The 57,120-nt window shown below is 64.9% G+C and carries 51 protein-coding genes, 1 pseudogene and 2 riboswitches (2 of these 54 running past the window's edge); of the genes and pseudogenes, 27 read left to right on the top strand and 25 right to left on the bottom strand.

Annotated elements, in window-relative coordinates; translation table 11 throughout:
• Positions 1-189, top strand: the 3' portion of a protein-coding gene (locus QYH69_RS17050) for a DUF4148 domain-containing protein (protein WP_374992434.1). It extends 192 nt beyond the left edge of the window; the window shows 189 of its 381 coding nt (coding positions 193-381); the start codon falls outside the window, past its left edge; its stop codon occupies positions 187-189.
• Between the two features lie 96 nt (positions 190-285).
• Here QYH69_RS17050 and QYH69_RS17045 read toward each other — a convergent pair whose 3' ends face one another.
• Entirely contained in the window at positions 286-723 is a 438-nt protein-coding gene (locus QYH69_RS17045; RefSeq protein WP_308833020.1) for a CBS domain-containing protein, read from the bottom strand.
• Between the two features lie 253 nt (positions 724-976).
• Between QYH69_RS17045 and ribA the strand changes: the two genes are divergently transcribed.
• Positions 977-1,624, top strand: a complete 648-nt coding sequence (gene ribA / locus QYH69_RS17040; protein WP_308833019.1) for a GTP cyclohydrolase II — start codon at positions 977-979, stop codon at positions 1,622-1,624.
• 39 nt (positions 1,625-1,663) lie between these two features.
• On the opposite strand, the gene QYH69_RS17035 is transcribed toward ribA, so the two are convergent.
• The 5 genes from QYH69_RS17035 to QYH69_RS17015 are packed head-to-tail and all read right to left on the bottom strand — an operon-like array spanning position 1,664 to position 4,887.
• Positions 1,664-1,825, bottom strand: coding sequence for a hypothetical protein (locus QYH69_RS17035; protein ID WP_308833018.1), 162 nt, complete (start codon positions 1,823-1,825; stop codon positions 1,664-1,666).
• Complete coding sequence (gene bluB, locus QYH69_RS17030) at positions 1,822-2,490, bottom strand: 5,6-dimethylbenzimidazole synthase (RefSeq protein WP_308833017.1); 669 nt, start codon at positions 2,488-2,490, stop codon at positions 1,822-1,824. The genes QYH69_RS17035 and bluB overlap by 4 nt, the downstream gene beginning before the upstream one ends.
• A complete protein-coding gene (locus QYH69_RS17025) occupies positions 2,474-3,820 on the bottom strand; it encodes a cobyrinate a,c-diamide synthase (protein ID WP_308833016.1) in 1,347 nt (448 codons plus the stop codon). Before QYH69_RS17025 ends, bluB begins: the two co-directional genes overlap by 17 nt.
• Positions 3,821-3,823: 3 nt before the next feature.
• Positions 3,824-4,426: a cob(I)yrinic acid a,c-diamide adenosyltransferase gene (cobO, locus tag QYH69_RS17020; protein WP_308833015.1), complete on the bottom strand. Its 603-nt coding sequence runs from the start codon at positions 4,424-4,426 to the stop codon at positions 3,824-3,826.
• Entirely contained in the window at positions 4,423-4,887 is a 465-nt protein-coding gene (locus QYH69_RS17015; RefSeq protein WP_308833014.1) for a cobalamin biosynthesis protein, read from the bottom strand. The genes cobO and QYH69_RS17015 overlap by 4 nt, the downstream gene beginning before the upstream one ends.
• A gap of 245 nt (positions 4,888-5,132) precedes the next feature.
• A riboswitch (cobalamin riboswitch) is annotated at positions 5,133-5,375 on the bottom strand.
• Positions 5,376-5,508: 133 nt separating this feature from the next.
• Positions 5,509-5,806: riboswitch (cobalamin riboswitch) on the top strand.
• Between the two features lie 92 nt (positions 5,807-5,898).
• On the opposite strand from QYH69_RS17015, the gene cobW reads away from it, so the two are divergent.
• The 4 genes from cobW (at position 5,899) to QYH69_RS16995 (ending at position 12,786) form a co-directional block, all read left to right on the top strand.
• On the top strand, positions 5,899-7,014 hold the full coding sequence (gene cobW / locus QYH69_RS17010; protein ID WP_308833013.1) for a cobalamin biosynthesis protein CobW: 1,116 nt from the start codon (positions 5,899-5,901) through the stop codon (positions 7,012-7,014).
• A 59-nt stretch (positions 7,015-7,073) separates the two neighbouring features.
• Positions 7,074-10,886, top strand: a complete 3,813-nt coding sequence (gene cobN / locus QYH69_RS17005; protein ID WP_308833012.1) for a cobaltochelatase subunit CobN — start codon at positions 7,074-7,076, stop codon at positions 10,884-10,886.
• Positions 10,886-12,094 (top strand): ATP-binding protein, encoded by a 1,209-nt coding sequence (locus tag QYH69_RS17000; protein ID WP_308833011.1) that lies wholly within the window; start codon positions 10,886-10,888, stop codon positions 12,092-12,094. The genes cobN and QYH69_RS17000 overlap by 1 nt, the downstream gene beginning before the upstream one ends.
• A gap of 110 nt (positions 12,095-12,204) precedes the next feature.
• Positions 12,205-12,786: a VWA domain-containing protein gene (locus QYH69_RS16995; protein WP_308833010.1), complete on the top strand. Its 582-nt coding sequence runs from the start codon at positions 12,205-12,207 to the stop codon at positions 12,784-12,786.
• 123 nt (positions 12,787-12,909) lie between these two features.
• Here QYH69_RS16995 and QYH69_RS16990 read toward each other — a convergent pair whose 3' ends face one another.
• The 5 genes and pseudogenes from QYH69_RS16990 to cobG form a co-directional block, all read right to left on the bottom strand.
• A complete protein-coding gene (locus QYH69_RS16990) occupies positions 12,910-13,071 on the bottom strand; it encodes a hypothetical protein (RefSeq protein ID WP_308833009.1) in 162 nt (53 codons plus the stop codon).
• Positions 13,072-13,240: 169 nt separating this feature from the next.
• On the bottom strand, positions 13,241-15,067 hold the full coding sequence (cobJ, locus tag QYH69_RS16985) for a precorrin-3B C(17)-methyltransferase (protein WP_308833008.1): 1,827 nt from the start codon (positions 15,065-15,067) through the stop codon (positions 13,241-13,243).
• Positions 15,055-15,819: a precorrin-2 C(20)-methyltransferase gene (locus tag QYH69_RS16980; RefSeq protein ID WP_308833007.1), complete on the bottom strand. Its 765-nt coding sequence runs from the start codon at positions 15,817-15,819 to the stop codon at positions 15,055-15,057. Before QYH69_RS16980 ends, cobJ begins: the two co-directional genes overlap by 13 nt.
• Positions 15,820-16,338 (bottom strand): annotated as a pseudogene (locus QYH69_RS16975) (precorrin-8X methylmutase); the annotation flags it as partial. It abuts the gene before it with no gap.
• Between the two features lie 97 nt (positions 16,339-16,435).
• On the bottom strand, positions 16,436-17,992 hold the full coding sequence (gene cobG, locus QYH69_RS16970) for a precorrin-3B synthase (protein ID WP_308833006.1): 1,557 nt from the start codon (positions 17,990-17,992) through the stop codon (positions 16,436-16,438).
• A gap of 270 nt (positions 17,993-18,262) precedes the next feature.
• On the opposite strand from cobG, the gene QYH69_RS16965 reads away from it, so the two are divergent.
• The 4 genes from QYH69_RS16965 to cobM all read left to right on the top strand — a co-directional run bounded on the left by QYH69_RS16965 (position 18,263) and on the right by cobM (position 21,659).
• Positions 18,263-18,793 carry a hypothetical protein gene (locus QYH69_RS16965; RefSeq protein ID WP_308833005.1) on the top strand — a complete coding sequence of 177 codons (531 nt, stop codon included), beginning with the start codon at positions 18,263-18,265 and terminating at the stop codon, positions 18,791-18,793.
• A 113-nt stretch (positions 18,794-18,906) separates the two neighbouring features.
• A complete protein-coding gene (gene cbiE, locus QYH69_RS16960) occupies positions 18,907-20,172 on the top strand; it encodes a precorrin-6y C5,15-methyltransferase (decarboxylating) subunit CbiE (RefSeq protein ID WP_308833004.1) in 1,266 nt (421 codons plus the stop codon).
• A gap of 33 nt (positions 20,173-20,205) precedes the next feature.
• Complete coding sequence (locus QYH69_RS16955) at positions 20,206-20,937, top strand: cobalt-precorrin-6A reductase (protein ID WP_308833045.1); 732 nt, start codon at positions 20,206-20,208, stop codon at positions 20,935-20,937.
• Positions 20,934-21,659, top strand: coding sequence for a precorrin-4 C(11)-methyltransferase (cobM, locus tag QYH69_RS16950; RefSeq protein WP_308833003.1), 726 nt, complete (start codon positions 20,934-20,936; stop codon positions 21,657-21,659). The genes QYH69_RS16955 and cobM overlap by 4 nt, the downstream gene beginning before the upstream one ends.
• Before the next feature lie 57 nt (positions 21,660-21,716).
• Here the strand turns inward: cobM and QYH69_RS16945 are convergent, their stop codons facing one another.
• From QYH69_RS16945 to QYH69_RS16935, 3 genes are all read right to left on the bottom strand, one after another.
• Positions 21,717-22,052 (bottom strand): hypothetical protein, encoded by a 336-nt coding sequence (locus QYH69_RS16945; protein ID WP_308833002.1) that lies wholly within the window; start codon positions 22,050-22,052, stop codon positions 21,717-21,719.
• A gap of 337 nt (positions 22,053-22,389) precedes the next feature.
• The gene (locus QYH69_RS16940; RefSeq protein ID WP_308833001.1) at positions 22,390-23,868 is read right to left on the bottom strand and encodes a sodium:solute symporter; all 1,479 of its coding nucleotides are present in this window, start codon (positions 23,866-23,868) and stop codon (positions 22,390-22,392) included.
• Complete coding sequence (locus tag QYH69_RS16935; RefSeq protein WP_075160642.1) at positions 23,865-24,077, bottom strand: DUF3311 domain-containing protein; 213 nt, start codon at positions 24,075-24,077, stop codon at positions 23,865-23,867. Before QYH69_RS16935 ends, QYH69_RS16940 begins: the two co-directional genes overlap by 4 nt.
• A gap of 343 nt (positions 24,078-24,420) precedes the next feature.
• Between QYH69_RS16935 and QYH69_RS16930 the strand changes: the two genes are divergently transcribed.
• The 3 genes from QYH69_RS16930 to QYH69_RS16920 all read left to right on the top strand — a co-directional run bounded on the left by QYH69_RS16930 (position 24,421) and on the right by QYH69_RS16920 (position 28,559).
• Complete coding sequence (locus QYH69_RS16930; protein ID WP_308833000.1) at positions 24,421-25,092, top strand: MarC family protein; 672 nt, start codon at positions 24,421-24,423, stop codon at positions 25,090-25,092.
• Between the two features lie 159 nt (positions 25,093-25,251).
• On the top strand, positions 25,252-27,456 hold the full coding sequence (locus QYH69_RS16925; protein ID WP_374992433.1) for a putative bifunctional diguanylate cyclase/phosphodiesterase: 2,205 nt from the start codon (positions 25,252-25,254) through the stop codon (positions 27,454-27,456).
• A gap of 188 nt (positions 27,457-27,644) precedes the next feature.
• Positions 27,645-28,559: an NUDIX domain-containing protein gene (locus QYH69_RS16920; protein ID WP_308832999.1), complete on the top strand. Its 915-nt coding sequence runs from the start codon at positions 27,645-27,647 to the stop codon at positions 28,557-28,559.
• Positions 28,560-28,586: 27 nt separating this feature from the next.
• Here QYH69_RS16920 and QYH69_RS16915 read toward each other — a convergent pair whose 3' ends face one another.
• The 4 genes from QYH69_RS16915 to aspT all read right to left on the bottom strand — a co-directional run bounded on the left by QYH69_RS16915 (position 28,587) and on the right by aspT (position 34,749).
• The gene (locus QYH69_RS16915; protein ID WP_308832998.1) at positions 28,587-30,416 is read right to left on the bottom strand and encodes a SulP family inorganic anion transporter; all 1,830 of its coding nucleotides are present in this window, start codon (positions 30,414-30,416) and stop codon (positions 28,587-28,589) included.
• Positions 30,417-30,444: 28 nt separating this feature from the next.
• Entirely contained in the window at positions 30,445-31,368 is a 924-nt protein-coding gene (gene ppk2 / locus QYH69_RS16910) for a polyphosphate kinase 2 (RefSeq protein ID WP_308832997.1), read from the bottom strand.
• A 175-nt stretch (positions 31,369-31,543) separates the two neighbouring features.
• Positions 31,544-32,923, bottom strand: coding sequence for a glutamate decarboxylase (locus QYH69_RS16905; RefSeq protein WP_308832996.1), 1,380 nt, complete (start codon positions 32,921-32,923; stop codon positions 31,544-31,546).
• Positions 32,924-33,057: 134 nt separating this feature from the next.
• On the bottom strand, positions 33,058-34,749 hold the full coding sequence (aspT, locus tag QYH69_RS16900) for an aspartate-alanine antiporter (RefSeq protein WP_308832995.1): 1,692 nt from the start codon (positions 34,747-34,749) through the stop codon (positions 33,058-33,060).
• Positions 34,750-35,374: 625 nt separating this feature from the next.
• Between aspT and QYH69_RS16895 the strand changes: the two genes are divergently transcribed.
• The 9 genes from QYH69_RS16895 to QYH69_RS16855 all read left to right on the top strand — a co-directional run bounded on the left by QYH69_RS16895 (position 35,375) and on the right by QYH69_RS16855 (position 45,041).
• On the top strand, positions 35,375-37,849 hold the full coding sequence (locus QYH69_RS16895) for a DUF3141 domain-containing protein (RefSeq protein ID WP_308832994.1): 2,475 nt from the start codon (positions 35,375-35,377) through the stop codon (positions 37,847-37,849).
• Positions 37,850-37,871: 22 nt separating this feature from the next.
• On the top strand, positions 37,872-38,840 hold the full coding sequence (locus QYH69_RS16890; protein ID WP_308833043.1) for a phosphate acetyltransferase: 969 nt from the start codon (positions 37,872-37,874) through the stop codon (positions 38,838-38,840).
• A 4-nt stretch (positions 38,841-38,844) separates the two neighbouring features.
• Positions 38,845-40,029 carry an acetate/propionate family kinase gene (locus QYH69_RS16885; RefSeq protein ID WP_308832993.1) on the top strand — a complete coding sequence of 395 codons (1,185 nt, stop codon included), beginning with the start codon at positions 38,845-38,847 and terminating at the stop codon, positions 40,027-40,029.
• 78 nt (positions 40,030-40,107) lie between these two features.
• A complete protein-coding gene (gene fabI, locus QYH69_RS16880) occupies positions 40,108-40,896 on the top strand; it encodes an enoyl-ACP reductase FabI (RefSeq protein ID WP_308832992.1) in 789 nt (262 codons plus the stop codon).
• 64 nt (positions 40,897-40,960) lie between these two features.
• Complete coding sequence (locus QYH69_RS16875) at positions 40,961-41,218, top strand: RNA-binding protein (RefSeq protein WP_308832991.1); 258 nt, start codon at positions 40,961-40,963, stop codon at positions 41,216-41,218.
• A 28-nt stretch (positions 41,219-41,246) separates the two neighbouring features.
• The gene (locus QYH69_RS16870) at positions 41,247-42,293 is read left to right on the top strand and encodes a hypothetical protein (RefSeq protein ID WP_308832990.1); all 1,047 of its coding nucleotides are present in this window, start codon (positions 41,247-41,249) and stop codon (positions 42,291-42,293) included.
• Positions 42,294-42,562: 269 nt separating this feature from the next.
• The gene (locus QYH69_RS16865) at positions 42,563-43,414 is read left to right on the top strand and encodes an oxidoreductase (RefSeq protein WP_308832989.1); all 852 of its coding nucleotides are present in this window, start codon (positions 42,563-42,565) and stop codon (positions 43,412-43,414) included.
• Between the two features lie 184 nt (positions 43,415-43,598).
• Positions 43,599-43,892 carry a hypothetical protein gene (locus QYH69_RS16860; protein ID WP_308832988.1) on the top strand — a complete coding sequence of 98 codons (294 nt, stop codon included), beginning with the start codon at positions 43,599-43,601 and terminating at the stop codon, positions 43,890-43,892.
• Positions 43,893-44,099: 207 nt separating this feature from the next.
• Positions 44,100-45,041: a PTS sugar transporter subunit IIA gene (locus tag QYH69_RS16855; RefSeq protein ID WP_308832987.1), complete on the top strand. Its 942-nt coding sequence runs from the start codon at positions 44,100-44,102 to the stop codon at positions 45,039-45,041.
• A 3-nt stretch (positions 45,042-45,044) separates the two neighbouring features.
• Here the strand turns inward: QYH69_RS16855 and QYH69_RS16850 are convergent, their stop codons facing one another.
• Entirely contained in the window at positions 45,045-45,752 is a 708-nt protein-coding gene (locus tag QYH69_RS16850; RefSeq protein WP_308832986.1) for a glutathione S-transferase family protein, read from the bottom strand.
• Between the two features lie 182 nt (positions 45,753-45,934).
• Here QYH69_RS16850 and QYH69_RS16845 point away from each other — a divergent pair, with 182 nt between their 5' ends.
• The 3 genes from QYH69_RS16845 to QYH69_RS16835 are packed head-to-tail and all read left to right on the top strand — an operon-like array spanning position 45,935 to position 49,896.
• Positions 45,935-46,648 (top strand): (2Fe-2S)-binding protein, encoded by a 714-nt coding sequence (locus QYH69_RS16845; protein WP_374992432.1) that lies wholly within the window; start codon positions 45,935-45,937, stop codon positions 46,646-46,648.
• Positions 46,648-47,631 (top strand): xanthine dehydrogenase family protein subunit M, encoded by a 984-nt coding sequence (locus tag QYH69_RS16840; RefSeq protein WP_308833041.1) that lies wholly within the window; start codon positions 46,648-46,650, stop codon positions 47,629-47,631. The genes QYH69_RS16845 and QYH69_RS16840 overlap by 1 nt, the downstream gene beginning before the upstream one ends.
• Positions 47,632-47,664: 33 nt before the next feature.
• On the top strand, positions 47,665-49,896 hold the full coding sequence (locus QYH69_RS16835) for a xanthine dehydrogenase family protein molybdopterin-binding subunit (protein WP_308832985.1): 2,232 nt from the start codon (positions 47,665-47,667) through the stop codon (positions 49,894-49,896).
• Positions 49,897-50,004: 108 nt separating this feature from the next.
• Here QYH69_RS16835 and QYH69_RS16830 read toward each other — a convergent pair whose 3' ends face one another.
• The 5 genes from QYH69_RS16830 to QYH69_RS16810 all read right to left on the bottom strand — a co-directional run bounded on the left by QYH69_RS16830 (position 50,005) and on the right by QYH69_RS16810 (position 54,912).
• Positions 50,005-50,940, bottom strand: coding sequence for a LysR family transcriptional regulator (locus QYH69_RS16830; protein ID WP_308832984.1), 936 nt, complete (start codon positions 50,938-50,940; stop codon positions 50,005-50,007).
• 224 nt (positions 50,941-51,164) lie between these two features.
• Complete coding sequence (locus QYH69_RS16825) at positions 51,165-51,866, bottom strand: HAD hydrolase-like protein (RefSeq protein ID WP_308832983.1); 702 nt, start codon at positions 51,864-51,866, stop codon at positions 51,165-51,167.
• 74 nt (positions 51,867-51,940) lie between these two features.
• Positions 51,941-52,786 carry a pirin family protein gene (locus QYH69_RS16820; protein ID WP_308832982.1) on the bottom strand — a complete coding sequence of 282 codons (846 nt, stop codon included), beginning with the start codon at positions 52,784-52,786 and terminating at the stop codon, positions 51,941-51,943.
• A 628-nt stretch (positions 52,787-53,414) separates the two neighbouring features.
• A complete protein-coding gene (locus QYH69_RS16815) occupies positions 53,415-53,738 on the bottom strand; it encodes a DUF4148 domain-containing protein (protein WP_308832981.1) in 324 nt (107 codons plus the stop codon).
• 253 nt (positions 53,739-53,991) lie between these two features.
• Complete coding sequence (locus QYH69_RS16810; RefSeq protein ID WP_308832980.1) at positions 53,992-54,912, bottom strand: LysR substrate-binding domain-containing protein; 921 nt, start codon at positions 54,910-54,912, stop codon at positions 53,992-53,994.
• A gap of 104 nt (positions 54,913-55,016) precedes the next feature.
• Between QYH69_RS16810 and QYH69_RS16805 the strand changes: the two genes are divergently transcribed.
• On the top strand, positions 55,017-55,799 hold the full coding sequence (locus tag QYH69_RS16805; RefSeq protein ID WP_308832979.1) for an SDR family oxidoreductase: 783 nt from the start codon (positions 55,017-55,019) through the stop codon (positions 55,797-55,799).
• 25 nt (positions 55,800-55,824) lie between these two features.
• On the opposite strand, the gene hpxZ is transcribed toward QYH69_RS16805, so the two are convergent.
• Positions 55,825-56,235: an oxalurate catabolism protein HpxZ gene (gene hpxZ / locus QYH69_RS16800; RefSeq protein WP_308832978.1), complete on the bottom strand. Its 411-nt coding sequence runs from the start codon at positions 56,233-56,235 to the stop codon at positions 55,825-55,827.
• A gap of 458 nt (positions 56,236-56,693) precedes the next feature.
• Between hpxZ and QYH69_RS16795 the strand changes: the two genes are divergently transcribed.
• Positions 56,694-57,120: the 5' portion of an aldolase gene (locus QYH69_RS16795; protein WP_308832977.1), read on the top strand. Its footprint extends 326 nt past the window's final position; the window shows 427 of its 753 coding nt (coding positions 1-427); the start codon lies at positions 56,694-56,696; its stop codon lies beyond the right edge, outside the window.

The raw sequence follows: 57,120 nt of genomic DNA, 5'->3' as shown, positions 1-57,120 counted from the left end.
ACCGCGAACGACGCGACGTACCCGGCCGATATCCAGGCTGCCGAACACCGCGTGCAGGAACAGAACGCGCAAGCTGTCGCGCAACAACCGGCGGCTGACACCGGTTATGGCGCAGCGACGGGCGGTACGTCGCAAGCCGGCGCGCCGGCGCGCCCCGACCGGGCCAATACGGTTTATTTCGGCCATTGATCCGGCCGGTCACGCGTTCGGCCAAGAAGGCCGTTATCAAACAGGCCGGCCCGCGCAGAAACAGATGCGCGGGCCGGCCTGTTTGCGATTGCGGAATCAGCCGGCTCCGGTGATGTACTGCTCGAGTTGCTGAATGGTGAACTGCTGCTCGGCAATGATGTTCTTCACGAGGTCGCCGATCGACACCATGCCGACCAGCTTGTCGTGATCGAGCACCGGCAGGTGGCGCATGCGGCGCTCGGTCATCAGTGCCATGCACTCGTCGGTCGTCTGCTCGGGGCGCACGAAGCGGACCGCCTTGCTCATGATGTCGCGCACCGGCGTCGACTTCGACGAGCGGTCCATCAATACGACCTTGCGCGCATAGTCGCGTTCGGTGACGATGCCGGCGATCGCCTCGCCTTCCATGACGAGCAATGCGCCGATCTGCTTGTCTGCCATAAGTTTGAGTGCGTTGTAGACCGAATCCGACGCGGCGATCGTGTAGACGTTCTGGTCCGTCTTCGATCTGAGTACTTGTGCAACGCGGGTCATAAAGCGGCTCCTTTCGCAGTGCAGCACACCGGGTGGCGGCTGTCGTCAGGGACTGGCCAATCCAGTATAGGCGGGAGTCGCGCGCACGGCGACGCTGCTTCGGTGCGCCGGGCCACATGGGATCCCGCACGCGCGCCGTTGCGTCGTGCCCCGGCGGTGCATGACGAATGGGTGTTCGCGTTTAGCGGTAAACTCCAGTTCCAAACTATTTCCCCGGTCGTACTCGGGCTCTGTCAGACATCCGCTTAACGCCATGCCCACGTCTTACGATCCGTCGCTCGGCGACGATCCGCATACCCAGGAATGCGTTGCGCTCGAAGCGCAAGCCACGCTCCCTACCCGATACGGCACCTTTACCTCGTATGTGTTTCGCGTCACCGACGGCGATGCCGAACATGTCGCGCTCGTCATGGGCGACGTCGCCGGCAGGCAATCGGTGCTGACACGCCTGCACTCCGAATGCCTGACCGGCGATGTACTCGGCTCGTACCGCTGCGATTGCGGCGAACAGCTGGACCTCGCGCTGCGCTATATCGCGGCTGAAGGATGCGGCGTGCTGCTGTATCTGCGCGGCCACGAAGGGCGGGGCATCGGCCTGACGAACAAGATCCGCGCCTATGCGCTGCAGGAGCAGGGGCGCGACACGGTCGAAGCGAATCTCGACCTCGGCCTGCCCGACGATTCGCGCGAATACGATTCGGCGGCCGCCATTCTGCGCGTGCTCGAGGTCACGTCGGTGCGGCTGATGAGCAACAATCCGGAGAAGTTCGACACGCTCGCCAAACACGGCATTCCGGTCTGCGAGCGCGTGGCGCTTGCCATTCCGGTGCGTGAGGAGAACGAGCGGTATATCCGCACCAAGCAGGCGAAATTCGGCCACTACTTCGACGAGAACGAATAGCCGCTTGCACGACTGGCCGGCGTAACCGAACGCGATGGCCTACCGGAAGCGCGGGTCGCCGCGCACATACCCCCTGACCAGAATCGCGAAAACAATGAGCCCCATGAGCTTGCCGAACAGGGTCGGCGGGTAAAGGCACAGTGCCAGGAAGCAGACCAGCCAGACGACCTCTGCTGCCGATATTTTTCGCGGTTCTTTCATTTCGTTTTCCGGTTCTGTCCCGTCGCATCCGGCCACCGGTTTTCGAACACGCAATCGGCAAGCGGCGCGCGCGTCGCCCAGCGTTCCATTTCAAGCATCGGTTCCGGGTAATACTCGTCGATCTGACCCACGCAGAGTATCGCAACCGGCTGTGCGCCGTCAGGCATGCCCAGCAGCGCCCGTACTTCCGCGGGATCGAACAGCGACACCCAGCCGATGCCGATGCCTTCCGCGCGCGCCGCGAGCCACATGTTCTGGATCGCGCACGACACCGAGGCGAGGTCCATCTCGGGCAGCGTGCGCCGGCCGAAGACGTGTGCGTCGCGTCTGTCCATCAACGCGACAACCAGCACTTCGGCGCAATCGCGCATGCCTTCCACCTTCAGCTTCATGAATTCGTCGCGCCGCTTGCCGAGCGCGTCGGCGGTCAGGAGCCGCTCGCGTTCGACCGCGTCTTGCAGCGCGGTGCGCAGCGCCGCATCGGTGATGCGCGCGATGCGCCACGGCTGCATGTAGCCGACGCTCGGCGCGTGATGCGCGGCGTCGAGCAGGCGTTGCAGCACCGCGGGGTCGACGGGGCCGCGCACGAAGTGGCGCATGTCGCGGCGTTCGTAAATGGCGCGGTAGACCGCCGCGCGATCGGCGTCGTTAAAACGCGTTGCCATGGAATAGTGCCGCGGTGAAGGCCGGATTCGACGGCCAGTAGCTGTGCATATAGGTTGCGACGATCGGGCCCGAGCGGTAGACCGCTTCGCCGGCCGCGTCCGACTGCGGACGCGTCGCATGCAGCACGGGCGTGAGCGGTGTGCTCACGTGCGAGTAGTGGAACGTGTGACCGGTCATCGTGCCGAGCGGGCCGTCGAGCTGCTGCATGCCGAGCGCCGTGAAGCGCGTGCGCATCTGCACGTGGCCGGGCAGCACGCCCAGCATCGGCGTCGTCGTGCCGTCGGCGTTCGTCAGGCTTTCGAGCAGGTACAGCATGCCGCCGCATTCGGCGAATACCGGTTTGCCGGCGGCTGCATGCGCACGCACCGAGTCGGCCGCGCGCGCATTGCGCGCGAGCGTGGCCGCATGCAATTCGGGGTAGCCGCCGGGCAGATAGAGCGCAGTGGCGGTGTCGGGCGCCGGTTCGTCGGCAAGCGGCGAAAAGAAGCTGACGCGCGCGCCGAGCGTGTCGAGCAACGCGAGGTTCGCCGGGTAGATGAACGAGAACGCGGCGTCGCGCGCGACGGCAATGTGGGCGCCTTCGAGCAGGCGCGGCAGCGGTCCGGGTCGCGCGCCGCTGTCGGGCCGCAGCGGATCCGATGCCGACACCGGCGCTTGCGTTGGCCCGAACTGCACGACGGGCGGCAACCCGGCGAGCGGCGTGCAGGCGAGCGCATCGGCGGCTTTATCGAGCCGCTTGTCGAGGTCGGCGATTTCCGCGGCCTGATGCAAGCCAAGATGCCGGTCCGGCAACTCGATGTCCGCGGCGCTTGCGATCGAGCCCATCCATTCGAGGCCGGGCGGCAGCGCTGCTTCGAGCATCTGCGCATGCCGCGGCGACCCGACGCGATTCGCGAACACGCCGCGCATGGGCACGTCGTCGCGGTAGTGCGCGAGTCCGAACGCGACGGCGCCGAACGTCTGCGCCATTGCCTGAGCCGAGATCACGGCCACCACGGGCACGCCGAACGCAGCCGCCAGATCCGCGCTGCTCGGCGTGCCGTCGTACAGGCCCATCACCCCTTCGATCAGAATCAGGTCCGCTTGCGCGGCGGCCTGCGCGAGCAGTTCGCGGCACGCGGACTCGCCGACCATCCACAAGTCGAGCGACAGCACGGGCGCGCCGCTCGCGCGCTCGAGAATCATCGGATCGAGAAAGTCGGGGCCGGTCTTGAACACGCGCACGCGGCGCCCTTGCCGGCGATGATGGCGCGCCAGCGCGGCCGTGATCGTCGTCTTGCCCTGGCCGGAGGCAGGTGCGCTGATAAAGAGCGCGGGGCACTGCGCCATCGTTCAGAACTCCACGCCGCGCTGCGCCTTCACGTGCTGCTCGCGATACGGATGCTTGATCGCGCGCATCTCGGTGACGAGATCGGCCGCCTCGACGAGCGCATCGGGCGCATGCCGTCCCGTGACGACCACATGCAGCATCTCGGGCCGCGCGGCGAGCACGCCCAGTACTTCGTCGAGCGGCAGATAGTCGTACTTGAGCACCGTGTTCAGCTCGTCGAGGATCACCATCTGATAGTCGCCGCTTTCGATCATTCGTCTGGCTTCGGTCCAGCCTTTGCGTGCGGTGGCGATATCGGCGTCGCGGTTCTGCGTATTCCACGTGTAGCCGTCGCCCATTGTGATGAACTCGCAGTTCGGCAGGCTGCCGAGGAAGTCGCGCTCGGACGTATGCAACGCGCCCTTGATGAACTGCACGACGCCAAGGCGCATGCCGTGACCGAGCACGCGCACGGCCATGCCGAACGCCGCCGTGCTCTTGCCTTTACCGGTGCCGGTATTGACGATCAGCAGACCCTTTTCGATGGTCGCTTCCGCCTGTTTCTTCTCATGGCCTTCGCGACGGCGCTGGGTCATGCGCTGATGCGATTCGGGATCGGTTTTCATTGAGCGTCCTGATGGTGTTGTCGATGCCGGGTTCGTTCGTGGAACGTTGCATGCGCAACGGAATCGATCATGGCGATGGCGACGGTCACGCCGCCTTCGAATACGCGCTTCGGCGCAATGAGCCGCCCTTGCGGGGCGGCGAGCAGGGCGCACGGTTCGCACACGCCGTCGACGCCGACGTGCGCGCGCACGGCAGGCGAGGGCGCCGAGGTCTGCCCCATGGAAAGCGAGGGTCCGTGCGCAATCTGCTCGCGCGAAAAGGCGTGCAGCGGCAGCGCATGACGCGCGCAGAAACCGGCGATGCCGGCTTCGTGAGCCTTGATGTCGACCGTCGCGACCGCGCGGACGTCGTCGATGGCATGCGGGCCCAGCGCGCCGCGCACGGCCGCATCGATCTGTTCCACGCTCGCGCCGCGCTTGCAGCCAATGCCGACGACGAGCCGTTTCTGCGGCGCAGTCATCGCGTGCCGCCGGCAAGCGTTGGACAACAAAGCGCGAGAAAAAGCGCGCGCAGATTGGCGGCGCGAGGTGCGGTCGTACAAGGAGCCGCGCCGGCAAGCGCGTAATGAAGACGTGTCATGCAATGCCACATAGCGTGCACGGCGGCGAGCGTTTGCAAAGCGTTTGCGAAGCCGTTGCAAGCGGTTGCGCCATGCGTGGGCGCCCGTATCCGTCCCCCGCGGAACCGGCGACTGGCGACCGTGACGTTCGCCCCCTTGCATCCGGCCGGTATCCGGGCTGACGGCCTCATGTGCTTCGCCTTCCCATCGGCGGATCGCCGACAGTGGCATCGAAGCGCATGCGCGGACATCCAGTCCGCAGGCCGCTTACCGTTGGCGGGGACAGCACAGGTTGGGCGCGTGCAGCATGCAACCGCGCATCCCTGTTTCCCGTTTAACCGCATGTGAGCACTAGGCGCATATGCGGCACCGGACGCGCGCATACGATAGCACATGAACGCCTGGCCGCCGGCCAAGGGGCGCAATGGCGCATTGGCATGCCTGGCCGATCGCTGCGCCCGGGCGCGAAAACCCGAGGCTCGATTATCGGTTCGTTTCTTGACGCCTCCCCGCACCGCGCCTACACTCGCAGCCACTTCTGGTGCTCGCGCGCGCCGTCCGGCGTGTGCAGTTAAACGGGAAACAGCGGGCCTGAACCTGTCGAACGCGGCTGCCGCGTAGCGGCTTCAGGTCAACCTGTGCTGCCCCCGCAACGGAAGGCGAGCGCATCGCGGTTGCCGCGGTGCAGAGCCGGCTTCGAGGTTCGCGCGCAAGGCCGCGCGGGCAGAAAAACCACTGCGCGAGAAACTGTTCACTCGCGTGGGAAGGTGAAGCGGCGCTCTCGCCAGCCCGGATACCGGCCGGAAGACCAGGGTTGACGCCGCGGGGTTGCGGCGTTCCGTCCACTTCTTCGCGTGCTCGATGTCGCTCCTTGTGTCGTACGTCGAGCCGTGTTCACATCGCAAAGTCGCCATGCAAACCCAGATGCGCAAAATTCCTGTGACGATCGTCACGGGCTTTCTCGGCAGCGGCAAAACCACGCTGCTGCGCCATATTCTTCAGCACGCCGGCGGACTGCGGGCCGCCGTGATCGTCAACGAGTTCGGCGAACTCGGCATCGACGGCGAAATCTTCAAAGGATGCGGCATCGGCTGCGACGACGAAGGCCGCGAAACCGAGGGCCAGCTGTACGAACTCGCGAACGGCTGTCTGTGCTGCACCGTGCAGGAAGAATTCTTTCCCGTCATGGAAAAGCTCGTCGAGCGCCGCGACCAGATCGACCACGTGCTGATCGAAACGTCGGGCCTCGCGCTGCCGAAGCCGCTCGTGCAGGCGTTCAACTGGCCGTCGATCAGGAATAGCTTCACCGTCGATGCGGTGGTGACCGTCGTCGACGGCCCGGCCGTTGCGAGCGGCCAGTTCGCCGAAAATCCGCTCGCCGTCGATGCGCAGCGCAAAGCCGATCCGAATCTCGATCACGAGTCGCCGCTGCATGAGCTGTTCGAAGACCAGTTGTGCGCGGCGGACCTCGTCATTCTGAACAAAACCGATCTGCTCGACGACGCGCGAGCGCAAGCGGTCGAAGCGACCATTCGCGAAGAGATTCCGGCGCAGGTCAAAGTGGTGCGCGCGCAGAACGGTCAGCTCGATCTGCATGCGCTGCTCGGGCTCGAGTCCGCGTCGGAAGACACGATTCACCTGCGCCACGATCATCATGGCTCGGCCGACGACCCCGACCATGCCGACCACCATCACGACGCGTTCGATTCGGTGGTGGTCAGCGCATACGCGCCGTCGCGCGAAGCAATGATCGCCGCGCTGCAACGCGTGGTCGAGCAGCATACCGTGTATCGCGTCAAAGGCTTCGCGGCGCTGCCCGGCGCGCCGATGCGTCTCGTGATCCAGGGTGTCGGGCGCCGTTTCGACAGCTATTTCGATCGTCGCTGGCGGCCCGAGGAGCAGCAGGGCGATGCGACGGCGAGCCCGCAGGCGAGCCGCTTCGTGATGATCGGCGAGGACCTCGAGCAAGCGGTGTTGCAGCGCGCGCTCGACGAAGCGCTGCGCATGCACGCGACCCGACAGGCTTGACAAGGCCGCCCGCGCGCGACAGCGCGTGCGGGCGCCACTCACCACGAGGCGGCACGAACATGCATTTGCTGCGCACCACGCCGGGCGGTTTCGTCGACGACACGCAGGGTGTGATCCGGATCGACCAGCGGCCCGCGAACATCGTCGTGCTGAGCTCGGCCGATACGACGCTGTCGCTGCTCGCGAGCGTCGTGCCGCGCCTGCCGGCCGGTTTTCCGAGCGTGCGCCTTGCGAACGTCACGTATCTGCGTCAACCGGCCTCGGTCGACTTTTATATCGAAGACGTGCTGCAGCATGCGCGCGTCGTCGTCGTCGATCACCTCGGCGGCGAAGCGTACTGGCCGTACGGCATCGAACAGGTGGTCGCGCTCGCAGAGCGCAAGCAGCAGACGCTTGCCATGTTCTCGGGCGACTTGCAGGAAGATCCGAATCTGCTCGCGCGCAGCACCGCCGATGCCGCGTTGTGTCATCAGCTCTGGCGGTATCTGCGCGAGGGCGGGCCGCACAACGCGGAAGGGTTCTTGCGCTGCATCGCGTGGCGCGCGCTCGGCTTCGGACGCGAGCCCGCATTGCCGGTGCCGCTGCCCGCGGCCGCGCTTTATCACCCCGCACACGACACGCCGACCATCGCCGACTGGCAGGCGCGCTGGCGCCCAGCGGCGCCGGTCGTCGCGATTCTGTTCTACAAGGCGCATCTGCAGGCCGCCAACACGGCCGTATTCGATGCGCTGATCGACGCGCTAGAAGCGCGGCAGATGAATCCGCTGCCGATCGCGATCACATCGTTGAAGGATGCGTTGAGCCGCGAGGTCGTCGCACAGTTGTGCGCGCAACATCATGCGTCGCTCGTGCTGAATACCACGGCGTTCGCCGCCGGCGCGATCGACGATCCCGTGCCGCTTGCCGTGGCCGGCGACGCGCCGGTGCTGCAGGTAATCCTTTCGGGCGGCAACCGCGAGGACTGGATCAACGACAACCACGGCCTGAACTCGCGCGACATCGCCATGCATATCGCGCTGCCGGAGGTCGACGGCCGCATCGTCACGCGCGCGATCAGTTTCAAAGGGCTCGCGTATCGTTGTCCGCACACGGAAGTGGACGTCGTGCGTTATCAGCCCGACGCGGAGCGGGTTGCATTCGTCGCGGAACTGAGCGAGCGCTGGTGCCGGCTGCGCGCGCTCGATAACGCCGACAAGAAGCTCGCGCTGATTCTTGCGAACTATCCGGTAAGCGAAGGGCGCATCGGCAACGGCGTCGGCCTCGATACGCCGGCCTCGGTGGTCGGCATTCTGCACATGCTGCGCGACGAAGGCTACCGCATCGCGGCGGACGAAGCATTTCCCGCCGACGGCGACGCATTGCTCGACCTGCTGACGAGCGGCGTAACGAACGATCCGGTCGTGCGCGACTTGAGGCCCGCGCTGCAAAGTCTCGCGCTCGCCGACTACGAAGCCCATTTCGCGCGCCTGCCTGCCTCGCTGCGCGATGCACTGATCGCGCGCTGGGGCGCACCGGAATGCGACCCGGCCGTGCGGCGCGGCCGCTTCATGATCGCGGGCTGGCGTTGCGGCAATGTATTCGTCGGCATTCAGCCGTCGCGTTCGCGCGAACAGAACGACTACGCGAGCTATCACGACGCGGAGCTCGTGCCGCCGCATGCGTATCTCGCGTTCTATTTCTGGCTGCGCGAACAGTTCGCTATCGACGCGGTCCTGCATGTCGGCAAGCACGGCAATCTCGAATGGCTGCCCGGCAAGAGCGTCGCGCTCAGCGATGCCTGCTGGCCCGATGCGATTCTCGGGCCGATGCCGCATCTGTATCCGTTTATCGTCAACGATCCGGGCGAAGGCAGCCAGGCGAAACGGCGCGCGCAGGCGGTGATCGTCGATCATCTGATGCCGCCGCTCACGCGTGCCGAAAGCTATGGGCCGTTGCAGGATCTCGAACGGCAAGTCGACGAATACTACGAAGCGCTGATGGTCGATGCGCGGCGCGCGAAGCTGCTGCGGCGCACGATCCTGGCGACGATCGTCGAACACCGGCTGCACGACGAACTGAGCATCGCCGAGCCCAAAGGTCAGGATGCCGAAGACGCGCTGCTCACGCGCGTCGATGCATGGCTGTGCGAGCTCAAGGAAGCGCAGATCCGCGACGGGCTGCACACCTTCGGCCAGTCGCCGCGCGGCGTGCAGCGGCGCGATACGCTGCTCGCACTCGGCCGCTATCCGGTCGGCGACGGGCACGGTGCGAACGCGGGGCTGATCGATGCGCTCGCGCGCGATCTCGGCATCGATCGTCTGTTCGATCCGTTGACCGCGGACTGGTCGGCGCCGTGGCAAGGCGCGAGGCCGCCGCTGCTGCAACAGGTCAGCGAAGCACCGTGGCGCCATAACGGCGATGCGCGCGAGCGGCTGGAACTGCTCGCCGGCAAGCTGCTGGACGAGCTGTGCGGCGTGGGCGGCGCGTTACCGGACGCGGAAGCACGCCCCGCATTGCCCCAAGCCGCATGCGTTCTGCGCCGCCTGCGCGACGAGGTGCTCCCGCGTCTCGACGCCTGTGGTCCGCAAGAAATGCAGCAGCTCAAACGCGGCCTCGAAGGCCGCTTCGTGCCGCCGGGGCCGAGCGGCTCGCCATCGCGCGGCCGCCCCGACGTGCTGCCGACAGGCCGCAACTTTTATTCGGTCGATACGCGCGCGATCCCCACGCAAGCCGCCTGGGCGCTCGGCCTCAAATCGGCGCAGCAGCTGCTCGAACGTCATCTGCAGGAACACGGCGACTATCCGCGCGCGATCGGCCTGTCGGTGTGGGGCACGGCAACGATGCGCACCGGAGGCGACGATATCGCGCAAGCGCTCGCATTGCTCGGCGTACGTCCCAAATGGGCGCCGGGCAGCCATCGCGTGACCGACTTCGAGATCATGCCGATCGCCGCTTTCGACCGGCCCCGCATCGACGTGACGCTGCGCGTATCGGGTTTCTTCCGCGACGCATTTCCGAATGTCATGCATCTGTTCGATGCGGCGGTTCAGGCAGTGGCGAACCTCGAAGACGAACCCGAGCATCTGAACCCGATCCGGGCGCGCGTGCTGCGCGAGCGCGATGCGTGGATCGCACGCGGTGTCGACGCGCAGGAGGCGCGCAAACGCGCGGGCTGGCGCGTATTCAGTTCGCGGCCGGGCGCATACGGCGCCGGCCTGCAGGAAATGATCGATACGCGCCAGTGGCAGACGGACGCGGATCTGGCCGGCGCCTATCTCGCACACGGCGGTTACGCATACACGCAAAAGACCTCGGGCGAAGACGCGCGCCACGCATTCGGCACACGGCTCGCGACGCTCGACGTCGTGCTGCAGAACCAGGACAACCGCGAGCACGACGTGCTCGACTCGAACGATTACTACCAGTTCCAGGGCGGCATGGCCGCGGCGGTCCGGCACTTTTCCGGCAACCAGCCGCAGCTGTATCACGCGGACCACAGCAACCCGGATGCGCCGCGCGTGCGCACGCTGAACGAAGAGATCGCGCGCGTCATCCGCTCGCGCGTCGTCAATCCGAAGTGGCTCGATGGCGTGAAGCGGCACGGCTACAAAGGTGCGGCGGAAATCGCCGCGACCGTCGACTACCTGTATGGCTACGACGCGACCGCGCGTGTGATCGCCGATCATCAATATGCGCTTGTCGCCGACGCTTACCTGAACGACGCCGATACGCGCGCGTTCCTGCAGGCGCACAATCCGCATGCGCTGCACGGCATCTGCGAGCGGCTCATCGAAGCGATGCAGCGCGGCTTATGGCAGGAACCGGGTGCGTATCGGCAGCAGATCGAACAGCATCTGCTTGCGAGCGAACAACAGATCGAAGGAACGCGATGATGAACGGCACGACTCGCGCGTCGAACGGCGCGACTGAAGGAACCGGCGAGAGGAAAAGGGTGCAACCAGGCGAAGTCAGCCGCGTGCCCGTCTTCCCGTTCGCCGCGCTGCTCGGTCAGGACGAACTGAAGCAGGCGCTGCTGCTCGCCGCGGTGGACCCGGGCATTGGCGGCGTACTCGTGAGCGGCCCGCGCGGCACCGCGAAGTCGACGGCCGCGCGCGCCCTGGCCGAACTGCTGCCTGACGGCCGGTTCGTCACCTTGCCGCTCAACGCGAGCGAAGAGCGCCTGATCGGCACGCTCGATATCGAAACCGTGCTGCGCGACGGCACGGTGCGTTTCTCGCCCGGCTTGCTGGCGAGCGCGCATCGCGGCGTGCTCTATGTCGATGAAGTGAACCTGCTGCCCGACGCGCTCGTCGATGCGTTGCTCGATGCGGCGGCAAGCGGCGTCAACACGGTCGAGCGCGACGGCGTATCGCATAGCCATGCGGCGAGCTTCGTGCTGATCGGCACGATGAACCCGGAAGAGGGCGAACTGCGTCCGCAACTCACGGACCGTTTCGGTCTGATGGTCGCGCTGCAAAATTGCTTCGACGCGCAGGTCCGTCAGCAGATCGTCAAGGCGCGGCTCGCATTCGATGCTGACCCGCACGCGTTTCGCGAACACCACGCGCGGCAGCGGCAGGACCTCGTGCGCCGCATTGGGGCCGCGCGCGATGCGCTGCCGCAACTCGCTTTCGACGATGCCGTGCACGAGCGTGTGAGCGCGCTGTGCATTGCGGCGCAGGTCGACGGCATGCGCGCCGACCTCGTGATGCTGCGCGCGGCGCGCGCGCTCGCCGCGCTCGAAGCGGCGCACGCAGTGACGGCCGCGCACGTCGATCGGGTCGCGCACGCGGTGTTGTTGCATCGTCAACGAGCTGGCGAGGTGCAGCATGAGCGGCTGCCGGAAGGTCGCGATGCGGCACGAGCCGAGGGGCGGGACAACCGCGCGGCTGCGTCTGACGGCAGCAGGGAACAAACGCAAACGCACACGCAAACGCACACGCAAACGCACACTCAAGCGCACACTCAAGCGCACACGCAAACGCACACGCCGTCGCAATCGCAAGCTTCGCCCGAAGGCGACTGGGGCTATCTGCCGCCCGAAACCACCAGTGCCACGCACGTCAAAGCCGTGATCCCGCTTCCGTCAAAAAAACGTTGAGCCATCGGAAGAACGCCGCCGCTGGCGTATCGCGCAGCGGTTTTCGATGGCCGGCAGGCGATGGGCGTCATGCGCAGCACGGCGCCCACGCGGCGCGCGGTCGATCGGGCATGCGCATCGAATGGCCGCGCACGCTTGCGGCCAAGGGCATGCAACGCTTGCATGCCGATCATCTGCGGTTTGCGCGCGAAGCGCCGCCGCGCGGCGTGCTGCACTGCTTCGTGCTCGACTGCTCGGGCTCGATGCTGGCGGGCGCGCGGCTCGCACTCGCGAAGGGCCTGCTTGCCGCGCTGTTCGCGCGTGCGCGTGCCGATCGGCATGAGGCCGCGTTGATCTGCTTCGGTGGCGTGAGCGCCGATTTGCGCTTCGGACCGGCGATACCGCGCGGCTGGAGCGAGCGCTGGCTCGATCCGATCGGCGGCGGCGGCGGGACGCCGTTTGCGCCCGCTATCGAACGCGCTGCACGGTTGCTGGCCGGCGCAGCGAGGCGCAAGCCGGGTCAGCAGCGCTGGCTATGGGTGCTGTCGGACGGGCGCAGCGTCGGCATGCCGGTGCGCCCCGACGCCGCGCATCGCGTCGTATTCGTCGACTTCGAAAGCAATGCCGTCCGGCTCGGCCGATGCGCGCAACTGGCGCATGCGTGGGACGGCGAATATGTGACGCCTCGCCAGTTGATCGCAGCGGACGGATGAACGTGCGAGCACGCTAGCAGCGTATTGCAACCTGCATGGCCTGCAACCTGCCGGGCCGAGTCGCTGACATGCTCGCGCATGTGGTGCTTCGCGACGCGATCGACACAACCATGTGCGGATCGGTCAAGCCGGACGCGCCGCGACCGAACAGCAGCGAACCGTCGCATCGACAACCGGCCATTCGAGCGGCACGCCGATCGGTACCGCGTCGGCGTTCAAAAGCGCGGCGGGCGCGGCGCATGCGTCGGCCGGGTTTGTCGTTGCAGCCGCTTCGTCAGTTTGCATAGGCGCGTCGAAAGCACGGCAAATAGCGGTTATCCGGTGTCATCGTCGGCCCGCCAAAAAACTGGATAGGGAGAGAATCCCTGATTCATTGCGTATGCAACCACATTGCATATGTGCAGCGCCGGACGATCACGACGCGTGGTGAGCGACGAGGCGCCGCGGCCGTGCGTTACCGATACCAGCGCGGCGTATAAACCCATTCGCGTGGCGTGCCGCGAGCCGATGGAGGCCGCGTCGAAAAAGCACGCGTGGTCGACGAACCGATGATCACCATCGTGCGCATATCGACGTCCGCCGAACTGAGTCTGCCGAGCGTCGTCGAGACGAGCGACGCGCCGGGGCGGCCGATGTCGCGTCCGAGCACGACGATCGTGTCCGGCGCACGCGACGTGCGCACGATGTCGAGCGCCTTGTCGAGCTGCCACGGGCGCGCGCGCGATACCGGGTTGTAGAACGCCATCACGAGATCGGCTTGCGCCGCGAGCGCGACGCGCGACTCGATGACGGCCCACGGCTTCAGGTTGTCCGACAGCGACAACATGCAGAAGTCGTGGCCAAGCGGCGCGCCGGCTCGTGCGGCCGTTGCCATCGCGGCCGAGACGCCCGGTACGATCTGCAGTTCGACGTCGGCCCAATGCGGCGCGCCGGACGTGTCGAGCGCTTCGAGCACGGCCGAAGCCATCGCGAACACGCCGGGGTCGCCCGACGACACCATCACGACATGCCGTCCGCCGCTCGCGAGCTCGAACGCATGACGCGCGCGCTGCATCTCTTCGCGGTTGTCGGTCGGATGCACGCGCTGGTCGGCGCGAAACGGGCCGGCCATGTCGACATAAGTGGCGTAGCCGAGAATGTCGGTCGCGTCCCGCAGCGCGTCGCGGGCGGCCGGCACCATGAGGTCGGCGCTGCCCGGGCCGAGGCCGATGACGGTCAGCCGGCCGCGTGCGCGGCCGATGGCGTCGGGATCGAGCGGTGTTTCGGCGACGGCCAGAGCGATGCCAGGACCGGCATCGACGATCTCGCATTGCGCGGGCAACGCGGCTTCGAGCCATGCGCTCGGCAGCGAACGAGTGTGGGCGGCGTCGGCGGCATCGGCGACATCGGCAAAACGCAGCGCCGCGCCCAACGCATGAGCCGCGCGCTCAAGTGCCTCGTCGCCCGAACAGCAGCTCGGCACGATAACCGCGGCAAGCGCCAGCGGCGACAGCCGGCGAGCCGCGAGCGCATCGCGCACGCGCGGCACCGCGGTTTCGCCATCGCCATCGGCCAGCGCAACGACAACACTGCGCGGATGAATCAGCAGTTCGTCGGCGTTGCCATCCCACGCAAGCGGCGTGACGCGAATCGCCCGTCGCGCCGTTTCGGAACGAGGCAATGGCGCATCGTCGAGCCAGTGCGCACCGCCTTCGATGCGCGTGTGTTCACCGGCCAGCAGATCGGACACAAAACGCTTGCCTTGCTCGATGCTTGCGAGCGCATAGCCTGGCGGCGGATTCAGCACACAGGTGCCGAAACGCAGTTCGCCGCTCGTCGTGATCGCGGGCGGCACATCGAGCGCCTGCGCGATCTCGCGCGCCATCGCGTTCACGCCTGCCAGTCCGCCGAGCAACGGCACGACCGCGCTGCCGTCTTCGGCGACCGCAAGCACCGGCGGCTCCGTGCCTTTGTTCGCGAGCAGCGGCGCAACGCAGCGGATCACAATGCCCGCCGCGCACAGCGCAATGATCGGCGTGCCGCTCGCATAGAGCTCGCGCAGATAGCTACTGAGTTCGTCGTAGACGATGTCGACGCCTTCGGCGCTTGCTTTGATGCTTGCTTCGAGGCCTGCTTCATGGTCCGCTTCAAAGCCGGACCCGGCGCCACGTTCGGCGCGTGCATCGAAGCGACTGCGCAATCCATGCACGCGCGCATCCGGATAACGGCGTTGTATGCGACGTGCAGTCGCGAGCGCGCCGCTGCCGAGAATCACGATTGCCGGCGCCATCAGCCTTGCCATTTTTCCCCCGGCACGACGAGCAGCGAAAAATACGGCGACGCCATCGGGTCGACGTCGGCGAGCGGCACGATACGTTCGCTCGCCATCGTCGCGCGCTCGACGTAGAGCGCGCGTCTGGCGAGTCCAAGCTCGTCGAGCACGCGCCGCACTTTATCGAAGTTGCGGCCGAGCTTCATGATGACCGCCGCGTCCGCATCGGCCAGGCGCCGTTTCAATTCCGCTTCGGGCAGCACGCCCGAGAGCACCGACAGCGTCTGGTTGCGATAGACGAGCGGCGCGCCGAGCACCGCCGCGCCGCCGAGCATCGAGCACACGCCGGGCACGACCTCGGCTTCGAAACGCGGCGCGAGCCGGTCCGCAAGGCGGTCGTGCAGATACATATACGAACCGTAGAAAAACGGATCGCCTTCGCAAATCACGGCGACGTCGCGGCCCGCATCGAGATGGCCCGCAATCACTTCGGCGGCCGTATCGTAGAAGTCGGCGATGATCGCTTCGTATGACAGCGGCGGCTCGAGCGCTTCGGTCGTCACCGGGTAGACGAGCGGCAAGCGGATCTGCGCATCCGTGAGATGCGCTTCGATAATGCCGAACGCGTTGCCCTTCTTGCCTTTCGCAACGAAGTACGCAACCACGGGCGCGGATTTCAACAGACGCAGCGCCTTCAATGTAATCAGTTCGGGGTCGCCCGGTCCGACGCCGAGACCGAGCAGGCGGCCGCGCGCTGCAGCGGATGGTTCGCTTTTCTGCATTTACTCGACCTCCGACGCAAGCGCATTGACCGCGGCGGCGGCCATCGCGCTGCCGCCGCGCCGGCCGTCGACGACGACATAAGGCACGCCGCGGCTATCGTCGGCCAGCATCGCCTTCGATTCGGCCGCACCGACGAAACCGACCGGGAAGCCGAGAATCAGCGCGGGACGCGGTGCGCCGGCATCGAGCATCTCGAGCAGATAGAACAGTGCGGTCGGCGCATTGCCGATCGCGACGACGCTGCCCGCGAGATGCGGCCGCCACAATTCGAGCGCGGCGGCCGAACGCGTGTTGTTCATTTCGCGCGCAAGCGCCGGCACGGACGGATCGCCGAGCGTGCAGATCACATCGTTGCCGGCCGGCAGACGCGCGCGCGTGACGCCTTCGGCGACCATCCGCGCGTCGCATAGAATCGGCGCGCCGGACTTCAACGCTTCGCGCCCCGCGCGGCCCGCGCCGTCGGAAAACCGCAGGCTGCCGGCCACGTCGACCATTCCGGACGCGTGAATCACGCGCACCAAGTCGGAGGCCAAGCGGTCTTAGGAAGACAAAACATTCTACCAACTCCTTGGCTCACAGAACGACATGGCTACGATCCGACTTTCGCGAATGTAGTCAGGCATCAGTGAAACTCCGGGGCAGCCGCTCGAGCAGTTCGGCGGCGTGTTCGATCGTTAGATGGTGAGCGATGCAGCGGCCGAAGCCGCTGCCGGAAACGGCTTGCGTCGCGTTGTGGTTGCCGTTGTTTCTTTCGCTATCGCTGCGGCTGTCGCTGTCGCTGTCGCTGCCGTTGCCGTTTCCATTGCCGTTGCCGTTGCCGCGGTGCGGAAGGTCTCGCCGATAGAGGTCGTAGCGCTCGGGTGCGACCGCGAGCAGCGTGAACGGCACCGGATGCGCGGCGGCGCACGAGCGCGTGCAGCCGCTCAGATGGACGTCGACGTCGGCCGGCAACCGCGCGGCGAGCTTTCGCGCATCGGCTTTCGTATCGGCGTGGCCCTTTGCGCAGCCGGACGAGCCCGTGCAGGCAACGAGCCGCGCGAACGGCAGCGAGCGGTCGCATGCGAAGCCTAGCGAGGCAAGCCGCAGCAGCGTGGACGGTGCCGCTTGCGTGCGGACATCGGGCAATAGCACGCTTTGCCATGGCGTGATGCGAAGCGTGCCGTTGCCGGCATCGCGCGCGAGCGAGGCAAGTTCGCGCAGGGTCGGCGCGTCGACGCGTCCGAGCGCCGGAGCGCCGCCGATGTACGAGAGGCCCGGCTCGCTCTGCGCATGCGCACCGAAACGCAATGACGGCCGCGCGCGCGGTCGGCGCCACGCAGCGATGGACGCATCGCGCGACAAGGACCCGCGAACCGCCGTGTGCGTCTCGACGTGCGCCTCGATGTGCGCGAGCACCGCTGCAGCAGGTATGCGCGCGAGCAGATCGCGCATGCGCATTTCTTCGGGCGCGGCCAGATCGAGGAATGCGTGCACGAGCGCGCCGACGAGCGCGACGACATGCTCGGGCCGCACGGCGCCGAGCGCGGGCAGGTCGTCCGGCGCAACCGGCGCACAGCCGGCGAGACCGAATGCGAAGCGCGGGCCGCCGTTGTCGCCGGCTTGCAGCGCCGCCAGCCAGATATCGTGCGGATGCCCGAGCATCGCGAGTTGCTCGCCGCCGTCGAGCAGCAATGCGAACTTCGGCGATAGCGCCGCGAAGCGTGCTTCGCGTTGCAGCAAATCGAGGATCTGCGCGGCAAGATCGGTCGTGTCGAACACGGCGGCGCGGTCGAAGCCGGCGGCGGGGCTCAGCATCACATTGCGCACGTCGTCGGCGGCCGGGTTTGCGAGCGGCGTAGCGGTTGATGCATCGGCGGCATCAGCTGCGTCCGCCGCCGCAGCGCGTGGCCCCAAACCCGCGGCAAGCAGGCGCTCGATCAATGCGTGCTCTTCGCCCGCGCGCACGCCGCGTATCTGCAGATTGGCGCGGTTCGTCAGTTCGATCACGCCCGAGGCATGCGCGTGAGCCGCATCGGCGACCGCAATGGCGTCGTCGTGTGAAAGCGCACCGCCCGGCAGCCTGATCCGGCAGATGCCCCCGTCGCGCGCGGCGACGATCCGCAGCAGGCCTGGACATGCCGAGGCGCGCAGCGTGCCGATAGCGGTTCGAGCAGCGGATGAAACGTGGATCAAGTGAAATACCGGGTTAATGTCGCGCGGCTGACCCCGGCGACCGTTCGTATTATGCCCTGTTTGAAGCGCGCAATGCCCGCTGGACGGTCTGCGGCCGATGCCTCGCAAGCCGCCGGACGTGGTGTGCGGATACCGCCCGTCATGCGCGCGCATCGCGACAATGAGCCTGTCTTCACGAGGAAAGGAGCGTCGCCAGACCGCTATTCGATCTGTTCTTCAGTATCAAATGTCCTCATTCACTGAACGCATTGAACCTTGAAGGAATCGAACATGGCAATCCAGACCTATAACATCGGCAGCAACCAGCAGGTCCAGTTCTACAACTACAACTACAACTACGACCACGGCGGCGCTTCGGATCAGCGGCCCGGCGGTGCTCCAGTCCAGTCCCGCACGCCGTCGGGCGCCGGCGACAAGGGCAACGAGTCCGACACGCGGATCCTTAAAAATCCGTCGGTGTCGCTGGCGTCGCTGGGCGGGTATCGCAACCTGTCCGGAAAAATCGATGCGCTGACCAACAGCGTGAATGCGGTGAACGGCAATGTGAACAGCGTCTCGAACAAACTCGATGACGTACAGAGCGGCGTGACGAACATCTCGGGCAGGTTCGCCAATGTCGACAGAAATATTGGTCAGATCAACAAGAATGTCGATACGCTAAGGTCGCAGTCGTCTCAAACCCAGAAGGACCTCGCCGACATCGAGACGTCGCTGGGCAGAATCGGCCCGAAAGTCGACCAGATCCAGGCCACGGTCGACGACATCAACAAAAACTGCAACGCGTGCGGCAGCAACCCCTAGGCCTGAACGCCGCACATGACCACGCATGCGTGCGGGCCATGCCGCGCACGTGACGGGAGTCGGCTGGCGGCGCGGTATCATTACCGTTCTACAGCCGACCCCGCTTCGTTTCGATGTCGACGCACGCATTGCAGCAACCCGAACCGGAATTAGATCCTCGCGATGCGGTCAGCCGCGCGCAGCCCTGGCTTACTGTCATCGGCATCGGCGAAGACGGCTTCGCCGGACTCGGACGCGCCGCGCGCCGCGCGCTGTTCGACGCGTCGGTCGTCTATGGCGGCGAGCGTCATCTGGCCATGTTGCCCGCGCGCATCCATGCGCGCCGCGAGCGCTGGCCAAGTCCGTTCGATATTGCGCCGCTGCTTGGCGTACGCGGTGCGGCTGTCTGCGTGCTGGCAAGCGGCGATCCGATGTGGTTCGGTGTCGGCGCCACGCTCGCGCGTCACGTCGGCGCGCACGAGATGCGTGTGCTGCCCGCACCTTCCTCCGTTTCGTATGTGGCGGCGCGCCTTGGCTGGCCGCTGCAGGACATCGCCACCGTGTCCGTGGTCGGCCGGCCGCTTGCTGCCGTCAGTGCGCATCTGCACGACGGCGCGCGGCTCGTCGTGTTGAGCAGCGACGGCACAACGCCTGCCGCGATCGCCGCGCGCATCGCCGCGCAAGGCTTCGGCGAAACCAGAATGACCGTTTTCGAGCACGTCGGCGGTCCGCTCGAACGGCGTATCGATGGGCTCGCGCATGCGTGGCAAGCGGCGCAATGCGCGGCGCTGAACCTGATCGCACTCGATTGCCGCGCCGGCGGCAACGCGCCGCGCCTCGCATTGACACCGGGCCTGCCCGACGATGCGTTTAGCCACGACGGTCAGCTCACCAAACGCGACGTGCGCGCGCTGACGCTCGCGCGGCTCGCGCCGGCGCCGCGCGAACTGCTATGGGATGTCGGCGCCGGTTGCGGTTCGATCGGCATCGAATGGATGCGCGCGCATCCATCGTGTCGCGCGATCGCGGTCGAAGCGCATAGTGAGCGTCAACGTTTCATCGAGCGCAATCGCGATGCGCTCGGTGTGCCGGCGTTACAGATCGTGGCAGGCGAGGCGCCCGCTGCGCTCGCGGGGCTGCCCGCACCCGACGCGGTGTTTATCGGCGGCGGCGTCACGGTGCCCGGCGTGTTCGATGCATGCTGGAGCGCATTGAAACGCGGCGGCAGGCTTGTCGCCAATGCGGTGACGCTCGAAGGCGAGGCCGCGCTTGCCGCATATCGCAAGCGTCATGGCGGCACGCTCTCGCGTATCGCGCTGGCCGAAGCGCAGCCGTTGGGCGGTTTCGAAACGTGGCGCCCCGCATTGCCGATCACGCTGTACGCAGCGATCAAACCGTAACGGCGTGACAGCGTGATTCGCCATGACACGACGATGACGCGCATTCTGCTGCTAGGCGGAACGGGCGACGCGCTGCAGATCGCGCGCGCGCTGCGCGCATCGGACCTATACAGTCTTGCCGGAATCGGCAAAATGCCTGAGGGTTTGGCCTGCACCATACGCGTTGGCGGTTTCGGCGGTGCGCAGGGCTTGCAGGCGTATCTCGCGGATGAACGTATCGGTTTGCTGATCGACGCGACGCATCCGTTCGCCGCGCGCATCAGCAGCAACGCATCCATCGCATGCCGCGCGGCGGGCGTCCCGTACTGGGCGCTGCGGCGCGCACCGTGGCAGCCGCAAGCGGGCGACGACTGGCGGTTCGTCGACGACTGGCCGGCCATCGTCGAAGCGCTCGCGCCATACCGGCGCCCGCTGTTTACGCTCGGTCGCGAGCCGCTTGCGCATCTCGATGAGATTCCCGTGCATCAATACTGGGTCGTGCGCTGTCTCGAAGCGCATGCCGGCAATACGCGCGCATCGGTGATCGGCGCGCGCGGGCCGTTTACGGTCGACGGCGAACGCGCGTTGTTCGCGATGCTGGGCGTCGACGTCGTCGTCAGCAAGAACAGCGGCGGCAGCGCGACCGCGGCGAAGCTCGAGGTCGCGCGCGAACGAGGTTTGCCGGTCGTGATGACGCGGCGCCCCGAACTGCCGGCGGCCGATCGCGAATTCGACAGCGCGTCCGCGCTGCTACGCGCGCTAACCGAATGGAGTGCAGATTCATGACGGTTTTTTTTATCGGCGCGGGACCGGGCGATCCCGAACTGATCACGGTGAAAGGGCAGCGGCTCGTGCGCACGTGCCCGGTCATTCTTTATGCCGGCTCGCTCGTGCCGGACGCGGTGCTTGCCGGCAACGCGGCCGAGGTCGTGGTCAATACGGCGGAACTCGACCTCGATGCGATCGTCGCGCTGCTTGCCGACGCGCATGCGAAGGGCCAGCACGTCGCGCGCGTGCATTCGGGCGATCCGTCGCTGTACGGCGCAATCGGCGAACAGATCCGGCGTCTGCGCGAACTTGGCATTCCATACGAAATCGTGCCTGGCGTAACCGCGACGGCGGCCTGTGCGGCGACGCTCGGCTGCGAACTGACGCTTCCCGATGTTTCGCAGACGCTGATTCTGACGCGTTACGCGCGTAAGACGTCGATGCCGGCGGGCGAGCAGTTGGGAGACCTTGCGCGCCACCGGGCGACTATGGCGATTCATCTCGGCGTGCGGCATATCGCGCGCATCGCCGAAGAGCTGATCCCGCACTATGGCGAGGATTGCCCGGTGGCAGTCGTGTATCGGGCCAGCTGGCCCGACGAAGAGAAAGTAGCCGGTACGCTCGCCGATATCGCCGGCAAAGTGCAGGCAACCGATATCGAACGGACCGCATTGATTCTGGTCGGCCACGTGCTGTCCGCCGAGCGCTTTGCGAACTCGACGCTCTACGCCAAAGATTAGGCAGCGCGCCTGTCTCGCAGCGGCGGCGTAGGGACCCGCACGGGCAACACCGACTTACTACGAACCGTAGCTCATGGTCTGGGCCTGGCCGTTTTCGCCGTAGATGGTTGTCGACTGCGAAACGCCGTGGTCGTTGTAGGACTGGGCAAATCCAACGTGTCCGTCCTGTGACGTATTCAGGTTGAGGCGTTTCGTGCCGTGTTCGTCATAGACCTGATACTGGCCGGCCTGGCCACCCACGCCATTCGGATGAAAATCGTACACGGACTGCCCGTTTGCATATTGATTGGGCAGCTGTTGCGGCAGGGCCGGCCGCGCGCCTTGCGGGGCGGGCGTGAAAATCGGCGATACGTCGGCAAACGTAGTCGGGGGAGGGGTTGCGGATATGCTCATCACAATTCCTTTTACGCAACTCGGTTGCGCTAAAAAATAATAAGGGTTGTTTAAGATAAATCTGCGGTTCTCTAAATCTCTCTAGCTTTCCTCCATGTTTATCGCAATCGGATGAACACATTCTTATTGGTTGATCGCGGCAACAGGTGATGTACTCGTATGCGTGCTGATTGGCTTTGAGAATTTGCTTTGCGCGCAGGGAAACAGAGCGTGCTCGCAAGGGCGAGCACGCTGGACGAGAAGGAAGCGCAGGAGCGTCGACGTGGATAGCGGAACGCGCTGCCCCGCTAGCACGAGTAGCCGGAGTAACGAAGCGCGGCGCGACGGCCGCGCGGCGCTAGCGCGTGCGCGCGCCCGATTGCTCCGCATGCAGATGCGGCTGCGTCACCGCGCTGACGATCGCGAGCACGATCACATTGAGCGCCAGCGCAACGAAGCCGATATTGACGTCCTTCAGCGTGTCGGGCAGGAACGGCAGCAACTGGCCGACGCTCAGGTGCATCAGTGTCGTGACCGTGACGACGAGCACGCCGACCGCGATCCCGCAAAACGCGCCTTGCTTCGTGACGCGATTGCGTGCCGCGAGGCTGCACACGAGCGCCGGGAACAGCTGCGTGACGAAGTTGTAACCCATCAGCAGCAGCGCGACGATCGTCTCGCCGCCGTGCAACGTGAACAGCACCGCGACGAGCGCCACCAGCGGAACCATCACGCGCGCAAGCTTTGCAACGGCCGCATCGGGCGCCTGCCGCGCGAGCGCGCCGCGATAGATGTCGTTCGCGAGCAGCGTCGACGCCGTGGTCAGAATCATCGAGCCGGGCACGAGCGCGGTCAGCACGCCGGCCGCACCGATCACGCCGACGAACCACGGATCGAAGCTCTGGATCGACAGCCGCAGCAACGACAGGTCGATGTCGCCGCCCTTGAGGCCCGGCACCTTCAGCGAGGCTGCGAAGCCGACGAAGAACACGAACAGCAGGATCAGCTGATAGATCGGCAGCACCATCGCGTTGCGCCGGAAGATGCGTTCGCTTTTCGCGGTGAATACCGAACCGAACGTGTGCGGCCACATGAAGAAGCCGAGCGCCGTGAGCAGCACGGTCGACTGGAACCATATGACGCTCGAGCCTTTTTCGGGGAAGGTCAGAAAGCCCGGCCGCGCGGCGTCGATCGCATGGAACATCTCGCCGATGCCGCCGTAGTGGCGAATCGGCAGATAGATGCCGAGGAACAGCACGACCGCGAGAATCAGCAGGTCTTTCATCACCGAGTTCCACGCGGAGCCGCGCACGCCCGATGCGATCACATAGATCGTCACGACCGCGGCGCCGATCCAGATTGCCGCCGAGGGCGACACGCCGCCGTACGATGCGGTCGAAACGATGATGCCGAGTCCTTTCAGCTGCAACACGAGGTACGGAATCAGTGCGGCGACGTCGACCACGGCAACCAGCACGCCGAGCGCCTGGCTGTCGTACTTGCGCGCGAAAAAGTGCGGCTGCGACACGAGCCGATGGGTTTTTGCGAAGCGCCAGACGGGCGGCAGCAGCCAGTACGACAGCACATATGCGAGCGTCGCATAAGCAAGGATGTAATAGACGGGCGCGCCTTTGCCGTAGGCGAAGCCGCTGCCGCCGAGGAACGTGAACGTCGTATAGATTTCGCCGGCCATCAGCAGGAACACGAATGCGGTGCCGAAGCTGCGTCCGCCGACGGTCCACTGCTCGAGGCTCATGTCGTGGCCGTGCCGTGCACGCACGCCGAGATACAGCGCGAACAGCGTCACGGCGGCGATGATCACCAGTGCGCTGCTCATCGGCGATCCTCCGCTTGCGTGGCGGGTTCCCGGTTGGCCGGATCGAGCCGGTAGACGATCGCCATGATTGCCGCGCTCAATATGACCCACATCACGATCCAGGCGAGCACGAGCGGCATGCCGAGCACGAGCGGCTCGACGCGATTGACGAACGGAACGCCGAGCAGAATGCCGATGAATGGCAGCGCGGCAAGCAGACGAAAGGACATGGGCATCTCCTCGATCGATGGTCGCACGGGCGGTCGATACGGTCCTACGGGTCCTGCGGTCGTGAGCGTCCGGCAGGCGGTGCTGTGCGTCCGACTGTAAGACGCCTGCGCGGTCCGCGCCAAGCGATCAAAAATATGAATGTGATTTGAAAGCTATGCGGCGTGGATCGAGTCGCGTATGCCGGATGCCTGAACCGTAGCGACATGGGTAAGCGGTACACTGTGCGACGGCACACCCGCATCGGCGCAGCATAAGCGGCTATAAGTCCGGCGGCTATAAGTCCGGCGGTTACAAGTCCGGCTCACCCCACGCACCACACGCCCATCGATCGGACCGACAACAATGACAAGCAGCCTCGTCTCCGACATCCTGTTCGGCTTTACCGCATTGATCAGCATCATCAATCCGTTTGCGATCGCCTTCGTGTTTCTCGACCGCACCGAGTCGCTGACCGTCGAGGAGCGCGCGACGCTCGCGAAGCGCGTGTCGATCAACGCATTCTTCGTGCTGATCGTCGTGTTCTTCGTCGGCACGCCGGTGCTGCATTTCTTCGGCATCTCGATCGAGGCGCTGCGCATCGGCGGCGGCCTCGCGGTCGCGGTCAGCGCGTGGAATATGCTCAATGCACCCGAGACGCGCGCCGCAGCGGCGGCCGGCAAGCCCGTCGATCCCGACAATGCGATGTCCAAAGCCTTCTTTCCGTTGACGATGCCGCTCACCACGGGCCCCGGCACGATCGCCACGGCCATTGCGCTCAATGCAAACCGCACGCACAAGCTCAGCGAATTCGTGCTGTCGTCGATCGCGTCGATCGTGATCTCCATACTCGTCGTGCTCGTCGTCTATTTCACGTACAGTCGTTCTGCGTATATCGCGCACTTTCTCGGCAAGGAGGGCACGAAGGTCGCGTTGCGCGTATCGGCGTTCCTGTTGCTTTGCATCGGCGTCCAGATCATGTTGACTGGCTTTTCGGAATTTCTTGCGCCGCTGGCGGCAAACCGGCCCGCTTCATGATGTCGCTCATGGCGTCGATGCGGTGAAAATCCAGTTCGCATAAACAGCGCAAGACAAACGTGCAATCCGCATGAAATAGGCGTGGCAATACCGTGGCATTAGCGTAAACCCGGGTATTCGAATCGCACCCGTGTGCCGTTGTCGTGTTGTGGAGCCGCAATGATGAACCGCCAGGATAGCGCAGACAGGATGACCGATAGCGAACCTCACGGCGAAGCCGGCCGTGAGGCCGGCCCTTTGCATGGCAGCGGCGGCTATCGACCGGCCGTCGCCGCGCAGGTGCTCGAGACGGAGCGCGCCGTATTGCGCTTGCTCTCGCGCAGCGCGCCGCTGCCTGAACTGCTTGCCGAAGTGTGCTGCCGCGCCGAGGCCTTGCTCGGCGACGGCGCCGCATGCTCGGTGCTCGTGCTCGATACCGATGGCAAACATGCGCGCGTCGGCGCCGCGCCGTCGCTGCCGCCCGCGTATTGCGAAGCGCTGGCCGCCTTCGAGATCGGTCCGCACGCCGGTTCGTGCGGCACCGCGATGTTCGAGCGCCGCCTCGTGGTGGCCGAAGATATCGAAACCGATCCGCTGTGGGCCGAATACAAACACCTCGCGTTGCCGCACGGCCTGCACGCGTGCTGGTCGATTCCGTTCGAAGATGCATCGGGTTGCGTGCTCGGCGCATTCGCGGTGTATTACCGCACGCTGCGCCGGCCGATCGACGTCGAGGAAACGATCCTGCGCGATATCGGACGCAGTGTCGGTCTTGCAATTCATCATGACCGCATCCGTCAGCGCCTCGCGCAAAGCGAGGAGCATCACCGGCTCGTGGTCGACCACCTGAATGAAGGCATCGTCGTGCAGTCGAAGTGCGGCGAAGTGCTCGCGTGCAATCCGAGCGCGATGCGCATGCTGCGCACGACACCGGACGTGATCGGCGCCAACATCCTTTCCGTGATGCTGCATGCGCGGCGCGAAGACGGTTCGGTGATCGAAACGCCGGACCGGCCGACCCTGAAGGTGTTTTCGACAGGCATGCCGGTGCTTGGCGTCACGATGTCGGTCGAACTCGCGATCGGCGAGACTGTCTGGATCACGGCGAACTTCGTGCCGATCATCAAACCGGGCGCGCCGGAGCCGAGCGCGGTACTGATTTCGTTCAACGACATCGGCCCGGTGCGCGCCGCGCAGCGCCAGCTCAAATATCTGGCGACACGCGATCCGCTCACGGGTCTCTATAACCGCGCGTATCTGTCGGACCGCATGCGCGATCTGCTCGAACAGCCGGGCCGCGACGGCGCGGCGCCACGCGTCGCCGTGCTGTTCGTCGACCTCGACGGCTTCAAGAAGGTCAACGATTCCGCCGGCCACGAAGCCGGCGATGCGCTGCTGTGCAGCGTCGCGCGGCGGCTTGCCGCTTGCGTGCATAAGGGCGACACGCTCGCGCGGGTCGGCGGCGACGAGTTCGTGATCGTCGTCAGCGGCTATGAAAGCGTGGCGCATCTGACCGCGCTCGCGCGCGAGGTGCTCGAGACGGTCGCGATGCCGTTCGCGGTCGCCGACAACGAATACTACCTGGGCGCATCGATCGGCATCAGCGTGTGTCCCGAAGACGGCCGCGATGCGGCGACGCTGATGCGCAATGCCGATTCGGCGATGTACCAGGCCAAGCAGCGCGGCCGCAACGGCTTCGAATTCTTCACGAAGGAACTGAGCCGGCAATTGCAGCGCCGCTTCGCGATCGAGCAGTCGTTGCGGCGCGCGCTCGCCGCCGACGAGTTGCGGCTCGTGTACCAGCCGATCGTCGATGGCGCGAGCGGCCGCACGGTCGGCGCCGAAGCGCTGATGCGCTGGCATAACGAAGAGCTTGGCGATGTGTCGCCGATCGAGTTCATTCCGGTGGCCGAAGACACCGGCCTCATCGTGACGCTCGGCAAATGGCTGCTCGAGCGCGCCTGCGCGCAGGCGGCCGAATGGCGCAAGACGCTCGCGCCGGACCTGATGATCGCCGTGAACCTGTCGCCGCGGCAGTTCAACGATGGCCTCGTGCAGGAGGTCGCGCAGTGTCTCGCCGCGGCCGGGCTCGACCCGACCGCGCTCGAACTCGAGATTACCGAGGGGCTGCTGATGAGCGAGCGCGCGCCGGTGATGCCGATGCTGACCTCGCTGTCGAGAATGGGCGTACGTATTTCGGTCGACGACTTCGGGACCGGGTATTCGTCGCTGTCGTATCTGAAGCGCTTTCCGCTGCATAACCTGAAGGTCGACCGCTCGTTTGTCGCGGGTCTGCCCGATCATCGCGACGCGGTCGCGATCACGCATGCGGTGGTCGCGATGGCGCATTCGCTCAAGTCGGATCGTAGCCATGTCGTTCTGTGAGCCAAGGAGTTGGTAGAATGTTTTGTCTTCCTAAGACCGCTTGGCCTCCGACTTGGGCGGCCAGTCGCGCCCGGTGAATACACGCAATTGCTCGCGGAAGTCGCCACGACGGCCGCCGGCACAAGGTCTGCCTCGCCCCGGCTGTCGTAACATCTGTACCGTTCGACTTACACTGAAGCGGGATACGGATGCCATTCAAATCGCTCGAAGCCGCCGCGATCGAAGCATCGCTTGGCGGCCACACCCGTCAGTACCTGGCCGGCGCGCTCAAACTGCCGCAGCCGCTCGCGCACGTTCACGATACCGATATCGAAGTCGGCATCTCCGACTACGTAAAAAGCGGCTTCGAGCCCGCACATCGTCACGCGCGCGCGAAGGAGTACCACTACGTGCTGCGCGGCATGACGGAATACCAGGATCTCGACACGGGCGACGTGCATCGCTTTCGCGCCGGCGACTTCTACGTGATCTATCCGGGCACGGCTTACGTGCAGCGTATCAAGCGCGACACGCGCATTCTCTTTATCAAATACCCCGCGGGCAACGACAAGCAGATCGTGCCGATGACGGAAGCGATCGATACATGGGCGCGCGAAACGTTGCGCGTGACGCGTATCGATCTGCAGGCACGTGAGAACGGCGATGGCACTGCAACCGCCGCGCCCCGCGCGAATTCGCTGAAGCCCGCGGTCGCGGTGGCGGTATTCGACGCGGCGCAGCGCCTGCTGCTCGTCAAGCGCCGCGATAGCGGCTACTGGGCCATGCCCGGCGGCACGATGGAACTGACCGATTCGCTCGAAGGCTGCGCGCGCCGCGAGGTGCGCGAGGAAACCGGTATTGAAATCGCGATTGCAGGCATGATCGGCACCTATACCGATCCGGCGACGATCATCGCGTATTCGGATGGGGAAGTGCGCCGCGAATTCTCGATTCTGCTCGCCGCCACCGCGACCAGCGAACACCTTTCGCACGACGACGAATCGACCGATGTTCAATGGATCGAGCTCGCGGAGCTGGCGCGCTTTCCGATGGTCGACGCCCAGGCAAGGCGCGTGCAGGACGTGCTCGCGTGGCGGTCGAAGCGCGGCGTGTTTATTCGATGAGTCAGGACTACCGCGTCGCGGAGCTTGCTAGCCGGGCGGTTCGCCGCGCACGGTGGTCCGGTAACGCTCGACCGCCTGCTCGAGATTGTGGAACATCCGCTCGCGGCCGAGCGCCTCGCCGATCGGCGAACGCTGCACGAGCATCAGCACTTCCGGATTCAGCGCCGCGAGCCAGAGCGTTACGCCGCGCGAACGCAGCCGCTGCTCGGCGTCGGCAAACATCTTGAGCGCCGTGTACTCGATGTCGAATACGCCGCTCATATCGACGATGACCGTATGCGGCGCGGCCACCGCGATCAGCTTCAGCATTTTCTCGCCGATGTGCTGCACATTGGCGAAGTAGATACGTCCTTCCGGCATCAGCAGCAGGAGGCCCGGCCACGTTTCGTCGTCGGGATGCAGATGCGACACGGGCCGGAATACGTTCGTGTTGCGCTTGCGCGCGAGCACGTAGACGGGCGGGTCCGACAGCTGGTGCGCGAGCGCTGCGAGCGACACGACGATCGCGACGAGTATGCCTTGCAACGTGCCGACAATCACGACGCCGGCAAGCGCGACGACGGCCCAGACGAACTCCATGCGCCGCACGCGCGCAATCGCGCGAAATTCGATCGGATCGAACAGGCCGATCGAATAGACGATCACGACGGCGGCCAGCACGGCCTGCGGGATCAAGCCGATCAGCGGAGACAGCAGCAGCATGGCCGCGAGCGCAACGGCGGCGGTGACGAGGGAGGCAGCCTGACTGCGCGCGCCGGCGCGGCGGTTGACGGCGGTTTGCGTCGTGCCGCCGCCGCCCGGCATCGCGCCGAACAGCGCGCCGGCCAGATTCGCGAGACCGGTGGCGAACAGTTCGCGGTTCGCGCGCGGCGCGGGTTCGCCGTGATGCGCGAACGCGCGGCCTGCCGCCGTCGTTTCGGTGAAGCTCATCAGTGCCATGCCGAGCGCGATCGGCCATAGCGTATGCGCGAGCGCGAAGACCGGCAGTGTCGGCGCCGGCAACCCGCCGGGCACCGCGCCGACCGTTTCGATGCCGTGAGCGTGCAGATCCAGCAGCCTCGACGCGACGGTCGCGCAAGCGACCACGACCAGCGGCGCCGGCACGCGCGGCACGAAGCGCCGCAACGCGATCAGCGCGGCCAGCGCGAGCGCCGCGACGACGGCCGTCGTGACCGACGTGCGCGGCAGGCCTTCGACAATCCTCAGCACGTTCTCGAAGAACTCGCCCTTCTCGAAGTGAATACCGAGCAGCTTCGGCAACTGGTCGATAAAGATCACGACCGCGATGCCGGCCTTGAAGCCGACGAGCACGGGCTCCGAGATGAAGTTCGCCACGAAGCCGAGCCGCAGCAGCGACGCGGCCATCAGGATCAGGCCGACCAGCACGCCCAGCGTTGCCGCGGCGGCGAGCAGTTCCGCATGGCCGCCGCCGGGTGCCACATGGGCGAGGGCCGATGTGGTGAGAATCGATAGCGTGGTCGTCGTGCTGACGCTCAGCACGCGCGAAGTGCCCGTCAGCGCGTAGACGAGCATCGGGATGAACGCGGTATAGAGGCCCGCTTCGACCGGCAAGCCCGCAAGCGTCGCGTAAGCGAGCGCATTCGGGATCACGACGGCCGCGGTGGTCAGGCCGGCGATCAGATCGCCCTTGATCCAGTGCGAGCGATAGTCGAGCAGCCACTCGGGCAGCGCGAGCCAGCTTCGTGGCTGGTGCTGTCGAAGCCGGCCCGATGGGGCGCTGGAAGACGGCGAAGCCGACGGTGCGTCGGAAGGCGGATCGGAAGGCGGCATGGCGGAAAACGCGAAATGCGGCAAGCGCCGCACAAAACCGCCGCGCACTGCGTGCGCGGCGTCCATGCCGGAACATGCAGCGTGCGGCGCTCGCTCAGAACTTCTCCGGCACGTACTTGAACGGATAGTCCGGCTCGCGATAGTCGCCGCGCTTCTGCCGTTTCGGCAGCGTGATTTTCGCACGCGGCATCGCCTTGTATGGAATGCTGCCGAGCAGATGCGTGATGAGGTTCAGGCGCGCGCGTTTCTTGTCGTTGGATACGACGACATGCCACGGTGCAATGCCGGTGTCGGTTTCGACGAACATTTCGTCGCGGGCGCGCGAGTAGTCGTACCAGCGCGTGTACGAGCGCAAATCCATCGGCGAGAGCTTCCAGACCTTGCGTGGGTCGTGGATGCGCGATTCGAGCCGGCGCGTCTGTTCCTCTTCGCTGACTTCGAGCCAGTACTTGAGCAGGATCACGCCGGAACCGATGATCGCGCGCTCGACGAGCGGCACGCCTTTGAGGAATTGCCTTGCCTGCTCCTCGCTGCAAAAGCCCATCACGCGTTCGACGCCTGCACGGTTGTACCAGCTGCGGTCGAACAGCACGATTTCGCCGGCAGCGGGCAGGTGCGGCAAATAGCGCTGCACGTACATCTGCGATTTCTCCCGTTCGGTCGGCGCGGGCAGTGCAATGACACGAAAGATGCGCGGGCTCACACGTTCGGTGATGGCCTTGATCGTGCCGCCTTTACCGGCGCCGTCGCGTCCTTCGAACACGATGCAGATTTTCGCGCCCGTTTGCACGACCCATTCCTGCAGCTTGACGAGTTCCGCGTGCAGACGCGCCAGTTCTTTTTCGTATTCCTTGTTCGACAGCTTGCCGGACGCGGCGGCGCCGTTCGCGCCGTTGACACGGTCCGCCTTCGCGCTGTTTTTGACCGCCTCGGCGACGATCGCCTGGTGAGGTTCTCTGGCGCTGTGCTTACCGTTGTTCCTGGCGATGTCTTTGGCGGCCTTTCGCGTGTGAGCCATGATGGACTCCTCGAACAGTCATACGGATGCGGACCTGTGCAACGACAGTTCCATATCGAGTATGGTCGCGCGCCGGCGCCGCCGCAACAGGACTTTGGTCCAATGCGAGCGCCCCGGCGGCAGTCGGATCCCGCCATGCCTGGACCTGTCGATGCGTCGAGGCGTCCGCGCGCGATCAGCACTTGGCCGGCGAGGTTTTTTCGTCCGCATGCGCGTGCAGTTCGGGCGGCGTCGCGCTGCCGCCATGCTTTTCGAGGTACTGGCACGCGCTGACGATATCGCGCCCGAGCAGGCACGCGACGTTGTGGTTGATATGCGGCCGCACCACCACGCGCAGGCTCATCACTTTCTGCGCATTCGGCGGCATCGAGTAGGCGGACAGCACCCATCCTTTTTCGCGCACCTTGTTCGATACGTCGAACTCGTTGAAATTCTTCACCTTGCTGTCGAGCGTGACGGCCACGACGGGAATGCGCTGCGTCTCGTTCATGATCGTGAAATAGCCGCTGTCGACCAGCAGCTTGCGCAATGTGATCGCGTTATTCAGCGTGTGCTGCATGACGCGTTGATAGCCGTCGAAACCGAGGCGCAGAAACTGGTAGTACTGCACGGCGATCTGAAAGCCGTTGCGGCTGAAATTCAGCGTCGCGGTCGGCATTTCGCCGCCCAGATAGTTCACGTAGAACACGAGGTCCTCGTTGAACACCTTGCGCTCACGGAAGATCACCCAGCCAAGCCCCGGCGGCGTGAGCCCGTATTTGTGGCCCGACGCGTTGATCGACTGCACGCGCGGCAGGCGGAAATCCCACTTGTAATCGGGGTACAGGAACGGGTTCACGAAACCGCCGGACGCGCCGTCGATATGCATCGGAATCGAAATGCCGGTGCGCTTCTCGTAGTCGTCGAGCCAGGCGTGGATCTGCTCGATGTCGTCGTCTTCGCCGGTGAAAGTCTGTCCGGCGATCGCCACGACCGCAATGGTGTTTTCGTCGACGTACCGGTCGAGTTGTTCCGCGGTGAGGCGGTAGTTGCCGGGCTTGAGCGGCACGATGCGCGGCTCGACGTCGAAGTAGCGCAGAAACTTCTTCCAGACGATCTGCACGTTGCCGCCCGTCACCATGTTCGGCCGGCTCGCGTCCTTGCCTTCGCGCTCGCGCTTTTGCCGCCAGTTCCACTTATGCGCGAGCCCCGCGAGCATGCACGCTTCCGAAGAGCCGACCGTCGCGGTGCCGTAGACGTCGACGCCTTGCGGACCGTTCCACAGCTGATGCAGCCACCGGACCATCCGCGTCTCCATCGCGAACAGTTGCGGATACATATCGTGGTCGATGTAGTTCTTGAAGATGTTGCGGCGCGCGGTTTCGGCCGCTTCCGGTTCGGCGAAGGTCGTGACGAACGACGACATATTGAGCATCGGATTCGTATCGGTCCATTCGTCGCTGATCACGATCGCCGCGGCGGCCCGCGCCGACATGCCGCTTTTCGGAAATTCGTGCCCGGGCACTTCGCAGTTGAACTCGTCGTACGGCGTGCGTTTTTCAGTCGAGGTCTGCATGTATCGCTCCTTCCCATATCAAGGACCAGCAGGGGCCGCCAGGCAGCGAGGCCTGCCCGGCGCAACGAAAAGCGGATACGGGCAAATCCCGCCAGACGCGGGCCATCCGGCGAGCGTCGCCGGCCGGCGCGCGGCTAGGTCAGCAACATCACGACGACCATCCCCCAGATGGTCAGCAGCGTATTGCCGACCGCGTACGTCACCGTATAGCCGAGGCCCGGCACCTGACTTTTCGCGGCGTCGCAGATCATGCCGAGCGCGGCCGTTGTGGTGCGCGCGCCTGCGCAGACGCCGAGCAGGATCGCCGGATGAAAGCGAAACACGTACTTCGCGATAAACATGCCGAGAATCAGCGGCGCCGCGGTCGCGAAGATGCCCCAAAGAAAGAGGCTGATGCCGAGTTGCGCGAGCCCCGCAACGAAGCCCGGGCCCGCGGTGATGCCGACCACCGCGATAAATACATTCAGGCCTACGGAATTCATGAACCACAGCGTCGATTCGGAAATGCGGCCGAAGGTCGGGTGGATCGCGCGCAGCCAGCCGAACACGATGCCGGCAATCAGCGCGCCGCCGGCCGTCGAGAGCGTCAGCGGCACGGCGCCGGCCTTGACGACGATCGCGCCGATCAGCGCGCCGAGCGTGATCGCAAAGCCGATAAAGGCGACATCGGCCGCGGGGGACGGGCGGTCGATCGTGCCGAGCACCTTCGCGGCCGCGGTCGTGTCCTGCGTGCGGCCGACCAGCATCACCGTATCGCCGCGGTGCAGTTTCGTATTCGGCAGCACCGGAATCGGCGTTTCGGTTGCGCCGCGCCTGATGCGGCGAATATAGACGCCGCGCGCGTTCGGCAGCTTGCCGAGTTCGTCGAGGGTCTTGTTTTCGACGGCCTTGTTCGTCACGTAGACGTCGACGCCTTCGGCGGGCACGGCCAGCAGTTCCGGGTCGTCGACTTCCGTGTGCAATGGACCGAGCACCGAGACGAGCTGCTCGCGCGGACCCACGATCGCGACGACGTCGCCCGGTTGCAGCAGCGTGTCGATCCGCGCTTCCTCGATCTTGCCGTCATGGCGGACACGCTCGATGTAAAGGCGCGCGCCGTCGGGTGCCAGCGCTTCGGCCTGGCTCACCGTGAGGCCGATCGCGCGCCCGTCCTGCGCAATGCGATATGCGCGCAGTTCGTAGCGGTGCCACGCCTGACCCGCGCCGCCCAGGTCCTTCGCGCCGCCGAGGCTCGCCTCGTATTCCTTGCACGCAGAGACCAGATCGATGCCGAGCAGCTTCGGTCCGAGCGTCGCGAGTATCAGCGCCGAGCCGATCGTGCCGAAGATATACGTCACCGCATATGCGGTCGGCATCGCATCGAGCAGTGCTTTCGTTTCGTCTGCAGGTAAGCCGAGGCGGTTGATTGCATCGGTCGCGAGCCCCATCGACGCGGAAATGGTCTGCGAGCCCGCGAACAGCCCTGCGGCCGAGCCGACGCCATAGCCGGCGATTTTCGCGGCGATCACAGGCGCCGCGAGACACAGCACGCATTGCACGACCGAGAAGATTGCTTGCGGAATGCCGTCTTTCGCGATGCCGCGCACGAACTGCGGGCCGACGCCGTAACCGACCGCGAACAGAAACAGCAGGAAGAACACCGATTTCACGTTCGCGGAAATCGTGATGCCGAGCTGGCCGATCGCGATTGCGGCCAGCAGCGTCGCGGTCACCGCGCCGAGGCTGAAGCCCTTATAGCTTTTGCCGCCGACCCAGTAACCGATGCCGAGCGAAAGAAATACGGCGATCTCCGGATATTGCCGAAGTGTTTGCGCTAGCCAGGTCATGCTCGCTCCTTGTGATCGGGCGTTGGACAGACGTGTACCTGAAATGGCAATGCTGCGGGCGACGGGCGGCGTGCGCGATGGGGTGCAACGACGTCATGCAAAGGGCCGGTGTCGGCGCACGACGTATCGGACAGGTGTCGATAAAGCCTGGGCGAGCGGGGAGTCCCCCGGTTTCCTGACGGATTCGATAATCGAAGGGCAGTATAGGCAATGGAAATCGATTAATCCATCGTAAAAGTGCGACGTTTAGTTCGACTGATGTACGTCAAAGCGTCCGTCGATATTTCGGTGTCTGCTTCCTGTACCGCTTACATCGTGCGCGCAGGCATGAGACCTTGGTCCAATTGACCCGCGCGACGAGCGGTACCGAGAATGATCGGACACCCGGCAGGCGCCTTGCACCGGCTGCGCGCGGGCGTCGAAAGCGTTGCCGATTGTTACGCGATCGCTTCCGCGGCCGGGTTCAGGCCGTTTCCCGATCGTTTCCCGGTTGACATCGCAACGACACCCGCGTCTTATACGTTGATATGCGCGGATCATTGTGTTTCGAGCACGATGCACCGGGTCACGAGCCCGGTGCCTGTCGCCCACGGCTACGCCGTCCTTCGACCACGAGGTACACGTGATGAACGCAGGTACGCAGTTCGCGCACAGTCAGCAGATTGGCGCAAGGGTCGCCCGGGTATTTCAGAAGCGCGCGCAGATCGCGCAGCAGCAGTTCAACGAGCGCATGCATGACGCACTTGGTACGCAGGCGGGCAACGCAGCCGCAGCAGACACGTCGAGTACGCCATTGCCCGCGCCGCTTGCGGCTTCATTCGCTGCTCCATTCGCGGCTCCCGGATTCGCCGCACCGTTTGCTGCCGCCGCGCCGGGCGTCGCTGCATTGACCGCGCCTTTCACGAGTGCTTTCAATGCGGCATTCGACCCGTTCTCCGCCTGGCGCTACGCGATCGACGCGACGCAGCGCGCCGTGCTGTTCTGGGACACCTTGCGCCAGCGCGGCAACCAGTTCGTCGACCAGACCGCGCAAGGTTTGAAGCCGGTGCTGCACTTCGACTATGAAACGGTGCTCGACGGCCGCACGTTCGAACGCCCGGTCAACTATGCACTGTTGCGCATCCGTCCACCCGAAGGCGTGACGATCGATACGGACAAGCGCCCCTATGTGATCATCGATCCGCGCGCGGGGCACGGTCCCGGTATCGGCGGATTCAAGGACGATTCGCAGGTCGGCGTCGCGTTGCGTGCGGGCAGCCCCGTGTATTTCGTGGTGTTTTTCCGCGATCCCGAACCGGGCCAGACGATGCTTGATGTCTGCGCGGCCGAGCAGCGCTTCGTCAAGAAGGTGCGTGAACTGCATCCGCACAGCCCGAAGCCGGCCATTGTGGGTAATTGCCAGGGCGGCTGGGCCGCGATGATGCTCGCCACCTCCAACCCCGACGATACGGGCCCGATCGTGATCAACGGCGCGCCGATGTCTTACTGGAGCGGCGCGTGGAGCGAAGGCGAGGGCGACAATCCGATGCGCTACGCGGGCGGTATGCTCGGCGGCACGTGGCTTGCGTCGCTAACCGCGGATCTTGGCAACGGCAAATTCGACGGCGCGCATCTCGTGCAGAATTTCGAGAACCTGAATCCCGCGAACAGCCTCTGGGACAAGTATTACCACGTGTTCGACAACGCCGATACCGAGCCGCCCCGCTTCCTCGATTTCGAGCGTTGGTGGGGCGGCTACTACCTGATGAACCGCGAAGAGATCGAGTGGATCACGCGTAACCTGTTCGTCGGCAACAAGCTGTGGACCGGGGAGGTGCGCGGTACGGGCGGCGCCGCGTTCGATCTGCGCGACATCAGGTCGCCGATCGTGCTATTCGCATCGCTTGGCGACAACATCACGCCGCCGCAGCAGGCGTTCAACTGGGTGGCGGATATCTACGGCAGCACCGACGAAATCAAGGCGCGAGGCCAGGTGATCATCGGGCTCATGCATCAGAACATCGGGCATCTCGGTATTTTCGTGTCGGGCAAGGTCGCGAAGAAGGAACATACGCAGATCGTTTCCGTACTCGAAGCGATCGAAGCGTGTCCACCCGGGCTTTACGGCATGGAGATCTCCGAGCAGAAGGACGCGGACGGCAAGCTCGCATACGAGGTCAGCCTGCACGAGCACCGGCTCGAAGACATTGCGGCGAAGCTCAACCGCTTCAAACGTATCGACGAGTTGCCGTTCAAGGCTGTCGAGAAGGTGTCCGAGTTCAACCAGCGAGCGTACGAGCTGTTCGCGCAACCGTTCGTGCAGGCGGTGTCGAATGAGGCGACGGCAGGCCTGCTGCGTCAGTTCCATCCGTTGCGCGCGCAACGATGGATGTTTTCCGATCTGAATCCATGGCTCGCATGGCTTGCCCCGGCGGCGCAGGCAGTCAAGGCCAACCGCTTGAAGAGCGATGCGGATGGGCCGAACCCGCTGCGCCAGGCGGAACGGCGCGGTGCCGAACTGATCAGCGCGTCGCTCGACTATTACCGCGCGCTGCGCGACGCGGCGACCGAAGGGCTGTTTTTCAGCATCTACGGCAACCTTTTTGCCGCGCGTTCATCCGATAAGTTCGATCTCGACGGACCGGTCGCGACGCCCGTCGCGGATCCTCGCGATCTGCCGTTCGTCAGGGAAGCGCTGGCCTCGATCGGCGACGGCGGCTACACGGCGGCCATTGCGCGCGTCGCGTGTCTGCTGGCGCGCCACGGCGAACCGCTGCCGCTCTCCCTGCTCACGATGCGCAACGAACTCGTCGCCGAATACGCGGAGTATCTGCCCGAACTCGAATACGACGTATGGCGGCGCATGCGCGGCGAGCAGGAGATCGTGGTCCGCTACGAGCCGGAACGCGCGCTTGCGTCGCTGCCTGCGCTGCTCGCCGATTCGGGCGACCGCAAGCGGTTTTTGACGCTGCTCGATAAACTCGCCGGAGACGAACGCATCCAGGGGATGGCGCCGACCGCAGCACAGCTGCAGATGGTCGAGCGGATCCGTGCGCTGCTGCCGCTCAAGCCGAGTCGCACGCCGCGCGCAACGCCATCGCCCACGTCGTCGGTTCATTGACGCCCACTCTCGGACGGCCGGCATCGCGCGGGCCGATTTCAAGGACAGGTTCATGGAACATCAGCATGAGAAATACCGGCGTCTGATCGAAATTTGCCGCTCGATGCCGCCCACGCCGACAGCCGTCGTGCATCCGTGCGACCAGAGTTCGCTGCAAGGCGCAGTCGAGGCGGCGCGAATGGGACTGATCGCGCCTATCCTGGTCGGCCCAGGCGAGCGCATCGCCGCGATCGCGAAGCAGTATGAAATCGACATCTCGCCGTATCCCATTGTCGATGCGCCGTTTAGTCACGCGTCGGCCGAGGCGGCCGTGCAACTGGTGCGCGAAGGCCGCGCGCAGGCGCTGATGAAAGGCAGCCTGCATACCGACGAACTGATGAGCGCCGTGGTGAACCGCGAATCGGGCCTGCGCACGGCGCGGCGCGTCAGTCATTGCTTCGTGATGGACGTGCCCGGTCACGCGAATGCGCTGATCATCACCGATGCGGCGGTCAATATCGCACCGACGCTCGATGAAAAGGTCGATATTCTGCAGAACGCGATCGATCTCGGGCACGCGCTGAAAATGGAAGAAGTGCGCGTCGCGATTCTGTCGGCGATGGAAACGGTCAACCCGAAAGTGCCGTCGACCATCGAGGCCGCGGCCCTGTGCAAGATGGTCGACCGTCATCAGATCACGGGCGCGCTCGTCGACGGGCCGCTCGCGCTCGATAACGCAATCGACCCCGAAGCCGCGCGCATCAAAAAGATCGATTCGCCTGTGGCGGGCCGCGCGAACGTGTTGATGGTGCCCGATCTCGAAGCGGGCAATATGTTGGCGAAGAGCCTGTCGTTTCTGGCGGGCGCCGATGCCGCGGGCGTCGTGCTCGGCGCGCGCGTGCCGATCATTCTGACGAGCCGCGCCGATTCGGTGATGACGCGGCTCGCGTCGTGTGCGGTGGCGGCGCTCGTCGCTCAGGCGCGTACCCGAACGACGAAAGTGGAGGGGTAATGCAATGACCGATGTGATTCTCGTGCTGAACGCTGGCTCGTCGAGCATCAAGTTTCGCGCTTATTACATTGATGGCAGCGAACTGGGCCTCGGGTTGCACGGCCAGATAGAAGGCCTTTTCAGTTCGCCGCATTTCATCGCGCATGACCGGGACAACGAACAGGTCGGTGAAAAGCGTTGGGGCGACGGCGCGAGTCTCTCGCACGAAGACGGCATCCAGTACATCTCCGAATTTCTGACGAGCCATCGCGGCGACAATCGCCTCGTGGCGGTCGGCCATCGCGTCGTGCACGGCGGCGAAAAATTTGCGAAGTCGGTGCTTGCCACACCGGACGTGGTCGACGAACTCGAGCGGCTCACGCCGCTCGCGCCGCTGCATCAGCCGCACAACCTGAAGCCGATCCGGATTATCGCGGCGACGCGTCCGCATCTGCCGCAGGTCGCGTGCTTCGATACCGCGTTTCATCGCTCGCAGACCGAGCTTGCGCAGGCGTTTGCACTGCCGGAATCGATTACTTCGCGCGGCGTGCGGCGCTACGGTTTCCACGGGCTCTCGTACGAGTACATCGCGCAGGCGCTGCCCCGGTTTTCGCAGCGCGCGGCGAGCGGACGCACGATCGTCGCGCACCTCGGCAACGGCGCGAGCATGTGCGCGCTCGAAAAAGGACGCAGCGTGGCGAGCACGATGGGCTTTACCGCCGTCGACGGTTTGCCGATGGGTACGCGCTGCGGCAGCCTCGACCCGGGCGTGCTGCTGTATCTGCTCGATGAACTCAAGATGGATACGCATGCGATCGAAGACCTGATTTACAAGCAGTCGGGTCTGCTCGGCGTGTCCGGTATTTCCGGCGATATGCGCAAGCTGCTCGAGAGCGATGCGCCGCGCGCGCGCTTTGCGGTCGAGCTGTACGCGTACCGGATCGGCCGCGAAACCGGTTCGCTCGCGGCCGCATTGCAGGGGCTGGACGCGCTCGTGTTTACGGCCGGCATCGGCGAGCACTCCGCGGAAATCCGGCGGCGCGCAGCGCAGCACGCGGCATGGCTCGGCATCGAAATCGACGACGCCGCGAACGGGTCCGGCGGACCGCGCATCAGCACGCCGTCGAGCAAGGTCGAAGTGTGGACGATTCCAACCGACGAAGAACTGATGATCGCGCGCCACACGCGTGAAGTCGTCGATGCGCAGTAACACGTAGCAACACGCAGCAACACGCAGTGACGCGCGCCGACGCAACGAATCGCGCGCGACAACGCAAGGAGTTCGACCATGACGCAGACGCACGAAGAAGCCCGCAGGGTGCTGCACGGCATGAACGCGCTCGTGACCGGCATTGCCAACGAACATTCGATTGCCTATGGCTGCGCGAAGGCGTTTCGCGAACTCGGCGCCGAAGTCGCGATCACGTACGCGGACGACAAGGCGAAGCCCTATGTCGAGCCGCTCGCGCGCGAACTGGAAGCCGCCGTTTTCATGCCGCTCAACGCATCGAATCCCGACGATTTCGAAGCAGTGTTTGCGCGTATCGGCAGCGAATGGGACAAGCTCGACATTCTCGTCCATTCGATTGCGTGGGCACCGAAGGACGACCTGCAAGGCGGCTTGCTCAATTGCTCGGCACAGGGCTTTGCGGCCGCGATGGACATCTCGTGCCATTCGTTCATCAAAATGGCGCGCCTCGCAGCGCCGCTGATGAAGGACGGCGGCGCGATGTTCACGATGAGCTATTACGGCGCGAACAAGGTCGTGCCGAACTACAACGTGATGGGCCCCGTAAAAGCCGCGCTCGAAGCCAGCGCGCGCTATCTCGCGTACGAACTCGGGCCACGGCGGATTCGCGTGCATGCAATTTCGCCCGGGCCGCTGAAAACGCGCGCGGCCTCGGGGCTCAAGGATTTCGATCTGCTGCTGACCGAGGCGGCCGAGCGTGCGCCGCTCGGCGAGCTTGTCGACATCATGGACGTCGGCTTCACCTGCGCGTTTCTCGCGACGCCCTATGCACGGCGTTTGTCGGGCGAGACGCTGTATGTCGATGGCGGTGTGCACATCATGGGCTAGTGCGGACCACGCTCCCAGGCGCGTGGTTGAATGTGCGGTGGAAGTCGGGTTGAGGAGAACGGCAATGGCTGACATGGTGATTGGCAACATCGAAGACGGCACGTCGGAGGAGGAGATTCAGGCGCTGCTCTCCAAATACGGTTTTCCCGTTTACGACGCGATCCAGCATGTGCCCGGCGTCGGTTCGCGGCCTGCCGTGCTGTTGAGCTTCAATGGCACGGAAGCTGCCGCGCTGCGGATGCTTCAGCCACGCATTCATAACCTGTTCTGGAAGAATCGCCGTCTCAATGTCGTGGTCCTGCAGGAACGCAGCGAGGAGTGACAGTGGATGCATGCACGGAACTGGGGCCATGGGCTTCCTGAGCCGGCTATTTGGCCGGGACGCGCATCGCGCCGGCACATCGGACGGGCGCGATTCGGCGCATAGCGCCGAAGAAATCGAGCAGACCATCGCGCGTATCGCGAGCACGATTCCGCAGCTGAAACTTGCGCGGCAATACGACGCGCGTCTCGCGCCGGCGATCCGCACCACGCTCGACTATGCGCGCGAAATCGTCGCCGCGCTGCCTGCGCCACGCGATGCCGATGCAAACGCGTGGTCGAGCGACCCGTATATTCACGCGTTTTTTGCGACATGCGACGACGTCGAACACGCGTTCGGGCGCTCGCACGAATTACGCGAGTGGTTCGACGAGCATATCGACTGCGGCGAGGTCTACGCGGTGCTCGGCATGGATATGGCCGAACGCACCGTGCTCGGCGTCGCGCAGCAGGACGGCAGAACGCGCACGGACGTGCGGCAGACCACGGTGAGCTTCAGCGACCATCGCGTGCGCATTTTCGGCCGCACGGAAGCCGATCTGCATGACGAGATCGTGCGGCGCATCGTCGATCAGCTTGCGCTCGAAGCGCTCGAGCAGATCGCCGGCGACAAATCGCGCCGCGATGCGCTCGAACAGGAGCGCGCGTTGCTGAAGGCGCGGCTGCAATTGCTGCAACGGCAGGGAGCCGGTATGCATGCGATGGTGTCCGGTGCGGCCCCGGCTGATCTCGCCGAAGTGGCGCGGCTGCAGCGGCAGATCGAAGAGAACGAACGCCACCTCGGCGAACTCGGTTTCAAGACCGAAGCGATCGAACGCCAGTTCGACATCGTGCAGCGCATCTATGCGGACCCGGCTGCACAAACCTGTGTGACGGTCAGGCCGCTGCGGCTCGACAGAATGAACGTAGTTGTCGATGAAACGGCGACGCAGCCCGCGGCCGATATCGAATTGCGTATTGCGCGCATTCCCGCGAATCCGTCCGAAATGCGCGCATTCGCGATCGTGCGATTCAGGCGCGCCGATCTGCCGCCGGCCGGCAGCCTGTTCGGCGATACGAGCCGCATCATCGTCTAGCGCCCTGGCGTGCGCTACCGCCCGACGCGACGACGGCCGCACCCGGTGCGATGCCGATCGCCATCGCCGCAACGCCATCGCCGCAAGCGCAGCCGCATCGATTCGTCGAATATCGATCGTTCGAATACGATTCGCGTCGTGCGTGTCCGCAAAAAACGTCTTTCGCTATACGTTGCGCATAAGCTTACGATTTGAGGTCTTCGCGGTCTCTTATGTAATATCGCATGCTTATCGTACGAACTGACCACTCATTCCCGGAGGAGACCACCATGAGTTCATCCACGACGCCCGTCTGGTTCATCACCGGCTGTTCGACAGGCTTGGGCCGCGAGCTGGCGCGCGCGGTACTCGCGCGCGGCTGGCGCTGCGTTGCGACGGCGCGCAACAAGTCGTCGCTGGCCGATCTCGCCGACGGTGCGGGCGACCGGCTGCTCACGCTCGATCTCGACGTGACCGATCAGAAGCAGATTGCTTCGACCGTCGAAGTAACCTTGAAACGCTTCGGCTCGATTGACGTGCTCGTCAACAATGCGGGCTACGGCTATCAGACGGCGATCGAAGAAGGCGTCGAGGCCGAGATTCGCGCGCAGTTCGACGTCAATGTATTCGGTCTGTTCGCCATGACGCGTGCGGTCTTGCCGTCCATGCGCGCACGCCGCAAGGGCCATGTGCTGAACATTACGTCGCTGGCGGGGTTGGCCGGTTACGCGGGCTCGGGCTACTACGCCGCGAGCAAGCACGCGGTCGAGGGCTGGTCCGATTCGCTGGCGATCGAAGTCGAGCCGCTTGGCATCAAGGTGATCTGCATCGAGCCGGGGCCGTTCCGCACCGACTGGGCGGGGCGTTCGCTGAAGCAGACGCCGAACCGCATCGCCGATTATGCGGATACCGCGGGAAAGCGTATGCAGAACACCGCGCAAAGCAGCGGCACGCAGCAGGGCGACCCGATCCGCGCCGCGCAGACGATGCTGAAAATCACCGAAGTCAGCGATCCGCCGCGCAATCTGATGCTCGGAGCGGCCGCGCTCGATGGCGGTACGAAACGGCTGCGCGCCTTGCTCGACGATATCGAAAAATGGCGCGAAACGAGTCTCGGAGCGGATTTTCCGGCGGGCACGTAAGGGTGCGTTGACATCTTTTTTATGCCGCGCGGCCGATATTTTGCCGTGCGTTGATGCATCGCTTGCTCCAATACAGTCGTGCTTCTCACCGTTGAACGAACGTTCCGATGCTACGGCTGCTGATTCCTGCGATCCATCGCGAAGGCGCGCTGCCGCTTTCGAAAGGCGCGCGCAGTTCTGCCCGATGATGAGTAGGCGGGCGATTCTCGGCGACGCCGGCGTGCCTTACCGCTGGAGCCGCGCCTTCGGCCCAGTCGCCGAAACGATCGCCGCGCATGCGGCATTGCAGCAGTCAGACGCGGTCATCGTCGACGCGAGCCAACTCGGTTTTCTGACGCGCTGGTGGATCATCGCGAGACTCTGGCGGCTCACGAAGGCTCTGGTCACGATGCTGCACCAGGGCGGTTCGATGGAGTTATTTGCGGAAGTTGCCCGCGGAAGGTGCCCGCGGGAGTTGCCCGCGCCGCGTACGCCGTGAGGTCGTTTTTATATCGACGAAAGCGGCTTTTACGCGGCTTTTGCGCGCTGTCGGATATGCTTTCAGTACGCAATAAATCGTGAGGGCGACATGGCGCACCCATTGGCGGGTTTGCGAGCGCTGCTAAGGCGAAGCAGAGCGGCGCACAATGCGGAACACGGCGCGGAACACGGGGCGCGAACGCATCGCGAGCCGGGGCGCAACGTCATGCTGCACGTGACGGTCGATGCGCAGCATACGACGCCGTTTCGGGAAGCGCTGATTCGCGATTGCGGCAACCAGCAATGGACGCTGCGCGTGGCGCCTTTGCGCGACAGCGATCGTGTGCGGTTGTCGCTGTATCTGCCGAAAGAAGTCGGAGGCCAAGCGGTCTTAGGAAGACAAAACATTCTACCAACTCCTTGGCTCACAGAACGACATGGCTACGATCCGACTTCAAGCGATGCGTGGCGCAGCCTGATTCACGCGAGCGCGCAAGGCGATGTGCCGCGACCTGCGACTCTGCGCCACGCAGACGCGCTCTCGCATCGCGGAAACGGCCCGCATCGTGCAAACGAGCAGATCGCGCGCGGCGCAGCCGGCCGTGCAGCCGACCGCGCGGCCCGGAAAATCGCCGAAGAAGCCGCCGATGCGGCAGTGGAAAACATTATTCCCGCCCAGCCGAGCCTCGCGCAACTGCTGCCCGCGAGCCACGTGCTGCTCGGCTTGCCCGTCGCGGACCGCGAGCAACTGTTCGCGCAGTTGAGCCGGTCGTTCGAAACGCTGTGCCATGTGCCGGCGGAGATCGTCATGGCGGCTCTCACGGCGCGCGAGGCGCTCGGGTCGACCGGCCTCGGGCGCGGCGTCGCGGTGCCGCACGGGCATATCGAGAACCTCGCACAGCCCGTCGCGATCTATGCGCGTCTGGCCGAACCGATCGCGTTCGATGCACCCGACGCGCAACCGGTCGGCGATATCGTTGCGCTGCTCGTTCCGCAGTGGGCCGACAGTGCGCATCTGCATCTGCTGGCCGAGGTTGCGCAATGCTTCTGCGATCATCATTTCCGCGAGCGGCTGCACGAGTGCGAGAATGCCGCCGCCGTGTGCCGGCTCTTCGACGGCCGCGAGACGTTGGAACATGCCGCGCGCGGCGGCCGGCCGCTGCTCTGAGTTTCAGCGCAGCGCGCCGCCGCGTTCCACCGTCTGCCGCATCGCCACGCAATAGCGCACGAGCTGCGGCTGCGACACGACGAACTGCTTGAGCGGCGTGTCGATGTCGTAGAAATAGATATTCGCGACGAATCCATAGACGGCCGCATCGATACTGACCGGCTGCTCGCCGAACAGATAGCCCTTGTCGTGGATCAGGTTTGCGATCACCTGCAGGTCGGCGATGCCGCGCGCATAGACCTGCTCGGGCTCGTAGCGTCCGATGCCCTGATAGTGATAGCGGTTGAAGTTGTACTCGCGCGCGGCTTCGAGCGAGCCGGCCGCGAGGTCCGCGTGCTGCGCAAGCAGCGCCGCGCGAAACGTGGGCCAGAAGCGGTCGTCGCGCCAGCGCGAATACGACATCACCCAGTAAAGATCGTCGAGCGTGCGACGTAGCATCAGGTCGAGGTCGCGTTGCGCATCGGTCAGCGCCGCATCGATCGTCAGCGCGTATTGGCGTTTCAGATAAGACAGAATCGCGTCGCTATCGCCGATTGTTTGTTCGTCATCGACTAAATACGGCAATTGTCCGCGCGGCGCCGCCTTCGTATCGAGCACGTGCCGATGTTCGAACGACAGGCCGCATAGCCGCAGGAACGCAAACACCTTCAGACCATACGGATTGTTGTCTTCGAGCCCGTATAGCTCGGGATACGAATACAGCGTGATCATCGATCTGCTCCGTGAGGATTATTCAGTTTTCGTTCAAGCAGTATGAAGCGCGAACCGATGGTCACGTCAAATACGCCATGGCAATGTCTCGGTTCATGATGCGATTCGATACGCTATCTCTTCGCTTGTCGAGTCCTTACCGAACCTGACTCTCTGATCCACCAGCAACCGGGGCATGCAAAATGACAGCGTTTAAGGATTTCACCGACCCTCCGTGCGGTACGCGCGGCGGCGCGCCCGCCGACGGTGCGGCGAACTGCGCCGGCGAGTCCGCTCGATCCGGCGTCACGCGCCGCGGCTTTCTGAAATCGGTCGGCGCATCGGGCGTCGCCGCCGCGGGCACGACGATGATGTCGGCCGCGGCGCTCGCCGACGAAGCGCCCATGGCCGCGAAGGCGCCGGCCGCGGCAGGCGGGAGCGGCCCGTACACCGTGCAGTTCAGCGTGAACGGTGTCGCGCACAAGCTCGATGTCGAACCGAACGCGGTGTTGCTCGACGTGCTGCGCGACCGCCTGCAATTGACCGGCACGAAGAAGGGCTGCGACCACGGCCAATGCGGCGCATGCACGGTGCACGTGAACGGCGTATCGGTCAATTCGTGCCTGTCGCTTGCGGTCATGCACGATGGCGACCAGATCACGACCGTCGAGGGCCTCGCAAAAAACGGCAAGCTGCATCCGGTGCAGCAGGCGTTCTGGGAGCACGACGCTTATCAGTGCGGCTACTGCACCTCGGGCCAGATGATGAGCGCGGTCGCCGTTCTGCAGGACGCGCGCATTCCCGCCGACGACCACTCGCTGCGCGAAGCGATGAGCGGCAATATCTGCCGCTGCGGTGCCTACAAGAATATCGTCGCCGCGATTCAGGACGCGCGCGGCAAGCTGCGGAGGGCATGATGCGCTCATTCGACTACACCCGCGCGTCGAGCGTCGACGCAGCGATTGCCGCGCACGCGCAAGGGTCCGACACGGTGTTCCTGGCCGGCGGCACTACGCTGCTCGATCTGATGAAGCTCGATGTGATGCGCCCGGCGCGCGTCGTCGACATCCACAAGCTCGCGCTCACGCAAGTCGACGTGCTCGACGACGGCCGCGTGCGCGTCGGCGCAATGGTCAGCAACACCGACCTCGCGCGTCACGAGGCGATTCGCACGCGCTATCCGGTGCTCTCGCAGGCGCTGCTGTCCGGCGCGAGCACGCAGTTGCGCAACAAGGCGACGACCGCCGGCAACGTCATGCAGCGCGTGCGCTGCGGCTACTTCCGCGACGGCGTCTCGGCCTGCAACAAGCGCGAACCGGGCTCGGGCTGCGCGGCGATCGACGGCCAGAACCGCAACGTGCACGCGGTGCTCGGCGGCAGCGAGAAGTGCATCGCCGCGCATCCGTCGGACATGTGCGTGGCGATGGCCGCGATCGGCGCGACGGTGCACGTGCAAGGCCCGAACGGCGCGCGCGATATCGACTTCCTCGACTTTCATCTGCTGCCCGGCGATACGCCGTGGAAAGAGCACGCATTGAACGACGGCGAAATGATCACGCACGTCACGCTCGATGCACCGCTGCCGCACAGCCGTTCGGCCTACCTGAAGCTGCGCGACCGCGCGTCGTATCAGTTCGCGCTCGCCTCGAGCACGGTGATCGTCGTGCTCGACGGCCGGACGATTCGCGATGCGCGCATTGCGATGGGCGGCGTCGGCACGAGGCCGTGGCGGGCGAAGAATGCGGAAGCCGTATTGCAAGGCCAGCCCGCGACGCAGGCGACATTCCAGCAAGCCGCTGCCGTCGCCATGCAAGGCGCGCGCTCGTACGGGCAGAACGGCTTCAAGATCGCGCTCGGCCAGCAGGCCATCGTCCGCAATCTGAGCAGCGTCGTCGCATAAAGCGCGGCTCCTCTATGTGATTATGGGGAATACATGAACAACGACATCATCGGCGATTCGATGCGCCGGGTGGACGGGCGCCTCAAGGTGACGGGCGCCGCGCACTACGCGGCGGACCAGAACCTGCCCGGCATGGTCTACGCGTACGGCGTATTCAGCACGATTTCGAGCGGCCGCGTGTTGCGCATCGATACGGCCGACGCGCGCCGCACACCCGGCGTGATCGAAATTTTCAGCCACGAGCAGTTTCCACGTCTGTATCGCGCGCCGCGCACGATCAGTTCGTTCAACGACATTCTGACGGCGTCGGTCACCGACGAGCGCCGTTTGCCGTTCGAGGACGCGACCGTCAACTACGCGGGCCAGTTCGTCGCGCTCGTCGTGGCCGATACGTTCGAGCATGCGCGGGAGGCCGCATACAAGGTCAACGTGACCTATGCGACGAACAAACCGGTGACGAGTCTCGCGCACGGCGTCGCAGCGGGCGGCACGCGCGACGGCGGCCGCGGACACGCGCGCGGCGACGCGGCGACGGCATTCGATAGCGCGCCGCACCGCGTCGATGCCGTGTACCGCACGCCGGTCGAAACGCATAACCCGATGGAAATGCACGCCACGGTCGCGCACTGGGAAGGCGACGAACTGCATCTGTTCGAAGCATCGCAAGGCGTGACCGTGCACCGTAATACGATCGCGCGCGTGTTCGGGCTGTCGCCCGATCAGGTGACGGTCGAGGCGCCGTTTATCGGCTCGGGCTTCGGCAGCAAGCTGTGGATGTGGCCGCATTCGGTTGCGGCAAGCGCTGCTTCGCGCGCGGTCGGCCGGCCCGTCAAGCTCGTCGTGCCGCGTGCCCAGATGTTCACGACCACCGGCCACCGGCCCGAGACGCAGCAACATGTGCGGCTTGCGGCCGATGCGAACGGCAAGCTGCTGTCGCTGCGGCACGAATCGGTCAATACGACGTCGTTCACGGACCAGTATGTCGAAAACTGCGGCGGCGCATCGAAGAGTCTTTACTCGTGTCCGAACGTGCTCGTGAGCCATGCGGTCACACGCGTGAACCAGGGGTCGCCGACATCGATGCGCGCACCGGGCGCCGCGCCGGGGCTCTTCGCGCTCGAATCGGCGATCGACGAACTCGCGCTGCAGGCGAATCGGGATCCGCGCGAATTCCGTCTGCTCAACATTTCGACGCAGGACGAAAGCGTGAACCTGCCGTGGTCGAGCAACCATCTGCGCGAGGCGATCGTGCAGGCCAGCGACCGCTTCGGCTGGCAGAAGCGCACGCCGGGCGTCGGCTCGATGCGCGACGGTCATGAGATCGTCGGTTACGGCATGGCCGCGTGCAACTGGGAAGCGTACCGCACGCCCGCGCAGGCGCGCGTCGAACTGCGCAGCGACGGTAGCGCCTGTGTGATCTGCGCGGTGCAGGATATCGGCACCGGTACGTACACGATTGCCGCACAGACGGTCAGCAGCCTGACTGGCGTGCCGGTCGAGCGCATCGACGTGAAGCTCGGCGATTCGTCGTTTCCGTCCGCGCCGGTGTCGGGCGGCTCGTGGGCGACCGCGAGCGTGATGCCGGCCATTGCCGAGGCCACGCGCGATGCGATCGCGCAGTTGAAGACGTTCGCGACGCAGAACGGCGCGTTTTTCGACGGCGCGAAGCCCGAGACGCTGAAGTTCGAGAATGGCCGGCTCGCGAACGGCGACCGGTCCGTCGACTTTGCGACCGTGCTGAAATCGCAGCGCCTCGCGAGCGCCGAAGGCGCGGCGCAAACGGGCGGCGCTCCGTCGGGCAAATATTCGTTCCGCTCGTTCGGCGTGCATTACGTCGAAGTGCGCTGGGACCCGGGCATCTCGCATCTGCGCGTTGCGCGTGTGGTCAGCGCAATCGACGTGGGCCGCGTGGTGAACCCGATGACGGCGCGCAACCAGGTGGAAGGCGCGATCGTGATGGGCGTCGGCATGGCGCTGTTCGAAGGCACGGAATACGACGCGCGCACGGGCCTGCCGTCGAACAACAATTACGCCGAATATGTGGTGCCGGTGCATGCGGACCAGCCGCAGATCGACGTGATTCTGCTCGACTATCCGGACTATGAATTGAATGAGTTCGGCGTGCGGGGAATCGGCGAAATCGGTATCACGGGGCTCGCGGCGGCCGTTGCGAACGCAACGTATCACGCGACCGGCAAACGCGTGCGCGAATTGCCGATCACGATGGACAAGCTCATGGATCAGTCATCGCCATTCAATGCGTAATGTGCGGCGGCGTGCGGCAAGGTGCCGGGACGCGCGGAGGACGGCTGCGGCCGCCGTTCCCCGCGCGTTTTTCTGTGCGTTTTCGTGGCTTCTCGCGCGCGAGGTGTCTTATCGGAAGATCGCCTCGATGCGCGGCGCGGGCGTGCCGGCCGACTGCTCTTCCTTCAGGAAGTCGATCAGCGCGCGCAGCTTCGGCGGCACGCGGCGGCGGTCGGTGTAGTAGAGCGCGAAGCCGGGCAAGGGCGGGCTCCAGTCGGTCAGCACACGCACGAGGCGGCCGGACTCGAGCAGCGGATCGATAAAGCCATTGATCATATAAACGATGCCGATGCCGTCGAGCGCCGCCTGCACGGCAGCGGCCGAGTCGTTGACGATGAGCCGGCCATTCACGGCGAGTTCAAGCGTTTCGCCGCCTTTCGACAGCAGCCAGCGCTCGATCTGTCCGCTCGTCGTGCGCCGGAAACACACGCATGCATGCGACAGCAGATCGCGCGGGTGGCGCGGCACGCCATGCATGGCGAGATAGTCGGGCGAGGCGACGATATGCGCGAACACCGGCGGCCCGACGTTGACGGCGACCATGTCGCGTTCGACCATGTCGCCGAAGCGGATGCCCGCGTCGTAGCGCTGCCCGACAATATCGATGAGGCCCGGCTCGATCGAGATATCGAGCCGGATGTCCGGAAAACGGTCGAGAAAGCGGCGCATGATCGGCTGCAGCGTCGTCAGATAGCCTGCGCGTGCCACGCTGATGCGCAGCACGCCGGCCGGCCTGTCGAGCGCCGCGCCGAGTTCGTCGGACGCCGAGGTCAGTTCGCGCACGGCCGGCAGCACACGGTCGAAGTAGGTCGCGCCGGCTTCGGTGAGGCTCACGCCGCGCGTATTGCGGTTGAACAGTGCGAGCCCGATGCGCGCCTCGAGATTGCGGATCGTCTGGCTGACGGCCGACGGCGAGACGCCCAGACGCACGGCGGCCGCGGAGAAGCCTTGCTCTTCCGCGACGATGATGAAAGTGACGATGCCGTCGAGTTGATCCTGACGCAAACGGGTGACTCCTCCAGACCTTACGCGGCAGGCTCCGCGGCATGGATCCGGCGCGCGTGCTGCCCAGCACGGATCATACCCGGTCATATGTTTGCCGGCTGGGCGCGGAGCTCGCTATGCGGAGGGCTGACGACGGGTTGACGGCGGTTGACGGCGGGTTGACGGCGTGCGCGCTGCAGGAGGCGGGTTCGAATGGCCGGCGCGGTTGCCCAGATCGGATCGGCCTAACCCGCGTCGTTCCGGCGCAGCAGCGCGACCGGTTCGACGGACGGCGACTCGGCCGGCGGCCATTCCGACGCGGGCACGTTGAGCTGCGCGAGGTCGGCGGGCACGCGAAACGCGATGTGCGGATCTTGCAGCAGCAGCGCATCGAAACGCGTATAGCCCCACGCGACCGCGCCGAACTTCACGCCGACGCTTCGCGTGGCCTCGGCATCGCGTAGTTCGTCGCCGATGTAAATGGCGTGCGCGGGGTCGATCGATGTCTGCCTGAGAATATGGCGCAAGCGGTGAGATTTGCCGAACAGCGCCGATCCGCATTCGAGCGCGGCGAAACGCTCGACGAGCTCGTCGCCCAACACACTCTTTACGTTATCGACTGTATTCGATGTGGCCACGGCGAGTGCCACGCCCTGATCGAGCAGCGCCTCGAGCGAGGCCGCGATGCCGGGAAACGGTTGCACCTCGCCGATGCGTTTGTGCAGCATTTTCCGGTAGTCGGACAGCACCGCGGGCGCGCGCCATATCGGCAGGCGCAATTCGCGCAGAATCTCGGCCGCGCTCATCGAGCGCATGCGCGGTTCGTCTTCGGGCGTGACGGGCCTGAACCGGTGCTTGACCGCGAGCGTATTGAGCGACTCGCCGAATACCGCGAACGTGTTGGCCAGCGTGCCGTCGAAATCGAAAATCGCAAGTTGGATCGTCATGGTTTGGCGTGGGCCGCGCATCGAACCTTTGGGGCAAGGCCTCGCATTATGACCGGGAACCGCGCGTTTCCGTTTTACGATGCGCCCGAACGCATCTTGCGCGCAACGTTCGCGGCCTGTTCGGCATCGAGCCGGCCCTCGGTGCGCAGTTGCGATGCAACGCGTGCGATTTCGAGCTCGCCGAATTGCAGTGCGGCGGCGTTCGTGTGGACCGAGTAATAGCCTTCGACCACTTCGAACGGGCTGCGCTGCGCGGAGCCCAGCATGAAGCCGCAGTTATCGTGTGCGACGAAGTCGACGCCGCTTTCCGACTCGCTGAACACCACGAGTTCGCCGGCCTCGATGTGTTCGCCGGCATCGAGCGAGCCCGAATAGACGGCGATCCACAACACGTCGTGTCCCGGCGCAGGGTCGTAGCGCCAATGTTCGCCGGCATTGAGCTCGACGTGCAGATACGTCATCGGCATCGAAACGGGCAAGGGGCTTTCGACGCCGTTGAACTGCCCGAGCAGGACGCGAGCGGGACCTTCGAGCGGTATCTGGTCGGCAGGCAGATACGCCTCAAATGGTTCAGCGAGCTCGAGTTCCGGCGGCAGCGCAACCCACAGCTGATAGCCGCGCACGACGCCCGACGTGCTGAGCGGTCCGCCGTGCCACGCGCCGCGGCCCGCCTGCATCCATTCGGTGGCGCCGGGCGTCAGCGTCTGCGGCTTGCCTTTGCTGTTGACGATGTGCAGGCTGCCATCGAGCAGCGCGGTCAGCGTGGCAATGCCTGAATGCGGATGGAGCGGAAAATTGAATGCCGCTTGCGACTCGAGCACGAAGCGGTCGAGCAGCACGAACGGCTTGATCGCCTGGCCGATATCCGACGGGCTGACAAAGCGCGTCAGCGGACCGTCGGTGCGGCCTTTCGTGCGCAAGAAGATCGGGCGAACTGCGTGCGCTTGAGTTTGTGCCTGCGATGCCGGTGCCGGCCGTGGATCCGGTATGGCTTTTTTCGATGCTGCCCCCATTTGCCCCTCCGATACGAAACGTTTAACCGATGGTTCCGCTCGATGTCATTGGAGATCGGCGGTGCGATGGACTCGAGCGAGAGTCTGCTGGTATTGAGAACACTTGATGCGAGCGATCTATTCTGCGAAAGCCGCAATGAAAATCGGCCAATGCGTCGAATCACGTTCAGTAGCCGGATCGGTGCATATCCGCTTTCCGTGACGCATTCTCGATGCGCGTGCACAGGCGCGGACCTCGTGTACGAAGGCGTCTCCGCCCAGGCGAAGCGCCTTGGCGCCGATCGATGCGCAACCCGTTTCAGCAAGGCTCACAGCGATGCATGCGTCGGATAAGCGACGGCAGAAGGATGCTTGCGGACAACGCCTTGACACGAATAGTCAAGTGCGAGAAAGAGGGGACTGACGGGACGTTTGGTTCGTCAGATCGGGCCGGTGTCTAACGGGCTGCTTCGGGATGCCAACCACGCGGCAGAAAAAGGCGCAAACCGGCTGCTTGCTGGCCGGTTTGCGCGCGCAGGGCGCGGAAAAGCCGCGCTCAATGATGCTGATAGATGCCGTTGCCTTGCACGGAAATCGGCATGGCGCGGTTGCCGCTTGCAGTCGTGCCGCCGGTGCCCGGGCCGTAATCGGTGACCGCATTGGCATTGACCGGATTCACGCGGCTTTCAGCCGCCTGGATGTCGGCCGGATAGTTCTGCGTGTTCGCATGCGGATCGTAGCCCGCCTGCTCGACACGCACGAGGTCGGCATTGACCTCGGCGCGCGTCACCGCGGAATTCGCGGTTTGAGCTTGCGACGCAAGCGGCGCGCCCAGTGCAAAAAGAGCGGCAATGAGGGTAGTTGTGCGAGCGTGTTTCATCGTGATGTTCTCCTGGTTGGTTGCTTGAGCGGCAGTACCGCGCGGCAGTACCGAGCGACAGTACGGGGAACAGACTAACGGCTGCCCGCCCGTCGATCGATAGCGTGGATGTCATCGCATTGATGCCGCGAAAGCATGGTTCGAAATGCGGCTCACGGTGCATTCGACTAGCAGAACACCTGGAGATTGCTACGTATTCCGATGAGGCTGTTTTCTGAATTTCGCAATAATTAGCGCGCGCGTTATATCGGCTCTATGCCGATGGATGCGGCGTCAACGACATCACGAATTCGAGGAAGGCTCGCGTTTTCGCCGGCGGATGGTGCCGCGAAGGATAGAGCGCGTAGAGCGGAAAGCGCTCGTCCGGCCAATCGGGAAACAGATCGACGAGCCGGCCGTCGGCAAGCAGTTGTTCCGCGCTGATCTGCATGACCTGCGCAATGCCATAGCCGGACAGGCAGACGCTCAGCATCGTTGCGACGTCGTTGACGACAAGCCGCCCATGGGTCTCGACCTCGAGTTTCTTGCGTTTGCGATGAAATTCCCAGCCGAACGGCCGCCCGGTTTCGGGATCGCGGAACTCGATGCATGGGTGCATGCCTTCGCCCAATTCCTGCGGCGTGAGCGGGCGGCCATTGCGCTTCAGGTACGACGGCGCGGCGACGGTTACGATGCGCGTGTCGAACAGCTTGCGCGCGACGAGACTCGACGCGCGCGGCTCGCCGAAGCGCACCGCGAGGTCGAAACCTTCGGTGACCATATCGCCCAACTGATCGCGCGTGATCAGTTCGAGCAGCAGGTCCGGATGGTCGTTCATGAACGATTCGAGACGCGGGCCGAGGATGAGCCGCGAAAAGAACGGGTCGATATTGACGCGCAGCCGGCCGCGCACGACCGTCGCGCCGCCCGAGGCGGTGGCGGCCGCTTCTTCCAGGCCGGCGATCAACGGTGTGACCTGTTCGTAGAACCGGCGGCCTTCGTCGGTCAACGATACGACGCGTGTCGTGCGATCGAACAGTCGAATGCCGAGCCGAACCTCGAGCCGCGCGACCGCGCGGCTCACGCCCGATTGCGACATATCGAGCTGTTCGCCCGCCGCGGCAAAGCTGCCCGCGTCGACAATGGCCGTAAACACGCTCATGCCGTTCAGCATGCGTTCGTCGAATCCAGGCATATATGCCACTCCGTCATTAATGCAATGACAACAATGATATCGCGCAATGGCTCGCCGATGGCCAGAATGGACCCCGTCAACGTGTTTTTCGAAAGGAGTGTGCGATGAAGATTCAGGGAAGCCGCGTGCTGGTGACCGGGGCGAATCGGGGGCTAGGAAGGGCGTTTGTCGAAGCGTTTCTGCAGGCGGGAGCGGCAAAGGTTTATGCCGGCGCGCGCGATGTCGCTGCAATGAGCCGTGCAACGAGCGGTGCCATGACCGACCCGCGCGTCGCGCCGGTGCAGCTCGACGTCACGTCGGCTGTCGATATCGATGCGGCGCTCGCGCAATGCGCCGATATCGACATACTCGTCAACAATGCGGGAAGGATGCGCATGCAACCATTGCTCGATCCTCGTACGTTCGAGCTCGCGCGAGCGGAGATGGAGGTGAATTACTTCGGCACGCTGTCGATGTCGCGTGCGTTCGCACCGGTGCTCGTGAAGAACGGGGGTGGATGCATCGTCAATATGCTTTCGGTGGCGAGCTGGTACACCTATGCGTTCAATCCGGCGTATTGCGCATCGAAGGCGGCTGCGCTTGCGGCCACCGACGGACTGCGCACCGAGCTCGCGCCGCACGGTACGCAGGTTGTCGGCGTGTTCGCCGGGTTTATCGACACGGATATGGCTGCGCACGTGAGCGACACGAAGGTGACGCCGCAGGAAGTCGCGTCGCGCACGCTCGCAGGCATCGAGGCGGGCTGCGACGAGGTGTTTGGCGACGACATCAGCCGCGCGCTACGCGAAACGCTCAATCGCGATGCGGCGAGTGTGCGTGCGGAAATGGCGCGGCTGTATCGCGAGTCGTTGCAGCGCGACGATGCACTTCGCGCAATGCAAAGGTAACAGTCGGTCTGCGCGAGTGCCGGCCTCAAGGCTTATCGATCAGGCTCACATGAGCGGCAACGATGCGCCAGCCGCCATACAGGCCGGCCTCCGGCTGCGAGTCGGGGCCGACCTTTGCCCATGTTTGCATCTGACGGCCGATCCGGTCGGTCTCCATGCTGATGAATTCGGTGCTGACAGTCGCGTAATCGGTGCCGAATGTCGTGACGACCGTGCGCTGCAGCCGGCGTGACTTCGGAACCGGCGTGCTGATCTTGCGGTACGCGCGGATCTGATCGCTCCCGTGCTGGATCTCGGCGATTCCATAGCGCACGGTGTGCGGGCTCTGCCAGAAAAGCATGTTGATCGTCATGTTGTCGTGATCGGCAAGCGCGCGTTCGTAGGCCGCGAAAGCGGCGGACACTTCAGCTACGACATGAGGAAGATTGAGTTGCATCACGAAAGTCCCTGTAGACGGGTGTAAGAAGGCGCGTAGGGCTGCGCCCCGCGTATCCGGCGCAATGCGCAGGCTGACGTTCGTGAAGACAGCTGGCGACGATGCTTTATTCCGGTCAGTGGCGCAGCGCGGCATCGTGCCGGCCGGATCGCGGGCCGCGTGCACGGTCTGACGCCGCGGCGCAACGCGAAGCCGCTTGCCGATTTCCGAAGCCCGTCGTTCGCGTCGAACCGATCTGCACACGCGCCATCGCCCCCGCTTGCACACCCGTTTGCGATCGGAAGCACCGTGCGATGCGCATGCATAGCTGGTATGAACGGCGAGTGCTGGCTTGCTCGCGCCGTTTTGCGAATACTGCAACGATTCCCACGCGAGGCGCCGCGTGCCGGCGTCGCGCCGGCGACCGGTGCGCGCGGCCAGATGCGTGGTTTGCTGTTTTGCGCAGATGGAGGTGTCCGATGCGATTGAGAGAAAAGAAGTATTTCGACGAACGCGCGACGCAGGAGATGAACGACCACCTGAAGCCGAAGACGCGCACGCTCCAGGAAACGCTGGCGTACGCATGCCGCATTCTCGCGATGACGGGACAGGAAGCCGGCCTCGCGGGACAGATCACGGCGCGCTCGGACAATCCGCGCCGTTACTGGACGTTGCGATTCGGTGTCGGCTTCGACGAGGCGACGCCCGACGACTTTATCGAAGTCGACGCCGATCTGAAGACGATCGGCGGCGGCATGGCGAACCCGGCCACGCGTTTTCATCTGTGGGTGTACGACGCGCGTGCGCGGACCAACGCGATCATCCATACGCATTCGCCGTATGTATCGGCACTCGTTGCGGCGCGCCAGCCGCTCGTGATCGCGCACATGGATATGACGCCGCTTC

Origin of the sequence: Paraburkholderia sp. SARCC-3016 (assembly GCF_031119615.1) — a bacterium.
Taxonomy (GTDB): Bacteria; Pseudomonadota; Gammaproteobacteria; order Burkholderiales; family Burkholderiaceae; genus Paraburkholderia.
The sequence above is the reverse complement of the archived record's forward strand: the minus strand, read 5'-3'. Positions and strand labels throughout refer to the sequence as shown.

Bases quoted from the DNA above. Each gene is read 5' to 3' on its own strand.
- cbiE (WP_308833004.1), top strand. From the start codon at position 18,907: ATGTCGACGCACGCATTGCAGCAACCCGAACCGGAATTAGATCCTCGC.
- QYH69_RS16945 (WP_308833002.1), bottom strand. From the start codon at position 22,052: ATGAGCATATCCGCAACCCCTCCCCCGACTACGTTTGCCGACGTATCG.
- QYH69_RS17045 (WP_308833020.1), bottom strand. From the start codon at position 723: ATGACCCGCGTTGCACAAGTACTCAGATCGAAGACGGACCAGAACGTC.
- QYH69_RS16980 (WP_308833007.1), bottom strand. From the start codon at position 15,819: ATGCAGAAAAGCGAACCATCCGCTGCAGCGCGCGGCCGCCTGCTCGGT.
- QYH69_RS16860 (WP_308832988.1), top strand. From the start codon at position 43,599: ATGATGAGTAGGCGGGCGATTCTCGGCGACGCCGGCGTGCCTTACCGC.
- fabI (WP_308832992.1), top strand. From the start codon at position 40,108: ATGACGCAGACGCACGAAGAAGCCCGCAGGGTGCTGCACGGCATGAAC.
- QYH69_RS16835 (WP_308832985.1), top strand. From the start codon at position 47,665: ATGAACAACGACATCATCGGCGATTCGATGCGCCGGGTGGACGGGCGC.
- QYH69_RS16855 (WP_308832987.1), top strand. From the start codon at position 44,100: ATGCTGCACGTGACGGTCGATGCGCAGCATACGACGCCGTTTCGGGAA.
- cobO (WP_308833015.1), bottom strand. From the start codon at position 4,426: ATGAAAACCGATCCCGAATCGCATCAGCGCATGACCCAGCGCCGTCGC.
- QYH69_RS16990 (WP_308833009.1), bottom strand. From the start codon at position 13,071: ATGCAAACTGACGAAGCGGCTGCAACGACAAACCCGGCCGACGCATGC.
- QYH69_RS16815 (WP_308832981.1), bottom strand. From the start codon at position 53,738: ATGAAACACGCTCGCACAACTACCCTCATTGCCGCTCTTTTTGCACTG.
- QYH69_RS16905 (WP_308832996.1), bottom strand. From the start codon at position 32,923: ATGCAGACCTCGACTGAAAAACGCACGCCGTACGACGAGTTCAACTGC.
- QYH69_RS16895 (WP_308832994.1), top strand. From the start codon at position 35,375: ATGAACGCAGGTACGCAGTTCGCGCACAGTCAGCAGATTGGCGCAAGG.
- ribA (WP_308833019.1), top strand. From the start codon at position 977: ATGCCCACGTCTTACGATCCGTCGCTCGGCGACGATCCGCATACCCAG.
- QYH69_RS16930 (WP_308833000.1), top strand. From the start codon at position 24,421: ATGACAAGCAGCCTCGTCTCCGACATCCTGTTCGGCTTTACCGCATTG.
- QYH69_RS16810 (WP_308832980.1), bottom strand. From the start codon at position 54,912: ATGCCTGGATTCGACGAACGCATGCTGAACGGCATGAGCGTGTTTACG.
- QYH69_RS16935 (WP_075160642.1), bottom strand. From the start codon at position 24,077: ATGTCCTTTCGTCTGCTTGCCGCGCTGCCATTCATCGGCATTCTGCTC.
- ppk2 (WP_308832997.1), bottom strand. From the start codon at position 31,368: ATGGCTCACACGCGAAAGGCCGCCAAAGACATCGCCAGGAACAACGGT.
- aspT (WP_308832995.1), bottom strand. From the start codon at position 34,749: ATGACCTGGCTAGCGCAAACACTTCGGCAATATCCGGAGATCGCCGTA.
- cobW (WP_308833013.1), top strand. From the start codon at position 5,899: ATGCAAACCCAGATGCGCAAAATTCCTGTGACGATCGTCACGGGCTTT.
- QYH69_RS17035 (WP_308833018.1), bottom strand. From the start codon at position 1,825: ATGAAAGAACCGCGAAAAATATCGGCAGCAGAGGTCGTCTGGCTGGTC.
- cobM (WP_308833003.1), top strand. From the start codon at position 20,934: ATGACGGTTTTTTTTATCGGCGCGGGACCGGGCGATCCCGAACTGATC.
- QYH69_RS16805 (WP_308832979.1), top strand. From the start codon at position 55,017: ATGAAGATTCAGGGAAGCCGCGTGCTGGTGACCGGGGCGAATCGGGGG.
- QYH69_RS16875 (WP_308832991.1), top strand. From the start codon at position 40,961: ATGGCTGACATGGTGATTGGCAACATCGAAGACGGCACGTCGGAGGAG.
- bluB (WP_308833017.1), bottom strand. From the start codon at position 2,490: ATGGCAACGCGTTTTAACGACGCCGATCGCGCGGCGGTCTACCGCGCC.
- QYH69_RS16885 (WP_308832993.1), top strand. From the start codon at position 38,845: ATGACCGATGTGATTCTCGTGCTGAACGCTGGCTCGTCGAGCATCAAG.
- cobJ (WP_308833008.1), bottom strand. From the start codon at position 15,067: ATGGCAAGGCTGATGGCGCCGGCAATCGTGATTCTCGGCAGCGGCGCG.
- QYH69_RS16965 (WP_308833005.1), top strand. From the start codon at position 18,263: ATGGCAATCCAGACCTATAACATCGGCAGCAACCAGCAGGTCCAGTTC.
- QYH69_RS16870 (WP_308832990.1), top strand. From the start codon at position 41,247: ATGGGCTTCCTGAGCCGGCTATTTGGCCGGGACGCGCATCGCGCCGGC.
- QYH69_RS16925 (WP_374992433.1), top strand. From the start codon at position 25,252: ATGATGAACCGCCAGGATAGCGCAGACAGGATGACCGATAGCGAACCT.
- QYH69_RS17015 (WP_308833014.1), bottom strand. From the start codon at position 4,887: ATGACTGCGCCGCAGAAACGGCTCGTCGTCGGCATTGGCTGCAAGCGC.
- QYH69_RS16850 (WP_308832986.1), bottom strand. From the start codon at position 45,752: ATGATCACGCTGTATTCGTATCCCGAGCTATACGGGCTCGAAGACAAC.
- QYH69_RS16865 (WP_308832989.1), top strand. From the start codon at position 42,563: ATGAGTTCATCCACGACGCCCGTCTGGTTCATCACCGGCTGTTCGACA.
- QYH69_RS16995 (WP_308833010.1), top strand. From the start codon at position 12,205: ATGCGCATCGAATGGCCGCGCACGCTTGCGGCCAAGGGCATGCAACGC.
- QYH69_RS17025 (WP_308833016.1), bottom strand. From the start codon at position 3,820: ATGGCGCAGTGCCCCGCGCTCTTTATCAGCGCACCTGCCTCCGGCCAG.
- QYH69_RS17000 (WP_308833011.1), top strand. From the start codon at position 10,886: ATGAACGGCACGACTCGCGCGTCGAACGGCGCGACTGAAGGAACCGGC.
- QYH69_RS16840 (WP_308833041.1), top strand. From the start codon at position 46,648: ATGCGCTCATTCGACTACACCCGCGCGTCGAGCGTCGACGCAGCGATT.
- QYH69_RS16920 (WP_308832999.1), top strand. From the start codon at position 27,645: ATGCCATTCAAATCGCTCGAAGCCGCCGCGATCGAAGCATCGCTTGGC.
- QYH69_RS16915 (WP_308832998.1), bottom strand. From the start codon at position 30,416: ATGGACGCCGCGCACGCAGTGCGCGGCGGTTTTGTGCGGCGCTTGCCG.
- QYH69_RS16940 (WP_308833001.1), bottom strand. From the start codon at position 23,868: ATGAGCAGCGCACTGGTGATCATCGCCGCCGTGACGCTGTTCGCGCTG.
- QYH69_RS16845 (WP_374992432.1), top strand. From the start codon at position 45,935: ATGACAGCGTTTAAGGATTTCACCGACCCTCCGTGCGGTACGCGCGGC.
- hpxZ (WP_308832978.1), bottom strand. From the start codon at position 56,235: ATGCAACTCAATCTTCCTCATGTCGTAGCTGAAGTGTCCGCCGCTTTC.
- cobN (WP_308833012.1), top strand. From the start codon at position 7,074: ATGCATTTGCTGCGCACCACGCCGGGCGGTTTCGTCGACGACACGCAG.
- QYH69_RS16955 (WP_308833045.1), top strand. From the start codon at position 20,206: ATGACGCGCATTCTGCTGCTAGGCGGAACGGGCGACGCGCTGCAGATC.
- QYH69_RS16825 (WP_308832983.1), bottom strand. From the start codon at position 51,866: ATGACGATCCAACTTGCGATTTTCGATTTCGACGGCACGCTGGCCAAC.